This is a genomic window from Stenotrophomonas sp. STEN063 (genome assembly GCF_056854515.1).
Genome location: NZ_JBXFWF010000003.1, coordinates 1 through 56799, shown reverse-complemented (window position 1 = coordinate 56799; position 56799 = coordinate 1). Strand labels below are relative to the sequence as shown.

The following is a 56799-nucleotide window of genomic DNA, read 5'->3' as shown; positions in this document are numbered from 1 at the left end:
CGGTGCCCAGCCATACCAATACCGCCAGCAGCAGTCCGGCCAACAAGTGAACGCATAGCCGTGGCAACGCGGGCAGCGAACGGTGATCGTCCCACCAGCCGATTCCCGCCACCATCAACAGGCCAAGCGCGAACACCAACAGCACGAGCGCATGGCCCGGCAACCACACAGCACCCAACGCGCAGGCCAGCAGTTGCGAAACCACAATGCCGATGCCGCCGCCGCGGGGAGTCGATACGATGTGACTGCGGCGCTCGCCAGGCTGGTCGATCAACTGCTGCCAGCGCGCATAGCGGATCGCCAGCCAGGTAACCGCCGCTGCGGTAGCCAGCACCAGCAGCACCAACCAGTAATGCGGTCCCGGCACTCAGAGCACCGCGAAGTTCAATAGCGGCTTGACCGTACCCCACTCCTTGCAGCTGGGACATTGCCAGTGGTGCGTCCGCGCACCGAAGCCGCAACGCGTGCAGCGATAGGCTGGATTGCGGACCAGCAACTGATCGGTGATGTGCTTGAGGTCCTGCAGGGTGGCGACCGGATCAGCACCTTCGGCCAAGGTCAGATCGATCAAGGCGGACTCACCACGCACCGATGGCCGATCCTTGAGCTGGCGCCCCAGATAGGCACGTGCAGGTGCCGGCCCCTCCTGCTCTTCCATCAAGCGGGTGAGCGCCAACACCGGCGCGATGCCGCGGTAGTGCTCGGTCATCTCAGCCAGGAACGCACGTGCGCCTGCGAGATCACCGACATTGCGGTAGTTCTTCAGCAACTGCGGCAGGATTTCGGGCAGGTAGTCCGGATCATTGCGTGCCGCCCGCTCAAACGCGCGCACGGCCGCTTCGTCGTTGCCGAAATCGCTTTCCAGACGACCTTCGATGATGCCTGCGCGCACACTCATCGCATCGGCGACATTGGCCCGATTGATCGCCGCACGCGCGTCGTCCAACCGCCCGGCCGCGCGGTAACGTTCGGCCAGTTCGCATTCAAACTGCCCGATCAGCTTGCCCATCGGCTCGTCGGTGACCGCTTCATAGCGGGTTGCGTTCTCGATGGCCTTTTCCCAATCGCGCTCGGCCTGATAGATGCCGATCAAATGCTTCAAGGCCTGCGGGGCACGCTGGTCGAGCTGCGCCAACTCGGTGAATACGGTTTCGGCGCGATCCAGCAGGCCGGACTTCATATAGTCCTCGCCGAGCGCAAGCAAGGCCTGCACACGCTGCGTGTCACTCAGGTCATTGCGATTGACCAGACCTTGGTGCAGACGGATCGCCCGGTCCACTTCACCACGACGACGGAACAGGTGTCCCAACGCAACCTGGGTCTCGAAGGTTTCCTTGTCCAGTTCTGCAATATGCAGGAACAACTCGATGGCCTTGTCCGGCTGCTCGTTGAGCAGATAGTTCAAGCCGCGGAAATAGGTACTGGAAAGACGGGTGACCTGATTCTCGCTGTGGCGTTGACCACTGCGACGACCAATCACCCAGCCGGCGATCGCGGCAACCGGCAGGCACAGGAAAAACCAGAACCACTCACTGATGAAGGCCATCGTTGCTCAGCGTCCGTCAAAAGGAGAAGGCGTCTGCGCGGCAGGCGCAGCAGGTTCTGATGCCGTCAGGGCAGCAGCTTTGTTGGCGCGACGCAGTTTGGTGTACATCGGCACCACCAGCGCCGCCATCACCATGCCCCCGCCCACCAGGGCGCCGAGCAACAGCGATGCAATGATTGCGATACCCGAGGTGGTCTTGAGCACCCAGAACGCAAGGCTGATTTCGATGGGCTGCGAGTTGAGCGAGCCGATCACCAGACCGCCTATCAACACTGCCAGCAGAATCACTAATCGAACGGTCTTCATGCGCCGGCTTACTCCTGTAACAAGAGCCCGTAGCTTACCGTTCAGCGGAAGAAATGGCAGCAGTCAATCTGCTGCGCAACACCCAGCCAGGACCACTCAGGCAGGGTCGCTTTCCAGCGGCACCACAGAACTGACGCGCTCGCGCAGCTCCTTGCCCGGCTTGAAATGCGGAACATGCTTGCCCGGCAACGCAACCGACTCACCCGTCTTCGGGTTACGGCCCAGTCGCGGCGGGCGGTAATGCAGCGAGAAACTACCGAAACCGCGGATCTCGATGCGGTCGCCGGAGGACAGCGCCCCACCCATCATTTCCAGCAACGACTTCACCGCCAGATCGACATCATCAGCCTTCAGGTGCGCCTGGTGGCGCGCGAGGATTTCGATCAATTCGGATTTGGTCATTGCGTACTCGTCAATGGCAGGGTCTTACCCTGAAACGGCCCGGACTGATGTCCGGGCCGCCAGGTCAAATCTACAACAGGAAACCGATTACTCGGACTTGTTGCCGTTCAACTGTGCACGCAGCAGCGCGCCCAGCTGGGTGGTGCCGCTGGATGCCGAAGAGGACTGGTATTCCTCCAGCACTTCGCGCATTTCGGCATCGTCCTTGGCCTTGATCGACAGCTGCAGGGTACGGCCCTTGCGGTCCATGCCCACGAACTTGGCTTCGATCTTGTCGCCGACCTTCAGGAACTGGGTCGCGTCGTCGACGCGCTCGTTGGCGACGTCACGTGCCGAGACGTAGCCTTCGATGCCGTCAGCCAACTCGATGGTAGCGCCCTTGGCATCAACTTCCTTGACCACGCCTTCGACCTTCGAACCCTTCGGGTTGGCAGCCATGTACTGACCGAACGGGTCCTGCTCAAGCTGCTTGACGCCCAGCGAGATGCGCTCGCGCTCCGGATCGACGGCCAGGACCACTGCGTCCAGGGTGTCGCCCTTCTTGAAGTTGCGAACCACGTCTTCGCCGGTGGTGTTCCAGCTGATGTCCGACAGGTGCACCAGGCCGTCGATGCCGCCGTCCAGACCGATGAAGATACCGAAATCGGTGATCGACTTGATCTGGCCGGAAACCTTGTCGCCCTTCTTGAAGATGGCGGCGAAGGTTTCCCACGGGTTGGCAGCAACCTGCTTCATGCCCAGCGAGATACGACGACGCTCTTCATCAACGTCCAGCACCATCACTTCGACTTCATCACCAACCTGGACAACCTTGGACGGGTTGACGTTCTTGTTGGTCCAATCCATCTCGGAGACGTGCACCAGGCCTTCAACGCCCGGCTCGATCTCAACGAATGCGCCGTAATCAGTCACGTTGGAGACCTTGCCGAACACGCGGCTGTTGGCCGGGTAACGACGTGCGATGTTGTCCCACGGATCCTCGCCCAGCTGCTTCAGGCCCAGCGAAACGCGGTTGCGCTCGCGGTCGAACTTCAGCACGCGCACGTCCAGCTCGTCGCCGACGTTCACGACTTCGGACGGATGGCGCACGCGCTTCCATGCCATGTCGGTGATGTGCAGCAGGCCGTCGATACCGCCCAGGTCCACGAATGCGCCGTAATCGGTCAGGTTCTTGACGACACCCTTCAGGATTGCGCCTTCCTGCAGCTTGTCCATCAGCTGCTCGCGCTCTTCCGAGTGCTCGCTCTCGACAACTGCACGACGCGACACGACCACGTTGTTACGCTTGCGGTCCAGCTTGATGAGCTTGAATTCCAGCTCCTTGCCTTCCAGGTAGGCCGGGTCGCGCACGGGGCGCACATCGACCAGCGAACCGGGCAGGAATGCGCGGACATCCTTGATGTCCACGGTGAAACCACCCTTGACCTTGCCGCTGATGCGACCGGTGATGGTTTCGTTCTTTTCCAACGCTTCTTCCAGCTCGTCCCACACCATGGCGCGCTTTGCCTTCTCGCGCGACAGGACGGTTTCGCCGAAGCCGTTCTCGATCGAGTCCAGTGCAACCTTTACCTGGTCGCCCACGCCCACGTCGATTTCACCAGCGTCGTTACGGAACTGTTCGATCGGCACGATGCCTTCGGACTTCAGGCCGGCGTTGATCACGACCACGTCGCCGCGGACTTCAACGACGGTACCGATAACGATGGCACCGGGCTTCAGCTTGGCCAGATTGGCCTGACTGGCTTCAAACAGTTCTGCAAATGATTCGGTCATTAGATTTACTCAGTTGAACATATGGACAGCGGATCTGTTGCGAAAACCCGTACTGTCCAGCCTGTTGGACGACCCCATGACAGCGGCCGAATGTGAATGAAAAAGCCCACCACGCACCATTGCGCAGCGGGTTGTTGCAACATCTTTGCTACGACTGCGATCGATCAACTGACCGCACTCAACGCTGCGAGGATCAGGCTTCCTTGGAAACCAGACCCAGCACCTTGGCAACGACGTCGTCGATGCCAATACCGCTGGTGTCGATGAGGATGGCGTCATCGGCCGGCCTCAGGGGCGCCACTGCGCGCTGTGCATCACGGGCGTCGCGGGCCATGATCTCACGCAGGAGGTCTTCAAAGTTAACCGAAACCCCTTTTTCTTTCAACTGTTTATGCCGCCGCTCGGCCCGCTCCTCGGCGCTCGCGGTCAGGAAAACCTTGAATGGGGCATCAGGAAAGATGACGGTTCCCATATCTCGGCCATCAGCCACCAACCCGGGCAAAACCCTGAATGCGCGCTGACGCTCCTTCAGCGCGGCCCGCACCTCGGGGATGGCGGCAATGGCCGAGGCCAGTGCTCCCGTCGTCTCCAGACGCAGCTCATCGGTGGCGTCGCTGCCGTTGACCAGTACCCGCAGGCTCTCGCCCTGCTCGATGAACTGGACCTTGGTGTCAAAGGTGCAGCGCACCAGCGCCGAGGCATCGGAGGTATCGATATCAGCCCAGCTGGCGGCCACACCCACGGCGCGATACAGCGCGCCGGAGTCCAGGTAATGCCAGCCCAGCTGGCGGGCAATGATGCGGCTGACAGTACCCTTGCCAGCCCCGGACGGGCCATCAATGGTGAGAACGGGAGGCAATTGGCTCATTTAAACGCCTGTCTGGAACGAGATTCGGGCTATTCTAACGCCCCGCACTGCCCTGCCCGCACCCGTTTGCAGGCAAGCACTTGAACTGGCGCGGAAATACCCAGTAGAATGGCGGGCTTGAACGGGCGTTACCCTGCATATCCGCGGCCACGCTCCTAAGATCTCCTTACCAGTATCCGCCGAGGTATGTCATGAAAGTTCTGTCCTCCCTGAAGTCGGCGAAGACCCGTCACCGTGATTGCAAAGTTGTGCGCCGTCGCGGCAAGATCTTCGTGATCTGCAAGTCGAACCCGCGCTTCAAGGCTCGCCAGCGCTGAGCCAACTGGCGCAAGCCAGGGCTTGATCCTCAGGGGTCAGGCAACGCCAAAAAGCCGCCTTCCGGGCGGCTTTTTGCGTACCGGGCCAGGCACCGCGGTGACGCATGGCTGAGTGCATGCAGCAACAACGACGCAGGACCACACTTTCATCGTCAATTTTTGCTGTAATCCCAACCTGTCCTCTGGGGAGATGTGACCATGAAGCACGCATTCAAGATTCTGAGCCTGATCGCCGTCCTTGCCGCCGCGCCGGCAGCGCAGGCTGACACGTTGCTGATCGAGCGCGCACAGGAGAAGCCGGCCCAGGCCATCCCAGCCCGAGGCCAGAGCATGGCCGAGGTGGAAGCCCGCTTCGGCGCACCGAGCGAGCGCATGGACCCGCGCGGCGGCCAGAAACGGCAATGGCCAACCATCAACCGCTGGGTTTATCCGGCCTTTACCGTGTACTTCGAGAAGCAGCGCGTGATCGACGTGGTAGCCCGCCAGGCCAGCCCGGATGAAATCGGGCCAAAGCCCCCGATCCGCTGACCCCTTTCCAGGCGGCAGGCCCTGGCCTGCCGCTCCAACGCCCGACCGGGCCGAACGCATCCAAGAAGAATGAACGAAACGCTCCGCTTTCCAGCCGAATGGGAAACCCAGTCCGGCGTATTGATCGCCTGGCCGAATGCCGACACCGACTGGGCCGAGCGCCTGGCCGAGGTTGAGGAAACCTACATCGCCCTGGTCAGCGCGATCACCCGCTACCAGCCGGTGCTGATCTGCGTGGCCGATGACGACATCGAGACCTACGCGGAAATGCGCCTGCGCTCGAACCGCGTGGACATGGATCGCGTGCAGTTCGTCACCGCACCTTACGATGACACCTGGTTGCGCGATTCCGGCCCGATCACCCTCAAGCGCGCCGACGGCAGCTTCCAGCTGCTGGATTTCCGCTTCACCGGCTGGGGCGGCAAGTTCGAAGCCAGCCTCGATGACCAACTGGTCGGCGTGCTCGACCAGGCCCAGGTGTTCAACAATGCGCAGGTCCGCAGCATTCCGTTCGCGCTCGAGGGCGGCGCCATCGACACCGACGGTGCCGGCACCCTGCTGACCACCTGGAAGTGCCTGCACGAACGCCACCCCGAGCGCGACCGCGATTCACTCAGCACCGACATGGCCAGCTGGATGCAGCAGGACCGCGTGCTGTGGCTGGACCACGGCTACCTGGAAGGCGACGACACAGACGCGCACATCGATACCCTCGCCCGCTTCGCCTCGGCCGACAGCATCGTTTACCAGAACTGCGACGACCCACAGGATTCGCATTACGCCGAGCTGCAGGCCATGGGCGCCGAACTGGCCGCACTGCGCACCAGCGACGGCAAGCCTTACCGCCTGTTCCCGCTGCCCTGGGCGGAGCCGGTTCTGGACGAAGGCCGCCGTCTGGCAGCCTCGTACGCCAATTTCCTGATCATCAATGGCGCGGTACTGATGCCGGCCTATGGCGACGCCGCCGATGGTGTCGCGCGTGACGTACTGGCACAGGCTTTCCCCGACCGCGAAATCGTGCAGGTTCCCTGCCGCTCGCTGATCTGGCAGAACGGCAGCCTGCACTGCATCACCATGCAGCTGCCAGCCGGCCTGCTGAAAAACTGAGCTGATCCACCTGTAGAGCCGAGCCATGCTCGGCTGAACAGCACGTCGCGTATCCGTGCTTCATGACGCCGGAACGAACAGCAGCCGAGCATGGCTCGGCTCTACCGTAAAGGCGCCATCTCCGCAGCCCCTCCGTTCAGCCCAGACCGCATTGCCGGCCCACATCCGCGTTAACATTCGTCCTTTCCCCCGCAGGATCGCAGCATGAACTCGCGCAGCCCTCTTACCGTCGCCTTGGTGCAGGAACGAAACCACGGTGATGCCGCCGCCAACCTGGCCGTGATTGATGCACGCGTAGCCGAGGCTGCCGCGCAGGGCGCGAAACTGGTGCTGCTGCAGGAACTGCACAACGGCGCGTACTTCTGCCAGCACGAATCGGTGGATGAGTTCGACCTGGCCGAGCCGATTCCCGGCCCCAGCACCGAACATCTCGGCGCCTTGGCCAGGAAACATGGCGTGGTCATCGTCGGCTCGCTGTTCGAGCGCCGCGCCGCTGGCCTGTACCACAACACCGCCGTTGTCTTCGAAAAGGACGGCACCTTGCTGGGCAAGTACCGCAAGATGCACATCCCCGATGACCCGGGCTTCTACGAGAAGTTCTACTTCACTCCCGGCGACATCGGCTTCAAGCCGATCGAGACCTCGGTGGGTCGCCTCGGCGTGCTGGTCTGCTGGGACCAGTGGTATCCGGAGGCCGCCCGCCTGATGGCCCTGGCCGGTGCCGAGCTGCTGCTCTATCCGACCGCGATCGGCTGGGACCCGGACGATGTGCAGGACGAGAAGAACCGCCAGCGCGATGCCTGGGTGCTGAGCCACCGCGGCCATGCCGTTGCCAACGGCGTGCCGGTGCTGAGCTGCAACCGCGTCGGCCACGAAGCCTCGCCACTGGGCGCTTCCGGCATCAACTTCTGGGGCAACAGCCACGTGCTGGGCCCGCAAGGTGAATTCATCGCCGAAGCCGGCACCGATGCAACCCTGCTGGTCTGCGACGTCGACCTGCAGCGCAGCGAGCACGTGCGCCGGATCTGGCCGTTCCTGCGTGACCGCCGCATCGATGCCTACGGCGACCTGCTCAAGCGCTACATCGACTGACCGGACCTGACATGAGCCTGCAGCTGCGCACCGCAACCCCCGCTGACATCCCGGCCATCACCGCGATCTACGCGGTGGAGGTGCGCGAGCTGGTCAACACCTACGAGTACGAAGTCCCCACCGCGGCGGAGATGGCGCAGCGCATGCAGGACATCACCGCGCGCGGCTTCCCCTATCTCGTCGCCACCATCGACGACGAGGTAGCCGGTTACGCCTACGCAAACAGCTACCGGGCCCGCATCGCCTATCAATGGACCGTGGAGAACTCGGTCTACGTCGATGCTCGCTTCCAGGGCAAAGGCGTTGGCAAGGCCTTGATGCAAGCCTTGATCGACGAATGCACCGCACGCGGCTTCCGGCAGATGATCGCGGTGATCGGCGAACCGACCAATACCGCGTCGATCAAGCTGCACGAGCGCTTCGGCTTTGAGTTGGTTGGCGTGTTCCGCGGCCTTGGCCGCAAGCACGGTCGCTGGCTGGACACGGTACAGATGCAACGCGCACTCGGCGACGGTGCCGACAGCGCCCCATCCAATGAATGAAGCAATGACTGACTCCTCTATCGAAGCCGGCGGCGAACTGCTGGCCGGCCAGCCTGTGCGCGTGATTGAACGCGACGGCGTGCGCTACACCCTCCTGGGCACTGCCCACGTCTCTGCAGCCAGCGTACAAGCGGTTGAGCAGGCCATCGCCAGCGGCCAGTACGACGCGGTCGCAGTCGAACTGGACCCGCAGCGCCTGCAGGCGCTGACCAACCCCAATGCCCTGGCACAGCTGGATCTGGTAGAAGTGATCCGCAAGGGCCGCGTGGCGCTGTTTGCCGCCAACCTCGCGCTGGCCGCTTACCAGCGCCGTCTCGCCGAGCAGTTGGGGATCGAACCCGGTGCTGAACTGAAGCGCGCGGTGGAACTGGCCAAGGCCAACGATCTGCCAGTGCACCTGATCGACCGTGATGTCGGCCTCACCTTCCGCCGCGCTTCGCAGAGCCTTGGCTTTTTCGGCAAGCTGAAGCTAGTGATGGGTCTGGGTGCCGGCCTGTTCTCGTCCGAGGATGTGGGCGAAGAAGAAATCGAGAAGCTCAAGCAAGGCGACATGCTGGAATCGAGCTTCGGCGAGTTCGCCAACGAAAGCCCGGCGCTGTACCAGGCCATCATCGGCGAGCGCGACCGTTACATGGCTACGCGTCTGCGCGAGGAACACAACAGCGAGCAGCGCAATGTGCTGGCGGTTGTTGGCGCGGGTCACCTTGCTGGCCTGGCCCGTTACCTGGAAACCGACACCGACGCCCCGGGCCCGCTGCGCGAGCAGTTGGAGTCGGTGCCGAAGAAACGCAACATCCCGTGGATCACGCTGGGCATCCTGGCCATCGTGCTGGGCGGGATTGGGTTTGGTTTCTGGAAGGGCGGCATGGGCATGGGTGCCGACATGCTGCTGACCTGGGCGATGTTCACCGGTGGCCTGGCTGGCTTGGGTGCATTGCTTGCTGCCAGCCATCCGCTGAGCATTCTGACCGCGATCGTGGTTGCGCCGTTCAAGCCCTTCCGTTTGAGCATTCCCACCGGTGCGTTTTCGGCGCTGGTGGAAACGCGCCTGCGCAAGCCGACGTATCAGGATTTCCTGCAACTGCGTGATGATGCGCAGAGCCTGAAAGGCTGGTACCGGAATCGCGTTACCCGCATCGTGCTGACTTTCATGCTGACCAATATCGGCAGCATGCTGGGACTGTGGCTTACCGGTTTCAGTGTTTATGGGAAGCTGGCTGGGTGAAGCCTTTGCTTTGAGGCCTTTGCTTTGAGCTTTGGTTTAAAAGCTGGAGATGCTTTAAAAGCTTAGAAGCGCCCTCACCCCTACCCCTCTCCCGCAGGCGGGCGAGGTGGCTAGCTCTCCTGCATTTTCTTTTGCTGCTGCATCGTCGGCTGCGGCAGCGGAAGCCTGATCGCAAGCTGTTGCTTTGGCAGCTGCTTTGGCAGCTGCTTTGGCAGCTGCTTTGGCAGCTGCTTTGGCTGTTGCTTTGGCTATTGCTTCAGCTGTTGCTTTGGTTTTGGCTTTGGCTTTGGCTGTTGCTTTGGTTGTTGCTGTGGCCTTTGATCCAGCTTCTGCCTTGGCTGTCCCCTCTCCCGCATGCGGGAGAGGGGTAGGGGTGAGGGCAGCTCTTGCTTCAGCAGTTGCTATTGCCTTCGCTGCTTGCAGTCGCAACAGCTACAGCCGCCCTGCCCTCCAGCCAATCAGCCCTCTACAACAACCGCACGCTCCACCGGCGGCAAACCGCGCGCACGCCGCACCAACCGCGCCGTGCCGGTACGCAGATCATCCAGCAGCGCGTAGATGGTCGGCAGGAACAACAAACTCACCACCGTCGAGAATGCCAATCCACCCGCAATCGCGCGCGCCATCGGGTAGTACGGCGGCATGCCATCGGCCGTGGTCGTATTCAAGGCAATCGGCACCATCGCCAGGATCGCCGTACCCATCGTCATCATGATCGGCCGCAGTCGCTCACGGCTACCCTCGATCAAGGCCTCGGTACGCGACACCCCACGTCGACGCAGGTTGTTGATGTGCTCGATCATCACGATGCCGTTGTTCACCACCACGCCCATCAGCACCAGGATGCCGATCACCGCCATGATGTTCATCTCGGTACCGGTCAGCCAGAACAGCCAGTAAACGCCATAGATCGAGAACAGCACACAGGACATGATCGCCGCCGGGAACAGCAACGACTCGAACACCGCCGCCATGATCACCACCATCAGGATCAGGGCAATGAAGATCGCCGTCACCATCTGGTCCATGCCATCAAAGTTGATGTTGAAACCCGCACCGTTGAACGTATAGCCATAGCCCGGCGGGAACTGCACCCGGTCCAGGGTCTCCTCGACCGACTTGCGCGCCTGGTCCATCGGCACGTCCTTGGCCAGGCCGGCCTCGATACGCAGCATGGTCTGCCGGTTCAAGCGCTGGATGGAGTTGGCCGCAGGATTGACGTTGACGTCCACCATCGCCAGCAGCGGGATCTCCTTGCCGCTGGAGCTGCGCACCATGAACGAAGACAAGTCCTCGATGCTGTAGTTTTCCGAGCCCGAGAAACGCACATTGACCGGAATCTCGACGTCATCGCGATGGAAGTCACGCAGCGATGAGCCACGCAGCGCCATGCCCACGAACTGCGCCACCTGCTGGGCACTGAAGCCATACGACGCTGCGCGCTCGCGGTTGACCCGCACCGCCAGCTCGGCATTGGCATCACCCACGTCCACGCGCACATCGCGCAACTTGGGATTGCGCGCCAGGATCGGCACGATGTCGTCGGCCAACTCACGCAAGGTCTGGCTTGAATCACCGACCAGACTGAAACGCAGGCCCTGCCCTTCGCTGCCCATGCCACCCGGCCAGCCGATACCGATCTTGGCACGCGCAGACTGTGGCAGCCCCTTGCGCACCTCTTCCTCGATCTTCTTGCTCTGCTCGCGGTCGTCAACGGTCAGGTACAGGCGCGTCTGCGCCCAGCCCTGTTCGGCGAAACGGCTGTACACACGCTTGATCTTGAACTCGTCGCGATTGGCGTTGACGAAGTCCTCGACCCGCTGCACTTCCTTGCCCATCTCTTCCTTGGAATAGGAGCCCTTCCATTGGTAGAAGATGTTGATCTCATCCGGATCATTGTCATCGCCACCACCGGTGGTATGGGTCATCGGCCACACGCTGAGCACCGACACCAACACGATACCGGCCACGCTCCAGCCACGGTTCTGCAAGGTCCAGCGCAGTATCCGTGCGTAGCGCGCCTGCAGGCGGCTGATGAACGGTGACTTCAATGCCGGCGGGGTCTTCATCCGCGCCGACAGCATCGGGATCAGGCTCACCGCCACCAGCCACGAGGCCAGCAGCGAGAACGAGATGGTCAGCGCCAGCTGGGTCAGGTAGATGGTGATGATGTTCTTCTCGCCGAACATCATCGGCAGGAACACCACGCAGTGGCACAAGGTGCCGGCCGATAGCGCGATCGCCACATGGCGGGTACCGATGATGGATGCCATCTCCGGTTTGCCGGGGTATTTCTCGCGCTCCTGGTAGATGCTTTCCACCACCACCACGGCGTTGTCCACCAGCATACCCACCGCCAGCAACAAGCCCATCATCGAAATGATGTTCAGGCTGATGCCGGTGAAGTACATGAAGCCCAAGGTCATGATGAAACAGATCGGGATCGCCATCGACACCATCAGCGTTGACGGCCAATGGCGCAGGAAGGCGTACAGCACGATCACCGACAACAGCAGACCGATCGCCCCGGCCTCGGCCAGCGCAAGCAGCGAACTGGTGACCGCCTTGCCCGAGTCCCACGCAATCTCGATATCGACACCGCGCAACGCCGGATCCTCGCCCAACAGCGCGACTTCCTTGGTCACAGCGCGCGACAGGTCCACCAGGTTCGCCGAGCGCTCCTTGTAGATGTCCACGCCCACGCTGGGCTTGCCTTCCATGCGCCGCACATAGCTCATGCGCTGCGGTTGCAGGCTGACCTCGGCGATGTCCGACAGGCGGGTACCACGATTGTTGACCGGCAGGTCGCGCAGCTCCTGTACTTCCAGCAGCTCGCCCTTGGGCTGCACGCGCAGGCGGCGGCCGTCCTCGGTGATCTGCCCGGCCGATACCGCGAAGTTGGCTGCCTGCAGCTTCTGCACCAGATCATTCAGGGCAACGCCATGCGCGCTGATGCGGTCCTTGTCCAGCGCGATCAGCACTTCCTGCTTGGCAACGCCTTCCACTTCAACACGGGCCACGCCGGGCAGACGCTCCAGGCGCTGCTTGATGGCACGCTCGATCATGTCGGCGCGCGCGGTCAGGTCCTCGGCACTGTTCAGGCGCAGGCTGATCGCTTCCTGGTCACTGGTGCTCCAGCGCTGTACGTAATAACGGCGGAAGTCGTCCGGCAACTCGTCACGCACCGCGTCGATACGCTCACGCGCTTCGGACGCGGCCATGGCGATATCGCGGTTCCAGTCGCTGAATTCGACCTGGATCTGCCCGCCTTCGGCGTTGGCGCGCGAGTTCATCGTCTTGATGCCGGGCATCGTGGCGATAGCCTCTTCAACCGGCCGCAGCAGGTTGCGCTCCACTTCTTCCGGGGTCGACCCCGGGTACGGCAAGGCGATGAAGAAGAACGGGATCGATGCTTCCGGCTCCGACTCCAGCGGCAGCTTGAACGCAGCAATCAGGCCGATCACCACCATCGACACGAACAACATGATGGTGGTGACAGGGCGGCGGATGGACAGCTCGGTGATATTCATCCGCTCAGTCCTTGATGCCGCCGATGGGGTCCTGCTCGTGGCTCAGCACCTGCTCGGCCTGGGCCATCGCCTGGCGTGCACGACGGCCGCGTTCGGCGTAGTACTCGTCCGGCTTGCGATCCAGCAGGTCGTACACCACCGGGATCACCAGCAAGGTCAGCAGGGTCGACACCAGCAGGCCACCGATCACCGTGATCGCCATCGGCGAGCGCACTTCAGCACCTTCACCGAAGGCCAGGGCCAGCGGCAGGAAGCCGAACACCGCACACAGCGTGGTCATCATGATCGGCCGCAGACGCGAACGTGCGCCTTCAACCAGGGCCTCACGCTTGGCCACGCCCTCCTCACGCAACTGGTTGACCTTGTCGATCAGGATGATGGCGTTCTTCACCACCAGACCGACCAATAGGATCAAGCCGATGAACACCACCACCGAGACCGGTGAACGCGCCAGCAGCAGCGCTGCAACCGCACCGACCAGGGCCAGCGGAATGGTGAACAGAATGACGAAAGGATGCAGCAGCGATTCGAACTGCGATGCCATCACCAGATAGACCAGGAACACCGCCAATGCGAAGGCGAACAGCAGCGATCGGATCGACTCGCCCAGTTCCTGGCCCTGGCCACCGATGTGCATGCCGACGTCGGTGCCCAGCGGATTGTTGGCGACCATGCTCTGCACTTCGGTGATGGCCTTGCCCAGGTCGATGTCGCGCAGGTTGGCCGAGACAATCGCCACACGGCGCTGGTCGGCACGGTGGATTTCGCTCGGGCCTGTGGTGGCGATGACGTCGGCCACCGAACCCAGCTCGATCGGCTTGGCACCGCTCGGGTTGACGATCAGGCGACGGATGTCGTTCACCGAGGAACGCTCGGACTCCTGCACGCGCACCAGCACGTCGATCTTGCGATCGCGGAAGCTGTAGCGGGTAGCGACATTGCCCTTGACCTTGTTGACCACCGCATCAGCGATCTGCCGGGTGGTCAGGCCAAGTGCCGCGGCGCGGTCCTGGTCGAATACCACCTGGATTTCCGGGAAGCCCTGCTCCACCGTCGACTTGACGTCGGCATAGTGCGGGTTCTCGCGTAGCATGCCAGCCAGGCGATTGCCAGCGACGCGGATGTCTTCGAGATTATTGCCCTCGATTTCGATTTCCAGCGGCGGCGACAGCGCGAACAGTTCCGGGCGAGCGAAATCCACCTGCGCTGACGGCCAGGCCTTCATGGTCTCGCGCAGCTTTTCGGTCAGTGCCGGCTCCAGCTTGGTGTCTTTCATCACCACCGACAGCTTGCCGATGTTCTCGCCGCTCTCGGTCGGGCTGGCATCCAGACGCGTACCGGTACCGGAGACGCCATACAGCAGGCGCACGCCTTCTTCGCCGGCATGCTTGCGCTGCACTTCGCGCACCAATGCATCGGTCTGCGCCAGTGGCGTGCCCGGCGGCAGCTTGGCGGTCATCTCGAAGCGGTCCTGGGCCAGCTGCGGCAGCAGGTCCACACCCAGCAGCGGCAGCGCAGCCAAGGTCAGACCGAAGGCCAGGGTTGCAAAACCCAGGATCGGCCACGGACGCTTCAATGCCGCCGGCAGCGCGCGCAGGTAGCCGGCTTCAGCGCGACCATACGGCGCCATCGCCAGATCACTGGCCTTGCGCATCACCGGGCCGACCACCGCGGCAATGCCACGGAAGATCCGCACCACGCTCCAGGCCAGGAAATAGAAGCCGTAGCGGAACATCGCGCCGATACCACGGCCTGCATAGGCAGCCGGCTTCTTCCAACGGCTCTGCGGACGCCACGGCTCACGCGGGTCTTCGGCCGGGAACTCCAACGGCGGACGGCCCTTCAGCGCGCTCAGCATCGGGATCAAGGTCATCGACACCACCAGCGACACCGCGATGGCGATCGACACCGTCAAGGCCTGGTCACGGAACAACTGGCCGGCGATGCCTTCGACGAACACCAGCGGCAGGAACACCGCGATGGTGGTCAAGGTCGACGCAACCACCGCCATGAACACTTCGCGGGTGCCCTTGATCGCCGCTTCCAGAATACCCATGCCGCGCTCACGCGCCTTCGCAATGGACTCCAGCACCACGATCGAGTCATCCACCACCAGACCGGTAGCCAGCGCCAGGCCGCCCAGCGACATCACGTTCAAGCTCAGGCCGAGCTGGCCCATGAAGAAGAACGTGGCGATGATCGAGATCGGCAGCGACAGCGAGATCACGAAGGTGCTCCAGCCATCGCGCAGGAACAGGAAGATGATCAGCACCGACAGCAGGCCGCCGATCACCGCATCGATCTTGACGTCCTTGATGGCGTGGCGGATGAAGACCGACTGGTCCTCCACCATCGTCATCTCGATGTCCTTGGGCATTTCCTTGCGGATGGTTTCGAGCCTGGCTTCCAGCGCATCGGCGGTGGAAACGGTATTGGCGTCGCCTTCCTTGTAGACAGCGAGTTCGACTGCTTCATGGCCGGCGGCGCGGATCACCGCTTCGCGCTCCTTGTAGCCTTGGCGCACTTCGGCCACGTCCTTCAAGCGCACGCTGGGCGCGCTGCTGCTGCCATCACTGCGCATCGCCGCGATCACGTTGGGATCGCTGCTGCCGAGGATGGCCGACATCAGCTGGCGGTTCTCACCGGTCGAGCTGGCGGTGCTGGAACCACTGGCCGTGGTCAGCAGCATCTCGCGCATCTGTTCGACCGTGGCGAACTGGTTGACGGTACGCACCAGGTAACGCTGCGAACCTTCTTCCAGACGGCCGCCGGACAGGTTCACGTTCTCCTGCTGCAGACGCTGGATCACCGTGTCCAGCGACAGACCGAGCGCGGCCAGCTTGCGCTGGTCGATATCAACCTGGATCTCGTCTTCCAGACCGCCGCCAACCTTGACCGCGGCCACACCACTGACCGGCTCGAGCTTGCGCTTGAGGTCTTCATCGGCGTAACGGCGCAGTTCCATCAGGCGGCGCACGGCATCGGCGTCGTTGCCGGCTTCCTGCTTGGACGACAGCGCCAGCCGCATGATCGGCTGGGTGGACGGATTGAAGCGCAGCAGTACCGGCGGCTTGGCCTCCAGCGGCAACTGCAGCGTCTCCATCTTGTCGCGCACGTCCAGCCCGGCCTGCTGCATGTCCGTGCCCCAGGCGAACTCCAGCACCACGTCGCTTTGACCAGTGCGGGAAATCGACTTGAGCTTGCGCAGACCCTTGACGATGCCCAGCGCTTCTTCGGCCGGCTGCGAAATCAGGGTTTCCACCTCGGCCGGCGCCGCACCTTCGTAATCGGTGCGCACGGTCAGGGTGGGATAGCTCAGGTCCGGCAGCAGTTCGACCTTCAGGCTGGACAGCGAGATCAGGCCAAACAACACCAGGGTCAGCGTCATCATCGCGATGGTGACGCGGCGGCGGGTGGCAAACTCGATCAGATCGAAGCCACCGCCGGAAGCCGACGGTCCGTGGTCACTCATTGCTTGGTCGCCTGTGCAGCTGCCGGCGCCTTGGCCGCCGCTGCGACCGCCTTCTCCTTGCCGATCACCTGCACCGCACTGCCTTCACGCAATGCTGCCTTGCCAGCGATGACGACTTCATCACCCTGCTGCAGGCCGTTGCGCACCTCGATGAAGCCGGCATCGTCGTAACCCAGGGCCAGCTCGGTACGCACAGCCTTGCCGTCACGCACCACATAGACCGCCGGCTTGCCGCCGTCTTCCAGCAGCGCGGTACGCGGCACCACCAATGCATCGGCGCGCTGGTCGTAGTTGATGCTCAGGCGGCCGAACATGCCGGCCTGCAATGCTTCTTCGCCGGAGAACGTCGTCACCACGCGGAAGGTGCCGGTGCCGTTGTCGACCACCGGCGCAACGCGGTCCACCGTGCCGGTGAACGGCTTGCCCGGCAATGCATCAACCTGCAACGACACGGCCTGGCCCGGCTTGAGCTTGGCGATCTCGCGCTCGGGCACATTGAGGGTGGCTTCCAGCTGGCCGCTGTCGACGATGCGGATGATCGGCGAGTTGATCTGCACGAAGTTGCCCGGCTTGATGTCACGCGAGGCAACCACGCCAGAGATCGGCGCGACCACCGTCGTGTAGGACAACTCCAGCGTCGCCATCCGGTACATCGCCCGCGCGTTCTCCAGGTCATAGCGCAGCTGGTCCACGTCGGCAGCGCTGACCAGCTGCTGCTGCACCAGCTTTTCGGCGCGGTGATAGCTGTTCTCGAGCTTGCGCATCTGCGCCTCGCTCTGTGCAACGCTCAGGCGGGCGCGGTCCGGGTCCAGCCGTACCAGCGGCTGGCCAGCGCGTACCAGTTGGCCTTCTTCGACCAGCACCGCCAGCGCCACGCCGGAGGTCTTTGCGACCACCTGCGATTCAGCGCGGGGCTCCAGCGCCGCAGTACCGGTATAGCTGGCGGCGATGGCACGGCGCTCGGCCTTGGCCACTTCCACCGGCACGGCGTCGCTGGCTTTCTGCTCATCCGGCGTCTTGGCCTTGGCTTCCTCGCCGCCGGCCTTGCAACCGCCGAGCAACAGGGAAGTGGTGATCAGGAGTGCAGCAGCGCAGCTTCCGGTGCGGGCGTGCAGAGTGAAAAGTCGCGACATCGTCTTGTCCCTGGGGATGCGTAGGCAGGTGTTGTAGCAAAGTATTGCACCACCCCACATCAACACCATGCCCCGAAAGTCATGGGTACCACTAATAGGTATGGGCTTCCGCAATGCAGCATCCAGGCGCCTGTTCCGAACGGGTAAATACGCGGGCTATACTCGGGCCGTTCCGTATCCCACGGCGGAACCCCAGACCCGCTTACCGGATAAGGAAACCATGCGCTCGCAGCCGCTCGCCGCTTGTTTCGCTCTGGCTTTTGCCCTGACCTTCGGGGCCGCCCAAGCTGATCCGCAGTCTGCTACACCCGCCGTCGCCCCCGCCGCCACTGCTCCTGCCGCAACACCGGCAGCGGCCAGCACAGGCAATGCCGCCACCGGCCGGATCCTGGCCTATACCTGCCAGGGCTGCCACGGCATCACCGGCTACAAGAACGCCTACCCCAGCTACCGCGTGCCGAAGATCGGCGGGCAGTCACCGCAATACCTGACCCAGGCGCTGACCGAGTACCGCGAAGGCAAGCGCAAGCATCCGACGATGCAGGCGCAATCGATGAGTTTCAGCCCGCAGGACATTGCTGATCTCTCCGCCTACCTGTCCACCCTCAAATAAGCGCCGACCATGACGAAAGCCACGCACGCACTGCGTTTGTCCATCGCCCTGTTCGCCGCCATGGGTCTGGCTGCCTGCACACAGTCCGAAGTGGAGTCCAGCGGCAAGTCCGCGGCTGACCCGGGCCACGCCAGCGGTGAACACGGATCCAGTTCCTCCGCCGGCCTGCCTGCCGGTCGCATCGCCGCCGGTGAGCACCTGGCCGCTGCCAAGGGCAAGGCCACCGGGCAGAGTTGCATCGACTGCCACGGCGCCGACGGCAACAACCCGATCGACCCGACCTACCCCAAGCTCGGCGGCCAGTACGGCGACTACCTCGCCCACGCGCTGCAGGCCTACCGTGCCAGCACCCGCGACCACATGCTGATGACGCCGCAGGCGCAGAGCCTGAGTGACCAGGACATCGCCGACCTCGCAGCCTACTTCGGTAGCAGGCCAAGCCAACTACGCGACCTGCACGGCGTGGATTGAGGTCCACCATCGGGGCACCGCACTGACACAACAAAGCCGCCCTCGGGCGGCTTTGTTTTCAACACGCTTCGCACTGTTTGTGGGAGCGGCGTCAGCCGCGAAGCTGGCATTGTTGGAGCATCACTCACTGTGCCATCTGCAGCACCACCTGCTTCGCGGCTGACGCCACTCCCAAAACGGACACCTGACCACGCATGCCACTCTATCGATGCTTGATCTGCGGCGAAAACTTCCCGGGCGCCCTTCTTGGCAAGCACTCGCCCGTTGGCTTCTATGCCACCCGCTTCGTGGAGGCAGCGAGCAGAGACGATGCGGAAGCGCTAGCCCTGGACCAACTCCGGAACGAAGATGAGTTGAACATTCCTGCCGAACTCCGCAGCGAAGATGCCCGGGTTTTCTTCGAGGAAATCACGGAGATCAATGCGGACAGCGAACGCCTGCCCAACTCCGGTTTCACATTCTTTGTCATGGGCAGCTGATTTCCCAAAGACTCGGACTGCTACCGAGTTGATCCTGCCCGTGCAGGCGCAGCACATCCGGAAAGCAAGAACAGGTGCCTCAACATCGCCCGGGTGCGCTGCATTCACCTCGGCGGCGCTGCCTGGTCTGCGTGCACAATGCAACAAACACTGCTTGTGGGAGCGGTGTAAGCCGCGAAGCTGGCATTGCCGAGACCTCCAGCACGTCCGACATCTGGTTTACCACGTGCTTCGCGGCTTACACCGCTCCCACAAGAAAGCACGAAGATCGCGGCACGCGGCACACGACACACAACCCAGTGCCGGCAAGCCTCAACGGCTGCCGTTGTCTTCCTGCAGCTCTTTCTTGAACGGGATATCCGGCGGTGGCCGCGCTTCCGCTGGCTGTTCCTGCATGTTCGGATTGGTCAGGCCACAGCCGCCACCGAACTGCAGCATCGACACCACACAGGAAATCTTGCTCTTTGAGCCAGGAATCGGAATCTCCACGCTCTTGATGCCCCGGCGCACCCACTCGGCCAGCAAGGACTCGTTCGGCGCCCAGTACTTGTCAAACGAAGTTGGCGTGTAGTCATACGGCGGGCGCTTGAGCCAGGTACCGGACTCGGCGATGCGCTCGCGGCTCCAGGTATCGGAATCACCGCCGGGCGCACCACGCTTGTCCGCGTCCTGTGCCTGCCCCTCGTTGGTACCCAGCCTTACGCTGCCATCGGCGTTGAACAGCCCCGTGCCCTTGTCAGCCTGACCGCCAGCGCTGCCAGCGACCTGGCGCTGCGCTGCGCCCCAATCATCGCCACGGTTGGGCGCTGCCCAACCGCCGCTGCGATCCTCGGCTTTCGGACCCGCACCTGCGCTGGTTCCGGCACGCGGGCTCGGAGTGGCAGCCGCCTGCCCGCCAGTGCGCGACGGGCTGGTCGATGCACTTGCTGCCGTTGTACCGGTCGATGCCTGCGTCGCTGCAGTTGCACTCGTCGCCGCCTGCGTGGCGGGCTTGTCTGGCACGCCGGGTACCGCGCGTTCACGCACCGCCATCGCCGGTGTCTTCACTTCCACCTGCGCGGCACGCGATGGCAGCGTCGCCATCGCCACCGATTCCTGCGTTGCTGTCTCAACCTGACGTTCGCGCACGCCAAATTCAGGAGTACGGATACGCACCTGTGTTTCGCGCACATGCGGCTGCGTCACCGCTATCGGTTGCTGCGTGGCAACTTCGATCTGGCGTTCACGCACCTGCACCTGCGGCGAACGCAGCTGCACCGCAACGTCTGCCGGCTGGCGTAGCGCCTGTGTTGGCTGCGGACGATCAACCGCGGTCTCAATCGTGCGCTCGCGTACCTGCGCCTGACTGCTGCGCAACGCAGGCGCCGTCACCGTGGCAGGCGGCACCACGAATTCGCTGGTCGGCCGATTAGTCTCCGTCACCTGCAGCGGCTGCTCGCTTGGCGGCTGCGGCACAGGTTTGGACGCATCTATCGGCATCCATTCAGGCTCGAAATCCGCCTCTGCGGCAGATGTCGCATTGTCCTGCACTGCACTCGCAGCGGGGGCTGCAGACGATTCCCGGGCTGCGGGTGCCGATGGCTCGACCGCAGCAGCGCCGGACTCGGACTGCGCTGCAACTGCCGCCTGCACCCCGGCTGCCTCGGCAGCTTGCGGGGCGCCGCCCCCCTCCTCGTCCGGCGTACCACGCCCGACGAACTCCACCTGCACGCGCTCGCCGTCTTCGGCGTTCTGTTCTGGCACATTGCTGCGCACCAACGCCACCCACAGCAACAGCAGCGCGAACAGCACATGCAGGCCGGCACTGAAAAATCCCGCGAACCAGCGCAGGCCACGCTGATCGCGCGGCGGCGGTTCGCCACCATTCCAGAACAACAATACGATGATTCGCCACAGCGGCAGCGGTGTGGCCACAGCCTCGCGTGGTCGCTGCGGCCGCGCTGCCATGACCCCGGCAGCATCGGCATCGGCAAAGGCCGACAATCCCTTGGATACGCGCGTGCGCAGCCAGTTGCTCCAGCTATACGGCATGCCGGTGCGGCGATCGTGCAGGATGCTGGTCTGCCGGCGCGAAGCCAGCAGACTGATCAGCTCGGTAACCGATGTCACCGGCATGCGTGGTAGCGGCTCAGCCCGCGCCGTCGCGCGGAATATACGGGGCCTGACCGGTTTCGTGGTCGGTGGCGTCACGCACGGCAGTGATGCCCGGCACCCGGCCCATCAAGGTTTTCTCGATCCCCTGCTTCAAGGTCACATCGGCCATGCCGCAACCGTGGCAGCCACCGCCGAAGCGCAGCAACACCACGCCATCGGCCGACACTTCCTGCACCGCAACGCGGCCGCCATGCGACGCCAGCTGCGGATTGATTTCGTTCTCGATCACCCAGCGCACACGCTCAACGATGGACGCTGCATCACCGGGGGCTTCGCCCTTGATCTTGGGGGCCTTGATCGTCAGCTGCTGGGTACCGGCAGCCTGGGTGACGAAGTCGATCTCGGCGCCGTCCAACCACGCCACGCTGGTCGCAGCGACATACAAAGTGAAGCCATCGCAGTCCACCGCCCACTCGTCACCGAGCAGGTCAGCCGGCTCGGCAAATTCAAGGCGCGCGTCTGCGCTCGGGGTTCCCGGGTCCATCGCGCTCAGGCGCACGCCCATCCCGGGCACGGTCTCACGTTCGATCAACTTGCGGAAATGTGTTTGGGCGGTATCTGAGATCTGGATCATGCGGGTATTCTAGCCGTGTCTTGGTTGCCACCGATGGGACACTGATTCCAACGGCGGCACAGTTCAGTCATCTGTTATGGAGGTTTGCATGGCCCCTGATCTCATCCCGCTGGCACAAGCGCACTGCAGCCCGCGCCGGGGCAGCGAATACCGCCTCGGTCAGGCCCGCGTCGCCGAGCTGCTGCCCCAGGTGCCGGGCTGGGAGCTGGCCGAGAACGGCCAGGCCCTGACCCGCACATTCCGCTTTGACAACTACCACGGCACCATGGCGTTCGTGAACGCGCTGGCCTGGGTTGCGCACCGCGAAGACCACCACCCCGACCTGGGCGTGCACTACGACCGCGCCGTTGTGCGCTTTTCCACCCACGATGTGGGCGGCCTGAGCGAGAACGACTTCATCTGTGCCGCCAAGGCATCCGCACTAACGGAGCAATGACATGAAACTGCGTCTGCTGTTCGCTGCATTGGGCACCGTGGCTGCACTGAGCGCCTGCAACTCCTCCGACCAACCGGCCGCACCGACCGTCGCCCCGACCGAAGTGGCCGCCGTGCAGACCCCACCGCCGGACTACCCGGCCGAACTGGCCTGCACCGGGGTTGGCGGCAAGAGCGTGCTGCGCGTGGTGGTTGGCCCGCAGGGCACGCCTACCGAAGTTTCGCTGGTCACCAGCAGCGGCAACAGCCAGCTGGATGACTCCGCCGCGCGCCGCGTGCGCGAATGGAAGTTCAACCCGGCCACCCGCAACGGCCAGCCGGTGCCTACCACCATCCAGGTACCGGTCAGCTTCAACCCGCCGGACCCGAAGCCGAATGAGTGCTTTGCCATCGAAGAACGCGCGCGTCGTGGCGGCTGATCACGACTGATGCATCCCGTTACCCCCGAAAATCTATGGATGGCCTTCGGGCTGACCCTGGCTGCCGGCCTGGCGACCACCGTCGGCAGCCTGATGGTGGTGTTCTCCAAGCGCCCCAATCCGCGCCTGCTCGCCTTTGGCCTGGCCTTCGCCGGCGGCGCGATGGTCTATGTGTCGCTGTCGGAGATCCTGAACAAGTCCGTGGCCTCGTTTGCACTGGCATACGGCGAACGTCTCGGCTTCACCTACGGCACGCTCTGGTTCCTGGGCGGCGTACTGCTGGTGGTATTGATTGACCATTTCGTGCCCAACCCGCACGAAACCCTGGACAAGCAGGACCCTGCCTTCAAGGAAAAGAGCCGCAGCAACATCCGCAGGGTCGGCCTGCTCAGCGCTGTGGCCATCACTGCCCACAACTTTCCGGAAGGCCTGGCGACCTTCTTCGCCACCCTCGAAAGCCCGTCGGTCGGCCTGCCGCTGGCCTTCGCCATTGCCATCCACAACATCCCCGAAGGCATTGCCATCGCGGTGCCGGTGTACTTCGCCACCGGGCGCAAGTCCTATGCGGTTTTCGCCAGCCTGCTGTCAGGACTGGCCGAGCCGGTTGGTGCCGCCATCGGCTACTACGCCCTGGCCGGCTCGCTGTCCCACGCCACCTTCGGCGCGGTGTTCGGCCTGATCTCCGGCATCATGGTGTTCCTGGCCTTGGACGAACTGCTACCGGCGGCCAAGCGTTACGCCAAGGGCCACGAGACCGTGTATGGACTGGTGATCGGCATGGCCACGATTGCGGTCAGCCTTGTGCTGTTCAAGTGGTAGTGAGGCAGGGAGCGACACGCAACCCTGCCAGATCCGAAACCGGTGCTTTTGTGGGAGCGGCGTGAGCCGCGAAGCCCACACATCATCAGGTAACCGGGATACAGGGGGCCCCAAGCAAGGTCAGCTTCGCGGCTCACGCCGCTCCCACAAACCCCTGCATCACATACCCCCAATCCCGGCTTCACACCCTCAAAGCCTGTTCATCGCCTCGACCAGATCCGGCGGCAGCGGCGCATTCAATACATAAGGTGTCTTGCCGCCGTCCAGCGCAAACTCCAGCGAGGCCGCGTGCAGGAACAGGCGCTTCAGGCCGATCTGCTCACGAAAGCGCTTGTTGACTGCAGGATCGCCGTACTTGTCGTCACCAGCCACCGGATGACCGATGTGCTGGGCATGCACACGGATCTGGTGGGTGCGGCCGGTCTCGATCCGGACTTCGCAATAGGACTGCCCGCCGCGACGCTCCAACACCTTGAAATGACTCAGCGAGGGCTTGCCGATCGCATTCACCTGGACATGGCGCTCGCCACCCTGGCGAAGGCCGACATGCAGCGGTGCGTCCACGCTCATCACGCCATCTGGCATGCGCCCGGCCAGCAAGGTCAGGTAACGCTTCTGGATGCCGCCGTGGTCTTCACGCAGCAAGGCCTGCAGCTCGACCAGGGCCGAACGCTTCTTGGCCAGGATCAGCAGGCCGGAAGTGTCCCGGTCCAACCGATGTACCAGTTCCAGGTTCATGTTCGGTCGTAGCGCGCGCATGGTCTCGATCGCACCGTGACTGATACCGCTGCCACCGTGACTGGCGACGCCGGTCGGCTTGTTGATCACCAGCAGCTTGGCGTCCTCGAAGACAATGGCCTCTTCCATACGCTGCAGGAAGCTGCTCGGCGGCGGCGCCTTGTCTCCCAGCTCATTGAGATTAACCGGCGGAATGCGCACCTCTTCACCGCCGTCCAGCTTACGGTCGGCCTTGGCACGGCCGCCGTTCACACGGACCTGGCCACTGCGGACCAATTTATAGACCAGGCTGCGCGGCGCGCCCTTCAGCTGACCCAACAAAAAGTTGTCCAGCCGCTGTCCTGCCCTGTCTTCGGGCACTTTGATCATGCGCACGCTGCTCTTGGCGGCAGGCTGTGTTTGGGGCTTGTCGGAATCAGTCATCGGCCTATTTATTCTGCTACACTCGGGGGGCGATATAAGGGTTTGATTTCGTTGGAAGTTGGTCAGGGCCAGAAGCCCCGCTCCCTACGGATCCGGCACAGTGCGCGGCCACCGCCCCCGGGGCGGCCATGTTAGCGGCTCGTCGGCGTTCCCGGCCATCGCCGGATGCCAAAAAGCATCCGAGCTGGATGAAACCCATGTCCCGCGCGACGCCATCGGCCAAGGCCGCGGGCGGCCGCCGGCCCTGAAACACCTAAAACAAGAAAGAAGCGCTCCCGCGGCCTGCCGTGGTGTCGTAGCGCTGGAAACCCAAGCCGCCCTGCCCGCGCCTGCGCGAATGGGCGGCGAACCGTGTCCAGAGGCGAAACCCCATGGCGTTCCGCGCGGTAGCAGCGCGCGAGGAACGCACAATGAAGCGAATGCTGATCAATGCCACGCAGGCTGAAGAACTGCGCGTGGCCATCGTCGACGGGCAAAACCTGTACGACATCGACATCGAACAGCCGTCGAAGGAACAGAAGAAGTCCAACATCTACAAGGGCCGCATCACCCGCCTGGAGCCGTCCCTCGAGGCTGCCTTTGTCGAGTACGGCGGTGACCGCCACGGCTTCCTGCCGCTGAAGGAAATCTCCCGCGATTACTTCCAGGCCGGCGTGGACCACCACAAGGCCAGCATCAAGGAACTCCTGCGCGAAGGCCAGGAAATCGTCGTGCAGGTCGACAAGGAAGAGCGTGGCAACAAGGGCGCCGCCCTGACCACCTTCATCTCCCTGGCCGGCCGCTACATGGTGCTGATGCCCAACTCCCCCTCTGCCGGCGGCGTGTCCCGTCGCATCGAGGGCGAAGACCGCGCCGCACTGAAGGAAGCGCTGGACAAGCTGAACATCCCCGACGACATGGGGGTGATCATCCGCACCGCCGGCGTCGGCCGCGATGCCGAAGAGCTGCAGTGGGACCTGGACTACCTGTTGCAGGTCTGGCGCTCGATCGCCGAGGCAGCACTGACCAAGCCGGCCCCGTTCCTGATCTACCAGGAATCGCGCCTGATCGTGCGCGCCCTGCGCGACTACCTGCGCTCGGACGTCGGTGAGATCCTGGTCGACACCGAGGAACTGTACGAGACCGCACGCGACTTCATGCAGCAGGTGATGCCGCAGACCCTGCGCAAGCTCAAGCATTACAAAGACGACATCCCGCTGTTCAACCGCTTCCAGATCGAATCGCAGATCGAGGCGATCTACGAGCGCAACGTGCGCCTGCCGTCCGGCGGCTCGATCGTGGTTGACCAGACCGAAGCGCTGACCGCGGTCGACGTGAACTCGGCCCGCTCGACCAAGGGCAGCGACATCGAAGACACCGCCTTCCAGACCAACCTGGAAGCGGCCGAAGAAGTCGCCCGCCAGCTGCGCCTGCGCGACCTGGGCGGCCTGGTGGTCATCGATTTCATCGACATGTCCTCCAGCAAGCACCAGCGCGAAGTCGAAAACCGCCTGCAGAATGCGCTGAAGTACGACCGTGCCCGCGTCCAGCTGGGCCGCATCTCGCGCTTCGGCCTGATGGAAATGAGCCGCCAGCGCCTGCGTCCGAGCCTGGGCGAATCCAGCCAGATCGTCTGCCCGCGTTGTGACGGCCAGGGCCGCATGCGCAGCATCGAGTCGCTGTCGCTGTCCATCATCCGCGTTGCCGAAGAGCACGCGATGAAGGAGAACACCGGACAGGTACTGGTCCAGGCCCCGGTCGAAATCGCCAACTACCTGCTCAACGAGAAGCGCAGCGCCCTGCGTGAAATCGAGCAGCGCCATGACGCCCCCATCGTCATCGTTGCCGACGAGCAGCTGCACACCCCGCATTACGAAGTCACGCGTCTGCGCGACAACGAGCTGGGCGAAGAGTCGAGCAAGCCCAGCTACCAGCGTGGCACCCCGCGCAAGCTGCCGGTGCACGCACTGACCAAGGCACAGTTGAACATCCCGGCGCCGGCCGTGACCCACGTCAAGCACAGCCAGCCTGCGCCGATCCGTGAAGTCGTCGAGGCCGCTCCGGCCCCGGCACCGGTTGCCGCACCTGTCGCGCCCGCCGCTGGCGGCGTGATGGGCTGGCTGAAGCGCGTATTCGGCGGCGAGCCGGCTCCGGCCGCACAGCCGGCCCAGCCTCAGCGCCAGGACAACGGCCGCAACAACCGCAACGAGCGCGGCAACCAGCGTCGTGATGGCCGTAACGGCCAGCAGGGTCGCGGTGGCAACGGCAATGCCAATGCGGGCGGCAACGCCAACGGCAATCGTCGTGACGAGCAGCGCCGCGAAGACCGCCGCCAGAACGCTGACAAGCCGCAGCAACAGGGCCAGCAGCAGGCGCAGAACAACGCCCAGCAGCCCAAGCAGCGCAATGAACAGCAGCGCGGTGATCAGGCCCAGCAGCAGCCCAAGCAGCAGCGCAACAACGAGCAGCAGCAGGCCAAACAGCCCAAGCAGCCGAAGCAGCCCAAGCCGCAGCAGGACACCGACAAGCAGGTCCAGCAGCAGAACGCGCAGGCTGAGAAGCCCGCACGCCAGCAGCAGCCACAGCAGGAAGCCGCTCGCGCAGCTGTACCGGTCGCCGCAGCGCCGGTCGTTGCCGCAGCAGCGATTGTGGCCAACGACGCCGTTGCCAACACCGATGCCGTGGTGAAGGAAAACACCATTGCTGCCGAGATCGCCAAGCCGGCGGTCGTCTCCGAGGAGCAGCCGGCAGCGGCTGTGGCCGTCGACGAGAACGGCAACCCGGTTGCAGCAACCGAAGACGGTGCCGGCGAAGCCGGTGGCCGTCGTCGTCGCGGTCGCCGCGGCGGTCGCCGTCGCCGTCGTGGTAACGGTGAAGGTGCCGCCGGCGGTGAAAACCTGGGCGGTGATGAGGATGCCCTGGACGCCTTTGATGACGCCGATGGCGAAGTCAATGAAGCGTCGGCCAAGCCCGCCAGCAGCCAGCCCGAGTTCGAGTTCGATGACGAGCCCGCAACCCCGGCCGCCCCCGTGTCCGCTCCGGTAGCAGCAGCCAAGCCGGTTGCTGCTGCGCCCGCGCAGGCTGCCGCAGCTGTTGTTGCCGCAGCACCTGCCGCTGCTGTCGAAGTAGCTGCGTCGGCACCGGTTGCTGAGGCCGTTGTCGCAGCAAGCGCACCGGCCCCGGTCGCACCCGTCGAAGTGGCAGTTGCCGCCGAGCCGGTGGTCGTCAAGGCCGAGCAGGCGATCAGCACTCCGGTGGAAACCGCCGCTGAAGCAGTCGTCGCAGCACCGGTGGTCGCCAGCGTGGAAGCGCCTGTGGCTGCCCCGGCAGTTGTCAGCGCACCGGCAGAAGTCGCCGCTGCGCCGATCGCGCCGGTCGCTGCTGCTGAACCAGTCAACGCCGCACCAGCTCCGGTCAGCATCCCGCAGCCGGAACCGGCCGCAGTGGTGGTTGCACAGCCTGCAGCACCGGAAAACGGGCAGCTGTTCGCCCAGGCCCCGGCTGTTGAAGAAACGGCTGAAAAGCCGGCCGTTGAAACTGCAGCACCAGCCGCCGCAGCCGCACCGACGCCTGTCGTTGTCGCTCCTGCCGTAGACGCGGAAAGCCTCGCAGTCGAAGCGAATGCCGAGGCCGAGAAGCAGGAAGACGATCAGCCGCGCAGCGTCTGATCCGAACAAGCAGCTTGAAAGCAGAAAGCGGCCTCAGGGCCGCTTTCTGCATTTCTGGGCCACGCAATCACAGCGGCGAAGGTTCCCCTTGTAGGAGCGGCGTGAGCCGCGAAACAAGAAGATCATCAGATGGCACAGACGTTTGCCGCTTCAGCAACGCCAGCCTCGCGGCTTACGCCGCTCCTACAACACCAGGGTCGGCATCGGGTTTTTTGTAGGAGCGGCGTAAGCCGCGAAGCACATAAATCATCAGGTGGCACGGACCTTTGACGCTTCAGCAACGCCAGCTCCGCGGCTTACGCCGCCCCTACAACACCAGGATCGGCATCTGATTTTTTGTGGGAGCGGCGTAAGCCGCGAAGCACATAGATCATCAGCTGGCATAAGGCTTGGGGACTTCAGTAGTGCCAGCTTCGCGGCTCACACCGCTCCCACAAACAGACGAACGCCAAGCCGTTACCTGCAAGGTCGAGTCGCATGTGACCATCGTGCGCTCAAACAAAAGGAGCACAGCGTTGTCGCTGTGCTCCTTTTGATTCGACTGCAGTTGACGGGCGCTGCTCTGCAGAACGGCGACTGCGAGAAACCCTCCAGGCTCAAATCGCCTTGGTGGGATCACCAACGCCATATTGCGCGGCGAGCCTGGCCAGGGCGATGTTGTCCTGCACCCCCAGCTTCTGAAACAAACGCGCTTTGTGGGTGTTCACGGTCTTGGCGCTGAGGCTCAGGCGACGGGCGATCTCTTCCTGACGGTGGCCTTGGATCAACAGCAAGGCCACTTCCAGCTCACGCGGCGAGAGCAGGTCGAACGGCGATTCGCCGCCTTCCAGATTGGACAGCGCCAGATTCTGCGCAATGCTGGTAGCCAGATAACGCTTGCCGATGGCAACGTCATGCACGGCACGAATCAGCTCTTTCGAATCCCCGCCCTTGCCCACATAACCGGAAGCACCTGCTTCCAGCAAACGCTTGGGCATCGGCCCATCTTCCAGCACGGAGACGATGATGACCTTGGTGCCGTGATCGCCTTTGACGATGCGCTCGGTGATCTCCAGCCCACTGAGGCCCGGCAGATGCAGGTCACACAGGACCACGTCCGGCTTCAGCCGGCGGATCAGCGGCAGCGCGACGTCACCGCTATCCGCTTCACCGACGACTTCTATATCGGTTTGCCCCGAAAGAATCATCCGAATGCCCGTGCGCACTAGCGCGTGGTCATCGATAAGAAAAACGCTGATGGTCATGAAGGATTCCTCGCGGCGAGGTGACAGTTGAGGCCTTGGGCGCGGCAAAATCCGAGCATGCGAGGCGACGGCCCTCCCCCGTCCCTCATGGCAAGGCCATGTGTATTATCAAGCAGAAGTGGCCCAACTGGGCTCTATCGGACACCCGCTCGCAGGAAATGTATCTGTAGTTTTGAGCATCAGGATGATGCGGTTTATGTGCCTGCGGCTGGCGAGCTCACTATGCCGTCGCAGCCAATACTGTATCCATCAGGTCAATTCGTCCAATGACTTAGGACTTCCCTTACCTTTTGGACACTACCAATTGCAGTGCACGTCAGGGCGCTGGCAAGGACCAGCGTCGACGGAACATCACCATGTACACGCCTGTTACCCAGATCGTTGCGGCACACCAGCCGCCAAGGATGTCCGAGGGGTAATGCACCCCCAGATAGACCCGTGACAGGCCAACCGAGACGACAAAACCGCTGACCAGCGCCACCACCGGCCAACGCCAGCGCGTGCGCCAGGTCAGAAACACGAGGGTCAGGGCCAACGTCATCGAGCCCATCGCGTGCCCACTGGGGAAACTGAACGTGCTTTCCGGCGCAATCGATTCCCACAGGCTCGGACGCTCGCGCTGGAATATCTGCTTGCTCCCCAGGTTCAACAGCGCCGAGCCAATGAATGCCGTCGCTGCGAACGCAGCCTTGCGCCAGCGCCGCCACAGCAGCAACACCGCCACAATCACGATATCCAAGGGGATGACGCCCCACTGATAGCCAAGCTTGGACATCAGCACGAAGAAGCCGTTCAGGCCTGGCGAGGCGATGGCATGCATGCGCAGCAGCAGGGCTGCGTCGAAGTGGAAAGCTTCGGCTTCGTGGATCTCGTCGGCCAGGGCCACGAAGCCCGCCAGCGGCAGCAGCACGCCAATGAACAACACCACCAGCCGCCACGCATTGTGGGCGAGCCAGCGGCGCAGGCCGGCAGCTTCGCTCCGGGAATCAACCGGAGCTTCGGGCATACCGGGTCTCGACATAGTCATCGATCAGCGCGACGAACTCATGGGCGATGTTCTCACCACGCAGGGTGATCTTCTTTTCGCCGTCGACGAACACCGGCGCAGCCGGGGTTTCGCCGGTACCCGGCAGCGAAATGCCGATGTTGGCGTGACGCGACTCGCCGGGGCCATTGACGATGCAGCCCATCACCGCAAGCGTCATGTTCTCCGCACCGGGATGGCTGACACGCCACACCGGCATCTTTTCACGCACATGGTTCTGCACCACCTTGGCCAGCTCCTGGAAAAACTCGGAGGTGGTACGGCCGCAGCCCGGGCAGGCGGTGACCAGCGGCGTGAAAGCGCGCTGACCGGTGGTCTGCAGCAACTCCTGGGCAACGATGACTTCCTGCGTGCGCGACTGGCCCGGCTCGGGCGTCAACGAGATGCGGATGGTGTCGCCGATACCTTCCTGCATCAGCACCGCCAGCGCCGCCGACGAAGCGACGATGCCCTTGCTGCCGATGCCAGCCTCGGTCAGGCCCAGGTGCAGGGCAAAGTCCGAACGCTGCGCCAGATCACGGTACACGGCGATGAGTTCCTGCACGCCACTGACCTTGGCCGACAGCACGATGCGATCACGCGGCAGGCCCAGTTCAACCGCAGTCTCGGCCGAATCCAGCGCCGAGCGGATCAAGGCCTCGCGCAGCACGCGGCCGGCATCCCACGGCTGCGCACGCTGGCTGTTCTCGTCCATCAGCTTGGCGGCGAGCGCCTGGTCCAACGAGCCCCAGTTGGCGCCGATGCGCACCGGCTTGTTGTACTTGATGGCGAATTCGATCAGCTGCGCGAACTGGGTGTCTTTCTTCTTGCCGAAGCCGACGTTGCCCGGATTGATGCGGTACTTGGCCAGTGCCTCGGCGCAGGCCGGTTCGCCGGTCAGCAGTTGATGGCCGTTGTAATGGAAGTCGCCGATCAGCGGCACATCGATGCCCATCATCGCCAGTTTCTCGACGATGCGCGGAATGGCCGCGGCCGATTCGGGATTATTGACGGTCAGTCGCACCATCTCCGAGCCCGCACGCCAGAGCTCGGCCACCTGCTTGACGCTGGCAGCCACATCGGCGGTATCGGTATTGGTCATCGACTGCACGACCACGGGATTGCCTCCGCCCACCTTGACGCCGCCGATGGCGACGGACTGGGTGATGCGGCGGGGCCACGCGGTAGCGTCGGTGGGCGGTGTTGGGCGGGTCACGGCGTCATGCATGACCCATTTTAGCGCGCCAGCCACCCGAGCGGCATGAACCTTGGATTGCATGGCAGCCACCGCGACAGCATACGATTGCAGCATGGAAACCCGAGACACCTCTTTTCTGCGCACCCTGTGCAGCCTGCGCTGGCTGGCCACCGCCGGTCAGGCAGCCACCATCCTTGTAGCCACCTGGCTGCTTGGGCTGGAACTACCGCAGGAGCCACTATGGGCCGGCGTCGCCGTGCTGGCCTTGTTCAACCTGTACGTGCAGCTGCGCGTGCATGACACCGACCCGGCACCGGTTACCGCCTTCGGCCATATCCTGGTCGACGTCACGGTACTGACCTGGATGGTGGGTTGGAGCGGCGGCATCGCCAACCCGTTTGGCTCGCTGTTCCTGATCCTGATCGCGCTGGCCGCGCTTGCCCTGCCGCTACGCTGGACGCACGCCGTCGCCGCTGCCTGCGTGGCAGGCTACGCACTGAGCGCCGTGTTCGGGCTGCCGTTGAAGGGCGGCTACTTCGACACGATGAGCCTGCACCTGTGGGGCGCGGCGGCCAACTTCCTGCTGTCCAGCGTGGTGGTGCTGGTGTTCTCGACCCGCCTGGCGGCTGCGCTGCGCGAGCGTGAGAACCAGCTGGCGATGCTGCGCGAACGCTTCGTCCGCAATGAAGGCATTGTCGCCTTGGCCACCCATGCCGCATCCGTTGCCCATGAGCTCAACACGCCGTTGGCGACCATGACCCTGCTGACCGACGACATCGTCGAGCAGGGTGCCGCCACCCCGGAAATGCGCGATGACCTGGAAACCCTACGCGAGCTGCTGGTGCAATGCCGGGAGAAGGTACTGGCGCTGGCCGCCCCCGCCCAAGGCGCAGGCAGCCGCGCACCGGTATCCATCGCCAGCGTGCTGGAGCAATGGCGACTGGTGCGCCCGACCATCCAGTTGCGACGCAACCCCGATGCGCCACTGCAGCTGAAGCTGGACCCCGGCATCGGTCATCTGCTGCAGGTATTGCTGAACAATGCCGCAGACGCGGGCGAGCATGCAGGTCGTGCACAGATCGACCTGGATATCCGCATCCATGAGGGCCAGCTTTACGGCGAGGTCCGCGATTACGGGCCCGGCTTCAACGCCAATGACGCTGCCCTGCCCGGCACCTTGTTCAACAGCGGCAAAAGCAATGGCATGGGTGTCGGCCTGGCACTGTCGCATGCCACCATTGAGCGTCTGCACGGCGAACTGTGGATGCGCCCGGCCGAAGGCCAGGGTGCACGCGTCGGCTTTCGCCTGCCGTTGAACAACATCGAGGTAAGTCCATGAATGCTGCTGCAACCCACGGCCTGCTGGTCGATGACGACCCGCTCTACCTGCGCACCCTGCAGCGCACCCTGGCCCGTCGTGGCATCGAAGCCATCACCGCCACCGACATCTCCAGCGCCCTGCAGCTGGCCACGCAGACACCGCCAGCATTCGCGCTGATCGACCTGAAGCTGGGCAGCGAGTCCGGCTTGAATCTGATCCAGCCGCTGCGCGAGTTGCGCCAAGACATGCGCATCCTGCTGGTTACCGGCTATGCCTCCATCGCCACCGCGGTGGAAGCGATCAAGCTGGGCGCGGATGATTACCTGCCGAAGCCGGCGACTGTGCAGATGATCCTGCGCGCGCTTGGCGAGGAAGACGAGGGCGGCGAGGAACCCGAGGATGTTGAACCACCCGACGCGATGACGCCAATCAGCCGCCTGCAGTGGGAGCACATCCAGCAGGCACTGCACGAAACCGGCGGCAATGTGTCCGCGGCCGCGCGCCTGCTGGGCATGCATCGCCGCTCACTGCAGCGCAAGTTGACCAAGCGCCCAAGCCCGGAGCGGGACCCGAACCGCTGACCCTGCTACCTGTAGTGCCGAGCCATGCTCGGCGGGGGCCTTCACCCGTAGCACGAAGAGCTTACCCCTCCCCAACCCTCCCCTTGCCTTCGGCAAAGGGAGGGAGCAAAGCAAAAGCCGCGCATCTCTGCGCGGCTTTTTTTTCAACCAACAATCTGCAATCAGCGCAGGCGCGCCAACAGCTCCCGGGTCATCGGGTCTGCAATTTCCACCGCTTCGCCCTGCACGGCCGGCAACAACTGGCTGGCCAGTTGCTTGCCCAGTTCAACGCCAAACTGGTCGAAGGCATTGATGTCCCAGATCAAGGACTGCACGTACACCGCGTGTTCGTACATGGCGATCAACGCGCCCAGCGACTGCGGGGTCAACGCATCCAGCAGGATCATCGTGCTCGGGCGACCGCCCGGATACTGGCGATGCGGGTCCTCGCTGTCCTGGCCGTTCGCCAGCGCTTCGGTCTGCGCCAGCAGGTTGGCCAGCAGGGCCTGATGGTTGATTTCGTAGGGATCATCATTGTGCACGCAGCCGATGAAATCGGCCGGCACGATGCTGGTGCCCTGGTGCAGGGCCTGGAAGAAGCTGTGCTGCACGTCGGTGCCAGCACCACCCCACCACACCGACACCGTGTCGCCATCGACCGGGCTGCCGTCGCGCTTGACCCGCTTGCCCAGGCTTTCCATCACCAGCTGCTGCAGATACGCCGGCAGCAGCGCCATGCGCTGGTCATAGGTCATCACTGCGTGGGTGGCATAGCCCAGCACATTGCGATTCCAGATATCGGTCAGTGCATGCAGCACCGGCAGATTGCTCGCCAGTGGTGCAGTGGCCGCGTGCGCATCCATCTGCGCCGCGCCTTCCAGCAACTGCCCGAAGCGTTCGAAACCGATTGCCAGGGCAATCGGGAAGCCCACCGCTGACCACAGCGAGTAACGACCGCCCACCCAGTCCCACATCGGCAGCACGCGCTCGGCGGCAATGTCGAAGGCCTTGGCGGCGCGCTCGGGGTTGGCACTGACGGCGTACAGACGCTCGCTGCCGCCCAGCCAGTCGCAGAGGATGCGGCCGTTGAGCAGGGTTTCCTGGGTACCGAAGGTCTTGGAGATCAGGATGCCGGCGGTGGTCGCCGGGTCCAGCGTCGCCAGGGTGCGCTGCATTGCCGCGCCGTCGACATTGGAAACGAAATGCACGCGGAAACGCGCGCCAGACGCCGGACGCAGCGCGTCGGCAACCAGGCGCGGGCCCAGATCCGAACCGCCGATGCCGACACTGACGATATCGGTAACGTTGCTGGCTTCCAGCGCCTTGATCAAGCCGCCCATCTGCGCCTGCACCGCCACCGCTTCAGCGCGCGCAGCCACTGCAACCGGCGCATCGCTGGCGTCGCCGCGCAGCGCGCTGTGCAGCACCGCGCGATCTTCAGTGTGGTTGATCTTCTGGCCAGCGAACAGGCGCTGGAAACCGCCGGCGACATCGCGCGCGGCGGCCAGTTCCAACAAGGCATCCAAGGCCGCGCGGTCGTATTTCTGCCGCGCGAAGTTCACATACAACGGACCGACTTTCAGCGCCAGGCGCTGCACCCGGTCAGGCTCTGCAGCCATCAGCGAGGGAATGCCGGTGCCCTGCAGACGCTGGGCGTGGGCGTGCAATACGTCGAATCCGTTGTTGGTGATCATGCGGCCTGTGTGGGGATGCTGTCGTTGGTGTGGGAAATGCGGTTGTCGCCGTCAACGTAGACAAGCTTGGGCTTGAACGTGCTGGCTTCTTCTTCGCTCATGCCGGCGAAGGCGGCGATGATGATGATGTCACCCACCTGCACGTGGCGCGCAGCGCCGCCGTTGAGCGAGATCACGCCACTGCCGGCTTCCGCGCGCAGGGCGTAGGTGGTGAAACGGGCACCGTTGGTCACGTCCCAGATGTGCACCTGTTCGAACTCGCGGATGCCGGTGGCCTGCAGCAGGTTGTCGTCGATCGCGATGGAGCCTTCGTAGTTCAGCTCCGAATGGGTGACGGTGGCGCGGTGAATCTTGGTCTTGAGCAGGGAGAGTTGCATGACAATGCCGAAACTGCGTGAGAAAGGGCGCAGTCTAGCACCGGCGCGCGCCCTTGCCCGCACCGCAACATGACCTTTCCCATGGCGTTTGCCCGGATACAGCAATGGCGCCACAAGGGCGCCATTGGCTGTCATTCAGGAGTCTACCGGCGGACAGCTCAAGTCCGCCGGGTGCCCTGTTCAGAACTCGACATTGTCGATCAGGCGGGTCGTGCCCAGCTTGGCCGCCACCAGCGCCACCCGTGCGCCCTCATGGCTGGTGCCCGGCTCGCTCAGGTCGGGCATGCGCACCACCGCGTAATCCACCAGGTAGCCGGCAGCCTGAAGCTGTGCTGCGGCCTGCTGCTCCACCACGGCACGCTCGGCGCCGCCCAGGTAGGCATCGCGCGCGGCCAGCAGCACCTTGCGGATCACCGTGGCCTGCGGCCGGACATCGGGCGTCAGGTACTGGTTGCGCGAGCTCATCGCCAGGCCATCGGCCTCGCGCACGATCTCGCCGCCGACGATCTGGATCGGGAACGCCAGGTCCACCACCATCTGCTGGATCACCGCCAGCTGCTGGTAGTCCTTGCGCCCGAACGCCGCCACATCCGGCTGCACCTGGTTGAACAGGCGGCTGACCACCGTGCACACGCCGTCGAAGTGACCCGGACGGTGCGCGCCTTCCAGCAGCGAGCTCACGCCCGGCACATGGACCTTGGCAGCCAGGTCCACGCCAAACGGGTACATGGACTCGACCGTGGGCAGCCAGAGCACGTCACAGCCAGCCTGCTCCAGGCCACTGGTGTCGGCTTCGGGCGTGCGCGGGTAGCGGGTGAAATCCTCGTTCGGGCCGAACTGGGTCGGGTTGACGAAGACACTGGAGACCACCCGGTCAGCGTGCTCACGCGCCAGCTTCACCAACGAGTAGTGGCCAGCGTGCAGATTGCCCATGGTCGGCACCAGCGCAACGCGCAGGCCCTCGCGCTTCCAGCCGCTGACAATGGCGCGCAGCCGGGAAAGTTCGGTAACGGTTTCGATCATGATGCGTAAGCGTGTTCTGCGTCGGGGAAGATGCCAGCGCGCACGGCGTCGGCATAGGCACGGACCGCACCGGCCACCGAGCCGCCTTCGGCAAGGAAATCCTTGACGAACTTGGGACGCCGGTGACCGCTGTCCAGACCGAGGAAGTCATGCAGCACCAGCACCTGTCCGTCGCAATCCGGACCGGCGCCAATACCGATGGTGGGAATCGTGATTTCAGCGGTGACGCGGCCGGCAATCGGGGTCGGCACGCATTCCAGCACCAGCAGGCTGGCACCGGCTTCGGCCACGGCCTTGGAGTCGTCGAGCAACTGCCTGGCAGCATCGCCACGGCCCTGCACGCGGTAACCGCCCAGACGCAATACCGACTGCGGGGTCAGGCCCAGGTGCGAGCAGACCGGGATTTCACGCTCGACCAGGTGACGGATGATGTCCAGCTTGAAGCCAGCACCTTCGATCTTGACCATCTCCGCGCCGGCCTGCAGCAGCTTGAGCGAAGCATCCAGCGCGCGCTCGGCGGTGGCGTCGGCGCCGAACGGCAGGTCCGAGACCAGCAGCGCGCGCTCAAGAACGCGGGCGACCGCACGGGTGTGATAGACCATGTCGTCAACGCTGACCGGCAGCGTCGAGTCGTGCCCCTGTACCACCATGCCCAGCGAATCACCGATCAGGATCAGGTCAACGCCATTGGCATCGAAGGCACGGGCGAAGCCGGCGTCGTAAGCGGTCAACATGACCAGCTTCTGGCCATTGCGCTTGGCCTCGGCCAATGCGGGAACGGTCCAGGGCTTGCTATCTGCGTGTGTGCTCATGTGGTCATAACGGTGGCTTATGAGCCGACCATTATCCCCCTATCGGGTCGATACCGCAGGTATTGATGCCTACCAATACGTCCCGCACTGTTCCATGGCCCGGAATCAGGGCGTCTGGCGCCACCTCGGCCAAGGGCAGCAGGGCGAAGCCGCGCTGGTGCAGGAAGGGATGCGGTACCTGCAGCTGCGGCAGGTCGATCACCTGCTCGCCGTATAGCAGCAGGTCCAGGTCCAGCAGCCGCGGCCCCCAATGCTGGCCCGGCTCGCGCACCCGCCCGAACTGCTGCTCGATCGCCAGCAGCTGCTCCAGCAGCTGCGGCGCCGGCAGATCGGTCTGCAGCGCAACAGCGGCATTGATGAAATCCGGCTGCGCCTCGTTGCCCCAGGCCGGTGTGCGATACAGGCGCGAGCTGGCCAGCAGCTGCACACCCGGCAGCTGCGCCAGCACACCTATCGCCGAACGCAGGGTGGCAGGCGCGTCCCCAAGGTTCGCGCCCAGCCCGATATACGCTACAACCATTGCTGCTTACTCGCCCGCGGTCGCGCTGCCACCGCCGCTACGGCGCCGACGGCGACGACGACGCGGCGCCGTGCCCTCCTCCGCCTCGCCATCGGTATGCACTGAATCCAGCCCGGCGCCCACTGCGTGCCCGGCCTCGGCCTGGGCCTCGCGCCAGAACGCGATGTCTTCCTGGTGCTCGCTGGAAGCAGCCTGGCGCAGGGCCAGGAAATCGAACGCAGCGCGGAAGCGCGGATGGCTCAAGGTGCGCAGCACGCGCTTGCGCTGACGGGTACTGAAACGCGACTGCAGCAGCCAGATTTCCTGCATCGGCAGCGAGAAGCGGCGCGGCAGGGCAATCGTGCTCAGCTGATGCAGGGTCACCCGGTCGGCGGCACGGCGTTGCGCCTCTTCTGGCGCCAGACCCTGCTTCTGCAGGCCGATCAGCGCGCGGCAGAAGGCAGGCCACAGCAGCAGCGCGAACAGGAAGGCCGGCGACACCGGCTCCTCGTTGGCGACCCGTTCGTCGGTATTGCGCAGGCCTTCGATCAGGATGCGGCGCAAGGCGCCAGTGCGGTTGCTCTTCAGCGCCGCAGCGCTTTCCGGGAACAGCACGGCCAGCAGACCGTAGCGCTCCAGGCCTTCAAAGCTGGCCACGCCATGCCCGGACAGGAACAGCTTGAGCACTTCTTCGAACAGACGGGCCGGCGCAGCCTCACCCAGCAAAGAAGCCAGCCGCGGAATCGGCTCGGCGGTAGCTGCTTCGATCTCGAAGTTGAGCTTGGCCGCCAGCCGCACCGCGCGCAGCATGCGCACCGGGTCTTCACGGTAGCGCTGCTCCGGATCGCCGATCAGCTTCATCCGGCGCTCCAGCACATCTTCAAAGCCGCCGGTGTAGTCACGCACCGAGAAATCCTCGATGGCGTAATACAGCGCGTTGCAGGTGAAGTCGCGACGGACCGCATCGTCCTCGATGGTGCCGTAGACGTTGTCACGGACCAGCATGCCGTTCTCGACCTCGCGGTCGCCGCTGCCGTCATCGCTGTTGGCGCGGAACGTGGCTACTTCGATGATCTCGCGGCCGAACACCACATGCGCAAGGCGGAAGCGGCGGCCGATCAGGCGGCAATTGCGGAACAGCTGCTTGACCTGCTCCGGGGTGGCGTCGGTGGCCACGTCGAAATCCTTGGGGCGTCCACCTACCAGCAGGTCGCGCACCGCGCCACCAACAAGATAGGCGCCGAAGCCGGATTCGCGCAGACGGTAGAGCACCCGCAGCGCATTGGGACTGATATCCCGGCGCGAGATGGTGTGCTGGTCGCGCGGGATCACGCGGACGGTGAACGGCGTTGTAACTATGGAATTGATGTTGGCGCTTCCAGTTGGGTTTACGGGATTGCCGAGCGGCAACCAGATGCATATACTAGCGCGCTCGCCAGACGCGACCAAACGCTCCCTTCGTCTAGTGGTTAGGACGTGGCCCTCTCAAGGCTAAAACAGGGGTTCGAGTCCCCTAGGGAGCGCCAACTCCGTCTGCGAATGCAAAAGCCCCGCCCTGCGGGGTTTTTTGCTTTTTACACCTGCCAGCGCCCCAGGGCATTGGCTCCGGCACGTTTCCTTGCGCCTGCAGCCCTGGCCAATGAGAATGCCCCCGCCCAGCCCCTGCATCCTGATCTAGAATTGCAGGGTTCAAAGCCGGACCCCACCATGCCTTTTGTCGTTACCGAAAACTGCATCAAGTGCAAACACACCGATTGCGTCGAAGTCTGCCCCGTGGATTGCTTCCACGAAGGCCCCAACTTCCTCGTGATCGACCCTGATGAATGCATCGACTGCACGCTGTGCGAGCCCGAATGCCCGGTCAACGCGATCTTCCCGGAAGATGACGTGCCCGCCGGCCAGGAAGGTTTTGTCGCGCTCAACGCCGAGCTGGCCAAGGCCTGGCCGGTGCTGACCATCCGCAAGGACCCGCCGGCCGATGCGGCCGAATGGGACGGCAAGCCAGACAAGCTGAAGCTGCTGGAACGCTGAGCCGCCGCATAGCCAGCCCAACAGCCAGCCAATGAAAAGGGCGCCCGCTTACGCAGGCGCCCTTTTTTATTGCCCCGCCAGCGATCAACCGACCAGCTTGGCCTTCAGCGTTGCGATCAGCTTGGTTGCAGCGGCGTCAGTGGCCGGCATGCCGCGCGGATCGACCGCCGACACATAGGCGCCAGCGTCGGTTGCGACCACGCGCACCAGGAAGTTGCTGCCTTCGTAGGCGACATCGTAGGAGCCCAGCAGCTGCGCACGGCTGGCGATGGTCAGGCCTTCGACGCCGGCAAGCGCGTCGCCGACCTTGCCGAACACGTCGTCACGGCTGCCGCTGACGGTAAAACCGCTCTGCGACGAGGCCACGGTAGCGGCCGAAGCAGCCGCCGGCTTGGCCGCCGACGCCAGTGCCGGGATCGGCGCCGAGCCGGAGGTGTTGGGCAGGTTCAGATCCGGCGGCACTTCCAGCGGGCGTGCTTCCGGTGCCAACGCGTAGTCGCCGCGCGCACCGCGCTTGAAGAAGCAGCCAGAGGTGGCGACGGCGGTGACCACGCCCAGCAGCACCAGCGAGAACACGCGAACGGTAGAGGTTTGACGCATGGGTGAATCTCCAGAGTTCAAAGGCCGCCGGATCAGCGGCTGGATAGTTCTTCCAACGCACCCACGTCAGCGGCCAGATGATCGGCATGTGCGTGGTATTGCGCGGAAAGCGGGAGCAGCGGCAAGCGCAGCCCATCACCGATGCCGATGCGCTGCAGCAGCGCCTTGACCGGAATGGGGTTGGACTCGACACCGCAGAAATCGTGGTACGGCTCAAGGCGGGCATCCCAGGCCTCGGCCGCCTCGTGCTGACCGGCGCGGGCCAGGTCACACAGGGTGCGGTACGCACCCGGCAGCACGTTGGAGCCGACCGAGATCAGGCCATCGGCGCCGGACAACATGGAACGGGCTGCCGAGCCGTCATCGCCACTGAGGATGGCAAAGCTGTCGCTGCGCAGCTCCAGCAGGGCCTTCAGGCGGGTGGTATCGCCCACCGCCTCCTTGATGCCGATGATGTTCGGATGCGTGGCCAGTTCGGCGACAGTCTCCGGCAGCAGGTCGCAGCCAGTGCGCCCGGGCACGTTATACAACAGCACCGGCAGGCCACCGTGCTCGGCCACGGCCAGGTAATGCTGGCGCAGGCCTTCCTGGGTGGGCCGCACATAGGGCGGTGTAACCACCAGCGCATGGGTCGCGCCATTGGCGGCCGCGCGTTTGGTCAGAGCAATCGTCCTGGCGGTGCCGGACAGGCCGGTCCCGGCCAGCACCGGCACCTTACCGCCAAAGGCGGCAACGGCGCTGCGCAGCAGGCCATCGTATTCATCGTCGGACAGGGTGGAGGCTTCGCCGGTGGAGCCAGCTACCACCACACCCTGGACGCCGCCCTTGAGCTGCTGCGCCAGCAGGCGCTGCCAGCCGTCGGGATCGAGTGCGCCGTCAGCCTTGAAAGGCGTCGCCAGCGCGGTGATGAGACCAGATATGGACAAAGGGTCAGTCGCTCTTCGTGGGGGTAAAGAAGCCCGCCGAGTGGCGGGTTCGTGACCGAAGGCATGTTACTTGCCGGTCGAAAGCACGGGCAAGTATGCTGGACACCAGCGAACAACCCCCAAACGGCGTTGTTCAGACTTATCTAGCACCCGGAACCACCTTGACCGACACCACGCCGCGGCCGCTGCCGACCGAAAACCACCTCCTGATCAACGCCTATACGACGCATCCGGAGTCCCCCCTGCTGTCCGTCACCCGTCGAATTGCCGACAGCGGCTGCAACCTGGTCGATGCCCGCCTGTCCACGGTAGGCCGCGATGTCTCGGTGACCACCCTGGCCACCGGCTCCTGGGATGCCGTCGCCAAGCTCGAAGCCATGCTGACCCGGCTAGAGCGCGAAGAGAACCTGAAGCTGGTCTGGTACCGCACCGCCGCCAAGCAGGCGCAGTCCAACCTGCTGCCGTACATCGTGGAAGTCGTTGCCGCCGACAAGCCAGGCATCCTGTTCCAGCTGGCCGATTTCTTCGACCGCCAGGGCATCACCATCGAGAACCTGCAGAGCACCCGTTACCAGGCCATGCAGACCGGCGCGGAAATGTTCTCTGCGCAGATCACCATTGGCGTACCCTCCAACATGCACATCGCCGCCTTGCGCGACGATTTCCTCGAGTTCTGCGACCACCTCAACCTGGACGCGATCATGGACCCGATGAAGTTCTGAAATTCGCGCGCCCATCACAGGCGCGCAGCGTTTCATGTAATTGCAATCGAACTACCCCAGGCTCCGGAAAGGATCTGATGAACATCGGCGATACCCTGGACCGAAACACCCTAGCACTGCCACTGGCCCTGTCCGGCGGCACCACCAGCAGCCTCGGCGAACTCGCCGGCCAGTGGCTGGTGTTGTACTTCTACCCGAAGGACAGCACCCCCGGCTGCACCACCGAAGGCCTGGACTTCAATGCCCTGCTTCCCAGGTTCAAGCGCGCCGGTGCACAGGTGTTCGGCATCTCCCGCGATTCCGTGAAGTCGCACGACAACTTCTGCGCCAAGCAGGGTTTCAAGTTCCCACTGATCAGTGACGCCGACGAAGCGCTATGCAGCGCCTTTGACGTGATCAAGATGAAGAACATGTACGGCAAGCAGGTGCGAGGCATCGAACGCAGCACCTTCCTGATCTCTCCTGACAGCCAGCTCGTGCAGGAATGGCGCAAGGTCAAGGTCGCCGGCCATGCCGATGCCGTGCTTGAAGCACTGAAGGCCGCTCAAACCAAGTGACCCACATCCCGTTCCAACCCACGTCATCGCCCTGCCCTGCAGGTGCGATGGCGTGACCCTGTCCCGCCACCAGGAATAGACGATGACCCGAGGCAAGCGCATCTACGTACTGGATACCAACGTGCTGATGCACGATCCGACCGCGCTGTTCAAATTCGAGGAACATGATGTCTACCTGCCCATGCAGGTGATCGAGGAGCTGGACAACGGCAAGAAGGGCACCACCGAAGCGAGCCGCAATGCCCGCCAGGTGAGCCGCTTCCTCAATGAGCTGATCGAAGAAGCCGGCATCGGCAGCGTGCAGAACGGCGTGCCGCTGGCACGCCCCAAGGGCCTGCAGCTGCGCGGCGCGCAGAGTGCCGGCAACCTCTACTTCCAGACCAGCCACTTCGAGGCCGGCAAGAGCTTTGGCAAGGTGATCCCGGACAACGCCATCCTCGGCGCGATCCTGGCATTGAAGGAAGAGCACCCGGAAACACCGGTGGTGTTCATCTCCAAGGACATCAACCTGCGGATCAAGGCCGCCATCGCCGGCATCGATTCGGAGGACTACGAGAACGATCGCGCGCTGGACGACTTCAGCCTGCTCTACACCGGCGCCACCGTGCTGCCGGAGGACTTCTGGAAGAAGCACAGCGAAAGCCTGCGCAGCTGGAGCGACAAGGGCCGCACCAGCTACGAGATCCAGGCCGCCGACGACGAGGACTGGCATCCCAACCAGTACGCTTACCTGGCCGGCGATGACGAAGTGGAGCTCAAGGTCAGCAAGGTCGAGGGCGATGGCCGCATCACCTTGTCCGTGGTCAACGACTTCCGCCACGGCTCGCATTCGGTGTGGGGCATCACCGCGCGCAACCGCGAGCAGAACTTTGCCCTCAATGCGCTGATGGACCCGGAAATCGACTTTGTCACCCTGCTCGGCACCGCCGGCACCGGCAAGACCCTGCTCGCCCTGGCCGCCGGCCTGGCGCAGACCATGGACACGCAGCGTTACCGCGAGATCATCATGACCCGCGCCACCGTCAGCGTCGGCGAGGACATCGGCTTCCTGCCCGGCACCGAAGAAGAAAAGATGACGCCGTGGATGGGCGCGCTCACCGACAACCTGGAAGTACTCACCCACAACCAGGACGGCGGCGCCTGGGGCCGTGCCGCCACCAATGACCTGCTGGCCAGCCGCATCAAGATCCGCTCGATGAACTTCATGCGCGGGCGCACCTTCCTGTCGCGCTACCTGATCCTGGACGAGGCACAGAACCTCACCCCGAAGCAGATGAAGACCCTGATCACCCGCGCCGGCCCCGGCACCAAGATCGTCTGCCTGGGCAACGTCGAGCAGATCGACACGCCCTACCTCACCGAAACCACCTCCGGCCTTACCTATGCGGTGGACCGTTTCAAGAATTGGCCGCACAGTGCACACATCACACTGCGCCGGGGCGAACGCTCGCGTCTGGCCGATTACGCTTCGGAGGTTCTGTGAAACATCTGCACACGCTGTCCCTGCTGGCTGCGGCAACACTCACGCTGGCAGCCTGCACGCCGTCGAACACGCGTCCCGGCAGCGTGCCGACGGCGGTCAAGACCGGACAGTCCTGGGTCGTCACCCGCCCCGTGGTCGCCGCGCAGGTGCTGGACACCTGCTCGCGCGACAGCCCCGCCAAACATGCCGGTGAAGTCACCGGCTATTGGGCACCCAGCCGCGCCGATATCGACGCACTGGAGAGCCGGCTGGCACAACTGCAGCCCAGCATTGCCGAGCCGGCCCTGTCCGGCCGGCAGTACGTGGGCTTCGAGTCCAGCGGCAAGCGCCTGATCTACATCAACGCCTTTACCCTGCCCGACCACAGCGACATCAACCCGGCCCGCGAGGCGATCCGTGTCTGCGATGGCGGCGCGCAGTTCTGGGGCGCGGTGTACGACCCACAAGCCGGCACGTTCTCCAGCATCGAACGCAACGGCGCGCTGTCCAAGCCCTGATCCGGCGTCGGCATGAAGGTTCGCCTGCCCACCTGGGTCTGGATTGGCGCCATCGTGCTGTCCTGCGTGGCCGGCATCGTCAACGTTGTCGGTTTCCTGGGGTTTGAACACCAGGCCGTCAGCCACCTCACCGGCAGCACCAGCCAGCTCGGCATCGCCCTTGCGCATGCCGACTGGCGCTCGGTCGGGCACCTGTGGGGGCTGTTGATCGCCTTTGCCCTTGGGGCAGTGCTCAGCGGCCTGATCATCCAGGACAGCACCCTTCAGCTCGGCCGCCGTTACGGCATCGCACTGGCGCTGGAATCGGCCTTGTTGCTGCTGGCCATCCCGCTGTTCAAACAGCAGCAGATCTGGGGCGCACTGGCTGCCGCCATGGCCTGCGGGCTGCAGAACGCGATGGTCACCACCTTCAGTGGCGCCGTCGTTCGCACCACCCACCTGAGTGGCATGTTCACCGACCTGGGCATCGGCCTGGGCCACCTGCTGCGCGGCCTGCCGGTGCCGATGCACCGACTGACCCTGAGCGGCCTGATCATCAGCGGCTTCCTGGCGGGCGGCATCCTCGGCGCCTGGCTGTTCGCGCGCTGGCAGTACGACGCGCTGCTAGTCCCCGCTGTACTGACCGGACTCACCGGCCTTGGCTACGTGCTGTACCGACAATGGGTAACGCGCCGCCACGCCTGAGGCAGGCGACGGGCAAACCCTGCACAATCGACGCATGAGTCCTTCCACGCCCGTTTCCGCCCTCACCATCGCCGGCTCCGACTCCGGCGGCGGTGCCGGCATCCAAGCCGACCTCAAGGCCTTTGCCGCCCACCGCGTGCACGGCCTGTCGGCGATCGCCGCCCTCACTGCACAGCACACCCGCGGCGTAACCGCCGTGCACGTGCCACCACTGCCGTTCCTGCAGGCGCAACTGGACGCCTGCTTCGACGATTTCGACATCCATGCGGTCAAGCTGGGCATGCTCGCCAACGCCGACGTGATCCACCTGGTTGCTGATGTATTGGAGCAGCGATGCCCCACCCATATCGTGCTCGATCCGGTGATGGTCGCCACCAGCGGCGCCAAACTGCTTGAGGACAGCGCCCTGCGCGCGATGCGCGAACGCCTGCTGCCGTTGGCTACGCTGCTGACACCCAACACACCCGAAGCAGAACTCCTGCTCGGGCGCAGCATCGGCAATGGCGACGAAGCCGAGGATGCGGCTGCCGCGCTGATCGAGATGGGCGCTGGCGCAGTACTGCTCAAAGGCGGCCATCTACTGGAAGGCAACCGCGTCGTTGATCGTTACTTCGACGGCGTCAGTCGCGAAGAATTCAGCCACATCCGACTGCCAGTGGATGCGCATGGCACCGGTTGCACGCTGGCTTCGGCGATTGCTGCGCAGCTGTGCTGCGGACTGTCGCTGGCCAATGCCTGCGAAGCGGCGATCGACTATGTCGCACGCGGCCTGCAGGGCGGCTATCACCCGGGCCGCAGCGAAGTGATGGTGCTGGATCATTTTGGCGCGGCACCTTCGGCATGAGTACGAACTCCCCGCATTTCAAGACAATGGCGGTTCCAGTCAACTGCACCGATGGCCACAGCTTCGAACTGCTGACCTACCTGCCCGCTCAGCCCCGCGCCTGCCTGCTGTGGCTGCCGGCGCTGGGCGTGGCTGCGCGCCATTACCAACTTTTCGCCGAGGCCCTCGCCGTCCACGGCATTGCGGTCTTCCTGCACGAATGGCGCGGCAACGGCAGCAGCACTCTGCGCCCGGACCGCAGCCACGACTGGGGATACAAGGAACTGCTGCAGATCGACCTGCCAGCAGCCGAAGCGGCCGTGCATGAAATGCTACCCGGATTGCCGTTCCGGCTTGGCGGCCACAGCCTTGGCGGTCAGCTCAGCTGTTGCTATGCCGGCCTGCGCGATGCCGAGCTCGATGCATTGTGGCTGGTCGCCAGCGGCACGCCATGGTGGCGCAGCTTTCCGCCACCGCGCGGCTGGCTGTTGCCGCTGGCCTATCGTTTCCTGCCATGGCTTGCACAACGCAATGGCACCCTGCCCGGCCGATGCGTCGGTTTCGGCGGTACTGAAGCGCGTGGACTGATACGCGACTGGGCGCGCGTGGGCCTGAGCAATCATTACGCCGCACAAGGAATGCCAATCGACCTTGAAGCCGGCATGCGTCGCATCAGTGCACCGACGCGCGCCGTGGTACTGGACAGTGATTGGCTGGCGCCGGTCAGTTCGATGCAGCAGCTGCTGGCCAAACTTCCAGCGTCGGCACGCAGCCTGAAAGTACTGTCATCACGCGACCTGGATGCCCGCGCCGACCACTTTCACTGGATGAAATCACCACAGAACGTGGCTTCGGCACTGATTCATCCCGAAGATTAAGAAATTTTCACAAAAGCGTTGACGCAAACGTCTCAAATCCGCATAATCTCGCTCCTGGCAACGACGCGCTCGTAGCTCAGTTGGATAGAGTACCTGGCTACGAACCAGGTGGTCGGGAGTTCGAATCTCTCCGAGCGCACCATGTCAGAACGCAGATTCAATCTGCACCGCTTCAAACTACAACAGCAATGTTGAGCGCTCGTAGCTCAGTTGGATAGAGTACCTGGCTACGAACCAGGTGGTCGGGAGTTCGAATCTCTCCGAGCGCACCAATACCAAAAACAGCAGGCATTGCCTGCTGTTTTTTTATGCGTGTTTTTCAACGGCAATCCAAACAGCCGGCATGTAGTGCCGAGCCACGCTCGGCAAAGGCCTTACCGAGAACGCCCCAGCCGAGCAGGGCTCGACTCTACAGCGGCACCCCACCGCACCCTATACGCCCTTCAGCGCGCACCAGCGACGCGCAGGAGCACGAGCACTGTAGTGCCGAGCCATGCTCGGCAGAGGCTTTCCCAGCAGTGCATCAGCACAGCAGGCCCCCGCCCTACACACCTCCAGAGGCGCATCAGGACCTGCAGGAGCGGCGCAAGCCGCGAAGCTGACACCATTGAAATCACCCACAGGCCCGCAACCTGATCGAGCATCAGCTTCGCGGCTTACGCCGCTCCCACAAAGAAGCGAATGCGCTTCGGCGCAAGTAGCACTGCGCCGAGCCATGCTCGGCACAGGCATTATCGGGAGGGCTCCTGCCGAGCATGGCTCGGCACTACGGTGCGACCATCCGGCGCTCACTCGCCACACCCCACAGTCGCGCAGCGCCATTGCACGCACCACGCGCGACAACCCCAAAGAGAAACTCAAAGAGATCGCAAATGAAAAACCTGCAGACACAAAAAAGCCCCGATAAAGGGGCTTTTTTGAAACTGGCGGAGTGAGAGGGATTCGAACCCTCGATAGAGCTTTTAACCCTATACTCCCTTAGCAGGGGAGCCCCTTCAGCCACTCGGGCATCACTCCGTTTCTCTTGCCCCGCTGCGTGTATTCCTAAGCGGGGCGCGAAGAATAACGTTAAACGAGGTGAAAGGTAAACCCCTTATTCGGAAGTTTCTTCACTTCCGGGAGTCGCGGGCTCATCGCCACGCTGGATACGCTGAAAAATCTCCTCGCGATGGACAGCAACGTCCTTCGGCGCGGTGATACCGATACGTACCTGGTTGCCCTTGACGCCGAGCACGGTCACGCTGACCGAGTCGCCGATCATCAAGGTTTCGCCTACTCGGCGAGTCAGGATCAACATTGTGTAAATCTCCATGGAACCGGTGGGTTTCCCACCGGCATTGGCGCGCTTCGAGCTATGCGCCCCACGACAAAGGGGAAAAGACTCCCAATGTTACCGTCAGGGCGCGAACACCTTCAAGGTGCGTGACTTGTCACATTCAGGCCAGATGCGGCTTGACCCAGGCCAGGACGCCTTCAAGGGCCTCCACAAGCTTGGGACCGTCCTCACCGCCACCCTGGGCCATGTCCGGACGACCGCCACCCTTGCCGCCGATCTGGACCGCGACGTGGGCCAGCAGCTCGCCCGCCTTGACCTTGCCCAGCGCGGCACCATTGACGCCGGCAACCAGTGCCGCCTTGCCGTCCTGCACACCGGCCAGCACGATGATGGCGTCGCCCAGCTGCTGCTTCAGGCGATCCATCGCGTCGCGCAGCGCCTTGGCATCAAAACCCTCCAGACGCACCGCCAGCACCTTCACGCCGGCCACATCGACCGCCGAGCCGCCGAGATCGGCAGTGGCACCAGAGGCAACCTTGGCCTTGAGGGCTTCTAGTTCGCGCTCCAGCTTCTTCTGGCGCTCACCCAGCTGGCGGATCTTGTCGACCACGTCGCCAGCACTGCCGCCGAGCAGCTGCGCAGCTTCGTGCAGGCGCGCCTCCTCGTCAGCCACATAGTCCAGCGCACCCTGCCCGGTCACCGCCTCGATACGACGCACGCCCGAGGACACACCGCCCTCGGAGGTGATCTTGAACAGGCCGATATCGCCGGTCCTCGAAACGTGGGTGCCACCGCACAGCTCGGTGGAGTACTCGCCCATCTTCAGCACGCGCACGTTCTCGCCGTACTTCTCGCCGAACAGTGCCATCGCACCGAAGTCCAGCGCTTCCTGCATGCCCATGTTGTGCACTTCGGCAGCGTTGTTGGCACGCACCTGTTCGTTGACCTTGCGCTCGATGACGGCCAGCTCTTCGGCAGTGATCGGCTGGAAGTGCGAGAAGTCGAAACGCAGGCGATCAGGCGCCACCAGCGAGCCCTTCTGCTGCACGTGAGTGCCCAGCACTTCGCGCAGGGCGGCGTGCAACAGGTGGGTAGCCGAGTGATTGAGGATGGTGGCGCTGCGACGCGCGGCATCAACCGCACCGGCCAGCACATCACCAATCTTCAACGTGCCCTGCTCCAGCTTGCCGACATGGCCGTGGAACTGCCCGGCGAACTTCTGCGTGTCGCCCACCGCTAGCGTGACGCCACTGGCCGACAGCACGCCGGTATCGCCAACCTGGCCACCGGACTCGGCGTAGAACGGGGTCTGCGCGGTGAACACGATGACCTCATCGCCCGCCTGCACGGCGTCGACCGAACGACCGTCCTTGATCAGCGCGACAACCTTCAGGCCATCGGCCTGCAGGCGGTCGTAGCCGAGGAACACCGTCGGGCTGAGGCTGGCAACGAGTTCGGCGGAAAGCGTCACGCCGCCACCGAACTTGCCGGCTGCACGCGCGGTTTCACGCTGGTGCTCCATCGAGGCATCAAAGCCGGCCATGTCCACCGTCATGCCGCGTTCGCGGGCGATATCGGCGGTCAGATCGACCGGGAAGCCGTAGGTGTCATACAGACGGAATGCGTCGACGCCCGGAATGACGCCATCGCTGACCTTGGCAGCCACGTCATCGAAGATCTTCATGCCCGAATCGAGGGTTTCGGCGAAACGCTCTTCTTCGGCCAGCAAGGCGCGCACCACGGTGTCGGCCTGCGCCGGCAGTTCCGGATAGGCCTCGCCCATCTGCTCGATCAGGGTCGGCACCAGCTTGTTGAAGAACGGCTGGCGCACGCCCAGCATCCAGCCATGGCGCAGGGCGCGGCGGATAATACGGCGCAGGACGTAACCACGGCCTTCGTTGGACGGCAGCACGCCATCGACGATCAGGAACGAGCACGCGCGGATGTGATCGGCGATCACCCGCAGCGACTTGTTCTCCAGGTCGGCCATGCCGGTCAGCTCGGACGCCTTGCGGATCAGCGCCTGGAACAGGTCGATCTCGTAGTTGGTGTGCACGTGCTGCAGGATCGCCGCCAGGCGCTCCAGGCCCATGCCGGTGTCCACGCACGGTGCCGGCAGCGGCTGCAGCGAGCCGTCTGGCTGGCGGTCGAACTGCATGAACACCAGGTTCCAGATTTCGATGAAGCGATCGCCATCTTCATCCGGCGAGCCCGGCGGGCCACCGGCGATATGGTCGCCGTGGTCATAGAAGATCTCGGTGCAGGGACCGCAGGGACCGGTATCGGCCATCTGCCAGAAGTTGTCCGACGCGAACGGCGCACCCTTGTTGTCACCGATGCGTACGATGCGCGATTCCGGGATGCCGATCATGTCGCGCCACAGCGCGTAGGCCTCGTCATCGGTCTGGTAAACGGTGACCAGCAGACGATCGGCCGGCAGCTTCCAGACCTGGGTCAGCAGTTCCCATGCCCAGGCAATGGCGTCCTTCTTGAAGTAATCGCCGAACGACCAGTTGCCCAGCATTTCGAAGAAGGTGTGGTGGCGGGCGGTATAGCCGACCTGGTCCAGATCGTTATGCTTGCCACCGGCACGCAGGCAGCGCTGGACGTCGGCTGCGCGCACATAGCTGCGCTTTTCCGCGCCCAGGAACACGTCCTTGAACTGGACCATGCCCGAGTTGGTGAACAGCAGGGTCGGGTCATTGCCCGGCACCAAGGGTGCCGACGGCACGATGGTGTGGCCTTTGCCCTTGAAGAATTCGAGGAAGTCAGCGCGGATCTGGGAAGTAGTAAATTTGGCAGGTGTATTCATGGGGACTGGCGGTAAGCTGGCAAGCGGGTCCCGGCAGCCTTTGCGGGCGCGGGAATTCGGGACAACCGAAACCCTGAAAGGGTATCAGGCCCAGCCCGCCCAGTCCTGTTCAGTCCTCTGGATCGTAGCGACTGGCCTGGCGGATGCAGTTGCCGTCAAAGCCTCGCCGGGCCAATAGATCCGCGGCTTTGCGCCGTTGCGCCAGATCTTCCGGGCCACTGGCACCAAAACGGCGGCATACCAGCTCGCGGGCGTTTTCAGTCCAATCGCCCTCAAACGACGCCATCGCGGCCTCGATCTGCTCGCTGTCCAGTCCATGGGTGCCCAGCTCCGCGCGGATATGCAGCGGCCCATAGCCACTACCTGCGCGGTTGCGGACCAGCGACTGGGCAAAACGGGTGTCGTCCTGCCAGCCATCCTCGGCCAGCTTGGCCACCGCCGCATCCACCGCTTCCGGGTCCACGCCGCGCGACTTGAGCTTGCGACCGAGCTCCTTGCGCGAGTGCTCGCGCCTGACCAGCAGGCCCAGTGCACGTTGCAGCGGCGTCTGCTGGCGACCTCGCTTGGTTTTGCCCTCGGGCTGATCATCCATCTCGGTCATCACGCCATCACACTCGTTTCAGCCCGGCACGTTTCAGCCCGACTTGATTCCGGCGAGCCCAATTCCACCATGCCCAGCCAGAGGCAATACCCAACCCCGCGCCATCCCTGCCGCGGGGTCTTCATCGACAAAATGCCGCAGGAGCGGACGACGTCACTGACGATGCGCCGCCCGCCCCCGCGGGAAACTCACTCCTCGCCGTCTTCGTCGTCGCCCTCTTCGCGCGCCGCTTCGGTGGGTTGGAACTTCTCGCGCAGCTCGGCCTCGAGGCGGGCTGCAACCTGCGGGTTGTCACGCAGATAGCCGCGGGCGTTGTCCTTGCCCTGGCCGATGCGCTCCTCGCCGTAGCTGTACCAGGCACCGGCCTTGTCGACCAGCTTGGCATCCACGCCCATATCGATCAGCTCGCCTTCGCGGGAGATGCCTTCGCCATAGAGGATTTCGGTGATGACCTGCTTGAACGGAGGCGCCAGCTTGTTCTTGACGACCTTGATCTTGGTCTGGTTGCCGATGATCTCGTCACCCTTCTTGATCGCACCGATACGGCGGATGTCCAGGCGCACCGAGGCGTAGAACTTCAGCGCGTTGCCACCGGTGGTGGTTTCCGGGCTCTGGCCCGGCATCATCACGCCGATCTTCATGCGCAACTGGTTGATGAAGATGACCAGCGTATTGGAGCGCTTGATGTTGCCGGTCAGCTTGCGCAGCGCCTGGCTCATCAGGCGGGCCTGCAGGCCCGGCAGCTGATCGCCCATTTCGCCTTCGATTTCAGCACGCGGGGTCAGCGCAGCGACCGAGTCGACCACCACGATGTCGACCGAGCCCGAACGCACCAGCATGTCGGCGATTTCCAGCGCCTGCTCGCCGGTGTCCGGCTGCGACAGCAGCAGGTCGTCGACATTGACGCCCAGCTTGGCGGCGTAGATCGGATCCAGTGCGTGCTCGGCATCGATGAAGGCAGCGGTGCCGCCCAGCTTCTGGCATTCGGCAATGGCCTGCAGGGTCAGGGTGGTCTTGCCGGAGGATTCCGGACCGTAGATCTCGACCACGCGGCCCTTGGGCAGGCCACCGATGCCCAGCGCGATGTCCAGCATCAACGAGCCCGTGGGGATGATCTCGACGGGCTCAACAACGCGGTCGCCCATACGCATCACCGAGCCTTTGCCGAACTGCTTTTCGATCTGACTCAGTGCGGCGGTAAGTGCGCGCTTCTTGTTCTCGTCCATCGTGTTCGTCCTCGGGGTTGATTTCGTTGATTTCGTCATGGGGTCCACTGTAGGGGTGTCGTATCGCACAGGCTGAGACTGCAACCGAGACGACAAAATTATTTGGCCGACAAGGATACCGACAGCAGCCCAAACACCCGCCCTACGTAAGGAAAACAGTCAGTTGCGGCTGCGAAATGCGCAGATTCGGTTTCCGCAGCACTCAAGTCCGCGAGCATCGAACCAGCAGATTTCAGCGATTTGGCCTCAGCAGGCCGCAATACAGCCCCTCGATGGAGAAATCCTGGTCGGGCAGGACTTCGATCGGCGCGTAGTCGGGGTTGCGCGGCAGCAGACGGATCCGGTCCTTGGCGATCTTCAGCAGCTTCACGGTGATCTCGTCATCGATACGCGCCACCACGATCTGCCCCGACGTGGCGTCGCGGGTGCGGTGCACGCCGATCAGGTCACCATTGAAAATGCCTTCGTCGATCATCGAGTCGCCCTGCACTTTCAGCAGGTAATCCGGCGCCGGCGAGAAGAACACCTTGTCCAGCACCACGTAGTCATCCGAACCGATGTCGGCACCGATCGGCAGGCCAGCAGCCACCCGGCCGAGGATCGGCAGGCGCAGCACATCGTCATTGGCGGCCTGCGCAGGCGCATGCGACTCGGCTTCGCCCTCGCCTTCCTGGCGCACCAGGCGGATGCCGCGCGCACGACCGGGAACGCGCTCGATGGCGCCGGCCGCTTCCAGGGCATCCAGGTGGTATTGGGCCGAGCGCACACCCTTGAAACCAAAGGCGCGGGCGATCTCGGTCTGCGATGGCGGGATGCCCTCGGCCTCGATGCGCTCAGCGATCAAGTCGAGGATGGCCTGCTGGGTGTCGGTGAGGTTCATGGTTAGTAGTATTACTACTAACAAAAGGATCTGCAAGCCCCTCGACGAAAATCAGTGGTGGCGACCGCTGCGCCAGATCGAGAACAGTATCCACACCCCGCAGATGCCCGCGCCCACGAAGCCGCACAGGCCCAGCGCCAGGAACCAGCGGCTGGAAAGCCCACCTACGCTGTGCATCACGATCGACGAGCCAATGATCAAGGCAGCGGTGATTACGCCAACCACCAGGCGGTTGGCGGCGCGGTTCACCTGATCGCCGAAGCCCTGCAACGCAGTGGTTTCCACACGCAGCTTCAGCTGCCCGCGCCGCGCCGCCTGCACCAGCCGGCGCAGATCACGTGGCAACTCTCCTGCGAGATCCAACATCCCCAGCAGGCTGCGACGGCCACGCTTGAGCAGCGCCTTGGGCGCATAGCGCTGCAGCACCACCCGCTCAAGGAAAGGGCGCGCCGCGCTGGCCATGTCGAAGTCCGGATCCAGTTGCCGGCCCATGCCTTCCAGGGTCAGGAAGGCCTTGATCATCAGCGCCAGGTCGGCCGGCAAGGTCAGGCTGTAGCTGCGCAGCAACTGGGTGATGTCGCCAAGCATCAGGCCGATGCGCAGGTCCTTCAACGGCACGCCGCGGTATTGATCGACGAATTGGCTGATGTCCTGTTGCAGGCGACCTTCGTCCACCTCCACGCCGCCGGCCCAGTCCAGCAGTACGTCGGCAACCACCTGCGGCTCCTGCTCGACCAGCCCGTGCAGCAGCTGCGCGACCTGGAAACGGCGTGTTTCTGACAGCGCACCGACCATGCCGAAGTCGATCACGCCGATGCGGCCGTCGCGCATGTAGAAAATATTGCCGGGATGCGGATCGGCATGGAAATAGCCGTCCTCCAACACCATTTTCAGCACGATATCGGCGCCACGCCGGGCCAGCGCTGCACGATCCAGACCGGCGTCGTCGACGGCCTCCAGCTTGCGGCCGGGAATGCCATCAACGAAGTCCTGCACGTTGAGGCTTTCGCAGGTCCACTGCCAGTGCACGCCGGGAATCAGGATGTCATCGCGGCCATCGAAGTTGCGTGCGATGCGCTCGGAATTGCGGCATTCGGCGGCGAAATCCATCTCGCTGCGCAGCGACTGGGTGAACTGTTGCACCACTTCCGCCGGCCGATAGCGGCGCAGATCCGGCAGTCGCGCCTCGACGATCTCAGCCAACCGCGCCAGCAGCCGGAGGTCCGCTTCAACCACATCGCGGATGCCGGGCCTGCGCACTTTCAGTACCACTTCGCGACCGTCGTGCAGACGTGCGCGATGCGCCTGCGCCAAGGAGGCGGCAGCCATCGGGGTTTCATCCAGGAAGGCGAACACCTGCGCTGGCGGCGCGCCGAGGTCAGCCTCCAGCTGCTCCCGGATCGCGGCATAAGGCAACGCGGGCACTGCGTTCTGCAGCTCGGACAGCTCGGCGATCCACTCCGGCGGCAACAGGTCCACGCGCGTGGCCAGCACCTGCCCAAGCTTGACGAAGGTTGGCCCCAATTCCTGCATCGCACTGCGCACGCGCACCGGCGCGGTCATCCGCAACATCTGCTGGCTGTCGTTCCAGCGCAGCAGCCGACCCGCGCGTTCCAGCACCGAGGCCAGCCCGGTCCGGCGCACCACGTCGCCGAAACCATAGCGGATCAGAACTGCGGCTATTTCCTGCAAGCGGCCCAGATCACGGACCGTGCCCAGTGTTTCCCACATCGCGACTCATCCCGGTTGCTGGCCGGGCCAGCATGTCATAGATGGTCGTGGATGCCGCGCAATGCCGCATCCACGGTTTGCCTGCGTACCGCATCGCGGTCGCCATCGAACTGGAACAGCTGCGCGCGCGCATAGCCACCGCGGCGCTTCCAGCCGATCCAGACGCTGCCGACCGGCTTGTCCGGGCTGCCACCGCCGGGGCCGGCGATGCCGGTCACCGCCACCGCCACACCTGCGCCGGAATTGATCAGCGCGCCGGCCACCATTTCCAGCACGGTTTCGCGACTGACCGCACCAAACTGCTCCAAGGTCTGCGCACGGACGCCGAGCAGGCGCTGCTTGGCTTCATAGCTGTAGACCACCATGCCGCAGTCGAAGAACGCCGAGGAGCCGGCGATATCGGTCATGCTCTTGGCGATCCAGCCGCCACTGCAGCTTTCCGCGGTCACCAGCTGCAGCGAGGCCTGCTGCAGGCGTTCGCCAAGCGCGGCGGCCAGGGCATTGAGATCGGCATCGGTTGGATTGGACATTGCGGTAAAGGGGGCTGGGAGAAGAACCCTTACGTTTTACCGCAGATGACGCCCGCGTGTCAGGGCACAGCCCAGCTGCGGGAGTTGTAGGAGCGGCGTAATCCCCGCGGCTGATGATTCGGTAGTGTGTGGGCGCAGTTGCAAAAGTAGAAGCATCTTCTTAGCGGGGTAAGGCCC

53 protein-coding genes and 4 tRNA genes (1 of these 57 only partly in view) are annotated in these 56799 nt (G+C 63.9%); 26 read left to right on the top strand and 31 right to left on the bottom strand.

The window, feature by feature from the left end; genetic code table 11:
• The 6 genes from AC1VWL_RS01740 to cmk form a co-directional block, all read right to left on the bottom strand.
• Positions 1-343, bottom strand: partial view of an MraY family glycosyltransferase gene (locus tag AC1VWL_RS01740; protein ID WP_482985508.1) — the 5' end (the start) only. The gene continues 608 nt to the left of window position 1, outside the view; the window shows 343 of its 951 coding nt (coding positions 1-343); its start codon is at positions 341-343; its stop codon lies off the left edge, out of view.
• Positions 344-367: 24 nt separating this feature from the next.
• On the bottom strand, positions 368-1546 hold the full coding sequence (gene lapB / locus AC1VWL_RS01735) for a lipopolysaccharide assembly protein LapB (RefSeq protein WP_481614885.1): 1179 nt from the start codon (positions 1544-1546) through the stop codon (positions 368-370).
• A 6-nt stretch (positions 1547-1552) separates the two neighbouring features.
• A complete protein-coding gene (locus tag AC1VWL_RS01730; protein WP_481614884.1) occupies positions 1553-1852 on the bottom strand; it encodes a lipopolysaccharide assembly protein LapA domain-containing protein in 300 nt (99 codons plus the stop codon).
• Positions 1853-1948: 96 nt separating this feature from the next.
• A complete protein-coding gene (locus AC1VWL_RS01725) occupies positions 1949-2254 on the bottom strand; it encodes an integration host factor subunit beta (RefSeq protein ID WP_057628209.1) in 306 nt (101 codons plus the stop codon).
• A gap of 87 nt (positions 2255-2341) precedes the next feature.
• Positions 2342-4027, bottom strand: a complete 1686-nt coding sequence (rpsA, locus tag AC1VWL_RS01720; RefSeq protein WP_481614883.1) for a 30S ribosomal protein S1 — start codon at positions 4025-4027, stop codon at positions 2342-2344.
• A 193-nt stretch (positions 4028-4220) separates the two neighbouring features.
• A complete protein-coding gene (gene cmk / locus AC1VWL_RS01715) occupies positions 4221-4895 on the bottom strand; it encodes a (d)CMP kinase (RefSeq protein WP_481614882.1) in 675 nt (224 codons plus the stop codon).
• 191 nt (positions 4896-5086) lie between these two features.
• Between cmk and ykgO the strand changes: the two genes are divergently transcribed.
• The 6 genes from ykgO (at position 5087) to AC1VWL_RS01685 (ending at position 9706) form a co-directional block, all read left to right on the top strand.
• A complete protein-coding gene (gene ykgO / locus AC1VWL_RS01710) occupies positions 5087-5212 on the top strand; it encodes a type B 50S ribosomal protein L36 (RefSeq protein ID WP_057628212.1) in 126 nt (41 codons plus the stop codon).
• A 198-nt stretch (positions 5213-5410) separates the two neighbouring features.
• Positions 5411-5740 (top strand): hypothetical protein, encoded by a 330-nt coding sequence (locus AC1VWL_RS01705; RefSeq protein ID WP_482985507.1) that lies wholly within the window; start codon positions 5411-5413, stop codon positions 5738-5740.
• 69 nt (positions 5741-5809) lie between these two features.
• On the top strand, positions 5810-6847 hold the full coding sequence (locus AC1VWL_RS01700; protein ID WP_482985506.1) for an agmatine deiminase family protein: 1038 nt from the start codon (positions 5810-5812) through the stop codon (positions 6845-6847).
• Positions 6848-7051: 204 nt separating this feature from the next.
• The gene (locus AC1VWL_RS01695) at positions 7052-7939 is read left to right on the top strand and encodes a carbon-nitrogen hydrolase (protein ID WP_481614879.1); all 888 of its coding nucleotides are present in this window, start codon (positions 7052-7054) and stop codon (positions 7937-7939) included.
• Positions 7940-7950: 11 nt separating this feature from the next.
• Positions 7951-8481 (top strand): GNAT family N-acetyltransferase, encoded by a 531-nt coding sequence (locus AC1VWL_RS01690; protein ID WP_482985505.1) that lies wholly within the window; start codon positions 7951-7953, stop codon positions 8479-8481.
• On the top strand, positions 8474-9706 hold the full coding sequence (locus tag AC1VWL_RS01685; protein ID WP_482985504.1) for a TraB/GumN family protein: 1233 nt from the start codon (positions 8474-8476) through the stop codon (positions 9704-9706). The genes AC1VWL_RS01690 and AC1VWL_RS01685 overlap by 8 nt, the downstream gene beginning before the upstream one ends.
• Before the next feature lie 458 nt (positions 9707-10164).
• Here AC1VWL_RS01685 and AC1VWL_RS01680 read toward each other — a convergent pair whose 3' ends face one another.
• Genes AC1VWL_RS01680 through AC1VWL_RS01670 form a run of 3 tightly spaced genes read right to left on the bottom strand, consistent with a single transcriptional unit; the run spans position 10165 to position 17841 of the window.
• Positions 10165-13236 (bottom strand): efflux RND transporter permease subunit, encoded by a 3072-nt coding sequence (locus tag AC1VWL_RS01680; RefSeq protein WP_482985503.1) that lies wholly within the window; start codon positions 13234-13236, stop codon positions 10165-10167.
• A gap of 4 nt (positions 13237-13240) precedes the next feature.
• Positions 13241-16708 carry an efflux RND transporter permease subunit gene (locus AC1VWL_RS01675; protein ID WP_482985502.1) on the bottom strand — a complete coding sequence of 1156 codons (3468 nt, stop codon included), beginning with the start codon at positions 16706-16708 and terminating at the stop codon, positions 13241-13243.
• Positions 16705-17841 (bottom strand): efflux RND transporter periplasmic adaptor subunit, encoded by a 1137-nt coding sequence (locus AC1VWL_RS01670; RefSeq protein ID WP_282267617.1) that lies wholly within the window; start codon positions 17839-17841, stop codon positions 16705-16707. The genes AC1VWL_RS01675 and AC1VWL_RS01670 overlap by 4 nt, the downstream gene beginning before the upstream one ends.
• Positions 17842-18061: 220 nt before the next feature.
• On the opposite strand from AC1VWL_RS01670, the gene AC1VWL_RS01665 reads away from it, so the two are divergent.
• The 3 genes from AC1VWL_RS01665 to AC1VWL_RS01655 all read left to right on the top strand — a co-directional run bounded on the left by AC1VWL_RS01665 (position 18062) and on the right by AC1VWL_RS01655 (position 19404).
• Positions 18062-18454: a c-type cytochrome gene (locus AC1VWL_RS01665; protein ID WP_482985501.1), complete on the top strand. Its 393-nt coding sequence runs from the start codon at positions 18062-18064 to the stop codon at positions 18452-18454.
• Positions 18455-18463: 9 nt separating this feature from the next.
• A complete protein-coding gene (locus AC1VWL_RS01660) occupies positions 18464-18925 on the top strand; it encodes a c-type cytochrome (RefSeq protein WP_482985500.1) in 462 nt (153 codons plus the stop codon).
• 194 nt (positions 18926-19119) lie between these two features.
• Positions 19120-19404 carry a hypothetical protein gene (locus AC1VWL_RS01655; protein WP_482985499.1) on the top strand — a complete coding sequence of 95 codons (285 nt, stop codon included), beginning with the start codon at positions 19120-19122 and terminating at the stop codon, positions 19402-19404.
• 312 nt (positions 19405-19716) lie between these two features.
• Here the strand turns inward: AC1VWL_RS01655 and AC1VWL_RS01650 are convergent, their stop codons facing one another.
• Both AC1VWL_RS01650 and AC1VWL_RS01645 read right to left on the bottom strand, forming a co-directional pair.
• On the bottom strand, positions 19717-21519 hold the full coding sequence (locus AC1VWL_RS01650; protein WP_482985498.1) for a DNA polymerase III subunit gamma/tau domain-containing protein: 1803 nt from the start codon (positions 21517-21519) through the stop codon (positions 19717-19719).
• A 13-nt stretch (positions 21520-21532) separates the two neighbouring features.
• Positions 21533-22132 (bottom strand): NfuA family Fe-S biogenesis protein, encoded by a 600-nt coding sequence (locus AC1VWL_RS01645; protein ID WP_482985497.1) that lies wholly within the window; start codon positions 22130-22132, stop codon positions 21533-21535.
• A gap of 88 nt (positions 22133-22220) precedes the next feature.
• Here AC1VWL_RS01645 and AC1VWL_RS01640 point away from each other — a divergent pair, with 88 nt between their 5' ends.
• From AC1VWL_RS01640 to zupT, 3 genes are read left to right on the top strand one after another with little or no spacing between them, the layout of a single operon-like run.
• Positions 22221-22568 (top strand): 4a-hydroxytetrahydrobiopterin dehydratase, encoded by a 348-nt coding sequence (locus AC1VWL_RS01640; RefSeq protein WP_282273013.1) that lies wholly within the window; start codon positions 22221-22223, stop codon positions 22566-22568.
• A gap of 1 nt (position 22569) precedes the next feature.
• Positions 22570-22986 carry an energy transducer TonB gene (locus tag AC1VWL_RS01635; protein ID WP_296252265.1) on the top strand — a complete coding sequence of 139 codons (417 nt, stop codon included), beginning with the start codon at positions 22570-22572 and terminating at the stop codon, positions 22984-22986.
• Between the two features lie 9 nt (positions 22987-22995).
• Positions 22996-23805, top strand: a complete 810-nt coding sequence (gene zupT, locus AC1VWL_RS01630) for a zinc transporter ZupT (protein ID WP_282273017.1) — start codon at positions 22996-22998, stop codon at positions 23803-23805.
• A gap of 189 nt (positions 23806-23994) precedes the next feature.
• On the opposite strand, the gene AC1VWL_RS01625 is transcribed toward zupT, so the two are convergent.
• Positions 23995-24966: an RluA family pseudouridine synthase gene (locus tag AC1VWL_RS01625; protein WP_482985496.1), complete on the bottom strand. Its 972-nt coding sequence runs from the start codon at positions 24964-24966 to the stop codon at positions 23995-23997.
• A 410-nt stretch (positions 24967-25376) separates the two neighbouring features.
• On the opposite strand from AC1VWL_RS01625, the gene rne reads away from it, so the two are divergent.
• Positions 25377-28613, top strand: a complete 3237-nt coding sequence (rne, locus tag AC1VWL_RS01620; RefSeq protein WP_482985495.1) for a ribonuclease E — start codon at positions 25377-25379, stop codon at positions 28611-28613.
• Between the two features lie 596 nt (positions 28614-29209).
• On the opposite strand, the gene AC1VWL_RS01615 is transcribed toward rne, so the two are convergent.
• The 3 genes from AC1VWL_RS01615 to ispG all read right to left on the bottom strand — a co-directional run bounded on the left by AC1VWL_RS01615 (position 29210) and on the right by ispG (position 32109).
• Complete coding sequence (locus tag AC1VWL_RS01615) at positions 29210-29857, bottom strand: response regulator (RefSeq protein ID WP_282268171.1); 648 nt, start codon at positions 29855-29857, stop codon at positions 29210-29212.
• A gap of 316 nt (positions 29858-30173) precedes the next feature.
• Entirely contained in the window at positions 30174-30863 is a 690-nt protein-coding gene (locus AC1VWL_RS01610) for a phosphatase PAP2 family protein (protein WP_296251953.1), read from the bottom strand.
• Positions 30844-32109, bottom strand: coding sequence for a flavodoxin-dependent (E)-4-hydroxy-3-methylbut-2-enyl-diphosphate synthase (gene ispG, locus AC1VWL_RS01605; RefSeq protein WP_296251972.1), 1266 nt, complete (start codon positions 32107-32109; stop codon positions 30844-30846). Before ispG ends, AC1VWL_RS01610 begins: the two co-directional genes overlap by 20 nt.
• An 82-nt stretch (positions 32110-32191) precedes the next feature.
• On the opposite strand from ispG, the gene AC1VWL_RS01600 reads away from it, so the two are divergent.
• Both AC1VWL_RS01600 and AC1VWL_RS01595 read left to right on the top strand, forming a co-directional pair.
• Entirely contained in the window at positions 32192-33418 is a 1227-nt protein-coding gene (locus AC1VWL_RS01600; RefSeq protein WP_282268175.1) for an ATP-binding protein, read from the top strand.
• The gene (locus tag AC1VWL_RS01595; RefSeq protein WP_296251955.1) at positions 33415-33981 is read left to right on the top strand and encodes a response regulator transcription factor; all 567 of its coding nucleotides are present in this window, start codon (positions 33415-33417) and stop codon (positions 33979-33981) included. The genes AC1VWL_RS01600 and AC1VWL_RS01595 overlap by 4 nt, the downstream gene beginning before the upstream one ends.
• Before the next feature lie 161 nt (positions 33982-34142).
• On the opposite strand, the gene pgi is transcribed toward AC1VWL_RS01595, so the two are convergent.
• The 6 genes from pgi to pcnB form a co-directional block, all read right to left on the bottom strand.
• Positions 34143-35654: a glucose-6-phosphate isomerase gene (gene pgi / locus AC1VWL_RS01590; protein ID WP_482985494.1), complete on the bottom strand. Its 1512-nt coding sequence runs from the start codon at positions 35652-35654 to the stop codon at positions 34143-34145.
• Entirely contained in the window at positions 35651-36031 is a 381-nt protein-coding gene (gene panD, locus AC1VWL_RS01585) for an aspartate 1-decarboxylase (RefSeq protein ID WP_282268181.1), read from the bottom strand. The genes pgi and panD overlap by 4 nt, the downstream gene beginning before the upstream one ends.
• A gap of 180 nt (positions 36032-36211) precedes the next feature.
• Positions 36212-37054 carry a pantoate--beta-alanine ligase gene (gene panC / locus AC1VWL_RS01580; protein WP_482985493.1) on the bottom strand — a complete coding sequence of 281 codons (843 nt, stop codon included), beginning with the start codon at positions 37052-37054 and terminating at the stop codon, positions 36212-36214.
• Complete coding sequence (gene panB / locus AC1VWL_RS01575; RefSeq protein ID WP_482985492.1) at positions 37051-37866, bottom strand: 3-methyl-2-oxobutanoate hydroxymethyltransferase; 816 nt, start codon at positions 37864-37866, stop codon at positions 37051-37053. The genes panC and panB overlap by 4 nt, the downstream gene beginning before the upstream one ends.
• A gap of 31 nt (positions 37867-37897) precedes the next feature.
• Complete coding sequence (gene folK / locus AC1VWL_RS01570; protein ID WP_482985491.1) at positions 37898-38386, bottom strand: 2-amino-4-hydroxy-6-hydroxymethyldihydropteridine diphosphokinase; 489 nt, start codon at positions 38384-38386, stop codon at positions 37898-37900.
• 6 nt (positions 38387-38392) lie between these two features.
• On the bottom strand, positions 38393-39775 hold the full coding sequence (gene pcnB / locus AC1VWL_RS01565; RefSeq protein ID WP_282268196.1) for a polynucleotide adenylyltransferase PcnB: 1383 nt from the start codon (positions 39773-39775) through the stop codon (positions 38393-38395).
• A 41-nt stretch (positions 39776-39816) separates the two neighbouring features.
• Between pcnB and AC1VWL_RS01560 the strand changes: the two genes are divergently transcribed.
• Together AC1VWL_RS01560 and fdxA are read left to right on the top strand one after the other, a co-directional pair.
• Positions 39817-39891: transfer RNA gene (locus tag AC1VWL_RS01560), tRNA-Glu, on the top strand.
• A gap of 181 nt (positions 39892-40072) precedes the next feature.
• Positions 40073-40396: a ferredoxin FdxA gene (fdxA, locus tag AC1VWL_RS01555; RefSeq protein WP_481509654.1), complete on the top strand. Its 324-nt coding sequence runs from the start codon at positions 40073-40075 to the stop codon at positions 40394-40396.
• Positions 40397-40480: 84 nt separating this feature from the next.
• Here fdxA and AC1VWL_RS01550 read toward each other — a convergent pair whose 3' ends face one another.
• On the bottom strand, positions 40481-40996 hold the full coding sequence (locus AC1VWL_RS01550) for a hypothetical protein (RefSeq protein ID WP_481615186.1): 516 nt from the start codon (positions 40994-40996) through the stop codon (positions 40481-40483).
• 32 nt (positions 40997-41028) lie between these two features.
• Positions 41029-41922 carry a 4-hydroxy-tetrahydrodipicolinate synthase gene (gene dapA, locus AC1VWL_RS01545; RefSeq protein WP_481615187.1) on the bottom strand — a complete coding sequence of 298 codons (894 nt, stop codon included), beginning with the start codon at positions 41920-41922 and terminating at the stop codon, positions 41029-41031.
• A gap of 95 nt (positions 41923-42017) precedes the next feature.
• Between dapA and AC1VWL_RS01540 the strand changes: the two genes are divergently transcribed.
• From AC1VWL_RS01540 to AC1VWL_RS01500, 9 genes are all read left to right on the top strand, one after another.
• Positions 42018-42644, top strand: a complete 627-nt coding sequence (locus tag AC1VWL_RS01540; RefSeq protein ID WP_481509109.1) for a glycine cleavage system transcriptional repressor — start codon at positions 42018-42020, stop codon at positions 42642-42644.
• Between the two features lie 77 nt (positions 42645-42721).
• Positions 42722-43201 (top strand): peroxiredoxin, encoded by a 480-nt coding sequence (locus AC1VWL_RS01535; RefSeq protein WP_481615188.1) that lies wholly within the window; start codon positions 42722-42724, stop codon positions 43199-43201.
• A gap of 82 nt (positions 43202-43283) precedes the next feature.
• On the top strand, positions 43284-44684 hold the full coding sequence (locus tag AC1VWL_RS01530; protein ID WP_296249199.1) for a PhoH family protein: 1401 nt from the start codon (positions 43284-43286) through the stop codon (positions 44682-44684).
• A gap of 5 nt (positions 44685-44689) precedes the next feature.
• The gene (locus AC1VWL_RS01525) at positions 44690-45181 is read left to right on the top strand and encodes a hypothetical protein (protein ID WP_296249282.1); all 492 of its coding nucleotides are present in this window, start codon (positions 44690-44692) and stop codon (positions 45179-45181) included.
• A gap of 12 nt (positions 45182-45193) precedes the next feature.
• The gene (locus tag AC1VWL_RS01520; protein ID WP_481615189.1) at positions 45194-45865 is read left to right on the top strand and encodes a YoaK family protein; all 672 of its coding nucleotides are present in this window, start codon (positions 45194-45196) and stop codon (positions 45863-45865) included.
• A gap of 34 nt (positions 45866-45899) precedes the next feature.
• Positions 45900-46709: a bifunctional hydroxymethylpyrimidine kinase/phosphomethylpyrimidine kinase gene (thiD, locus tag AC1VWL_RS01515; protein ID WP_481615190.1), complete on the top strand. Its 810-nt coding sequence runs from the start codon at positions 45900-45902 to the stop codon at positions 46707-46709.
• Complete coding sequence (locus AC1VWL_RS01510; RefSeq protein ID WP_482985490.1) at positions 46706-47566, top strand: alpha/beta hydrolase family protein; 861 nt, start codon at positions 46706-46708, stop codon at positions 47564-47566. Before thiD ends, AC1VWL_RS01510 begins: the two co-directional genes overlap by 4 nt.
• Before the next feature lie 65 nt (positions 47567-47631).
• A tRNA-Arg gene (locus AC1VWL_RS01505) sits at positions 47632-47708 on the top strand.
• Between the two features lie 53 nt (positions 47709-47761).
• Positions 47762-47838 (top strand) — tRNA-Arg (locus AC1VWL_RS01500).
• A gap of 652 nt (positions 47839-48490) precedes the next feature.
• Here the strand turns inward: AC1VWL_RS01500 and AC1VWL_RS01495 are convergent.
• From AC1VWL_RS01495 to AC1VWL_RS01460, 8 genes are all read right to left on the bottom strand, one after another.
• Positions 48491-48583, bottom strand: a tRNA-Ser gene (locus AC1VWL_RS01495).
• A gap of 76 nt (positions 48584-48659) precedes the next feature.
• The gene (csrA, locus tag AC1VWL_RS01490; RefSeq protein WP_057628248.1) at positions 48660-48863 is read right to left on the bottom strand and encodes a carbon storage regulator CsrA; all 204 of its coding nucleotides are present in this window, start codon (positions 48861-48863) and stop codon (positions 48660-48662) included.
• A gap of 139 nt (positions 48864-49002) precedes the next feature.
• The gene (gene alaS, locus AC1VWL_RS01485; protein ID WP_482985489.1) at positions 49003-51654 is read right to left on the bottom strand and encodes an alanine--tRNA ligase; all 2652 of its coding nucleotides are present in this window, start codon (positions 51652-51654) and stop codon (positions 49003-49005) included.
• Between the two features lie 109 nt (positions 51655-51763).
• Positions 51764-52246: a recombination regulator RecX gene (gene recX / locus AC1VWL_RS01480; RefSeq protein WP_482985549.1), complete on the bottom strand. Its 483-nt coding sequence runs from the start codon at positions 52244-52246 to the stop codon at positions 51764-51766.
• A gap of 197 nt (positions 52247-52443) precedes the next feature.
• The gene (recA, locus tag AC1VWL_RS01475) at positions 52444-53481 is read right to left on the bottom strand and encodes a recombinase RecA (protein WP_282271203.1); all 1038 of its coding nucleotides are present in this window, start codon (positions 53479-53481) and stop codon (positions 52444-52446) included.
• Between the two features lie 232 nt (positions 53482-53713).
• Positions 53714-54361 (bottom strand): transcriptional repressor LexA, encoded by a 648-nt coding sequence (gene lexA / locus AC1VWL_RS01470; protein WP_482985488.1) that lies wholly within the window; start codon positions 54359-54361, stop codon positions 53714-53716.
• 51 nt (positions 54362-54412) lie between these two features.
• On the bottom strand, positions 54413-56092 hold the full coding sequence (gene ubiB, locus AC1VWL_RS01465) for a 2-polyprenylphenol 6-hydroxylase (RefSeq protein ID WP_482985487.1): 1680 nt from the start codon (positions 56090-56092) through the stop codon (positions 54413-54415).
• Between the two features lie 35 nt (positions 56093-56127).
• A complete protein-coding gene (locus AC1VWL_RS01460; protein WP_282271197.1) occupies positions 56128-56622 on the bottom strand; it encodes a CinA family protein in 495 nt (164 codons plus the stop codon).
• Positions 56623-56799: the final 177 nt, after the last annotated feature.

Bases quoted from the DNA above. Each gene is read 5' to 3' on its own strand.
- lapB (WP_481614885.1), bottom strand. From the start codon at position 1,546: ATGGCCTTCATCAGTGAGTGGTTCTGGTTTTTCCTGTGCCTGCCGGTT.
- AC1VWL_RS01730 (WP_481614884.1), bottom strand. From the start codon at position 1,852: ATGAAGACCGTTCGATTAGTGATTCTGCTGGCAGTGTTGATAGGCGGT.
- AC1VWL_RS01725 (WP_057628209.1), bottom strand. From the start codon at position 2,254: ATGACCAAATCCGAATTGATCGAAATCCTCGCGCGCCACCAGGCGCAC.
- rpsA (WP_481614883.1), bottom strand. From the start codon at position 4,027: ATGACCGAATCATTTGCAGAACTGTTTGAAGCCAGTCAGGCCAATCTG.
- cmk (WP_481614882.1), bottom strand. From the start codon at position 4,895: ATGAGCCAATTGCCTCCCGTTCTCACCATTGATGGCCCGTCCGGGGCT.
- ykgO (WP_057628212.1), top strand. From the start codon at position 5,087: ATGAAAGTTCTGTCCTCCCTGAAGTCGGCGAAGACCCGTCACCGTGAT.
- AC1VWL_RS01705 (WP_482985507.1), top strand. From the start codon at position 5,411: ATGAAGCACGCATTCAAGATTCTGAGCCTGATCGCCGTCCTTGCCGCC.
- AC1VWL_RS01700 (WP_482985506.1), top strand. From the start codon at position 5,810: ATGAACGAAACGCTCCGCTTTCCAGCCGAATGGGAAACCCAGTCCGGC.
- AC1VWL_RS01695 (WP_481614879.1), top strand. From the start codon at position 7,052: ATGAACTCGCGCAGCCCTCTTACCGTCGCCTTGGTGCAGGAACGAAAC.
- AC1VWL_RS01690 (WP_482985505.1), top strand. From the start codon at position 7,951: ATGAGCCTGCAGCTGCGCACCGCAACCCCCGCTGACATCCCGGCCATC.
- AC1VWL_RS01685 (WP_482985504.1), top strand. From the start codon at position 8,474: ATGAATGAAGCAATGACTGACTCCTCTATCGAAGCCGGCGGCGAACTG.
- AC1VWL_RS01680 (WP_482985503.1), bottom strand. From the start codon at position 13,236: ATGAATATCACCGAGCTGTCCATCCGCCGCCCTGTCACCACCATCATG.
- AC1VWL_RS01675 (WP_482985502.1), bottom strand. From the start codon at position 16,708: ATGAGTGACCACGGACCGTCGGCTTCCGGCGGTGGCTTCGATCTGATC.
- AC1VWL_RS01670 (WP_282267617.1), bottom strand. From the start codon at position 17,841: ATGTCGCGACTTTTCACTCTGCACGCCCGCACCGGAAGCTGCGCTGCT.
- AC1VWL_RS01665 (WP_482985501.1), top strand. From the start codon at position 18,062: ATGCGCTCGCAGCCGCTCGCCGCTTGTTTCGCTCTGGCTTTTGCCCTG.
- AC1VWL_RS01660 (WP_482985500.1), top strand. From the start codon at position 18,464: ATGACGAAAGCCACGCACGCACTGCGTTTGTCCATCGCCCTGTTCGCC.
- AC1VWL_RS01655 (WP_482985499.1), top strand. From the start codon at position 19,120: ATGCCACTCTATCGATGCTTGATCTGCGGCGAAAACTTCCCGGGCGCC.
- AC1VWL_RS01650 (WP_482985498.1), bottom strand. From the start codon at position 21,519: ATGCCGGTGACATCGGTTACCGAGCTGATCAGTCTGCTGGCTTCGCGC.
- AC1VWL_RS01645 (WP_482985497.1), bottom strand. From the start codon at position 22,132: ATGATCCAGATCTCAGATACCGCCCAAACACATTTCCGCAAGTTGATC.
- AC1VWL_RS01640 (WP_282273013.1), top strand. From the start codon at position 22,221: ATGGCCCCTGATCTCATCCCGCTGGCACAAGCGCACTGCAGCCCGCGC.
- AC1VWL_RS01635 (WP_296252265.1), top strand. From the start codon at position 22,570: ATGAAACTGCGTCTGCTGTTCGCTGCATTGGGCACCGTGGCTGCACTG.
- zupT (WP_282273017.1), top strand. From the start codon at position 22,996: ATGCATCCCGTTACCCCCGAAAATCTATGGATGGCCTTCGGGCTGACC.
- AC1VWL_RS01625 (WP_482985496.1), bottom strand. From the start codon at position 24,966: ATGACTGATTCCGACAAGCCCCAAACACAGCCTGCCGCCAAGAGCAGC.
- rne (WP_482985495.1), top strand. From the start codon at position 25,377: ATGAAGCGAATGCTGATCAATGCCACGCAGGCTGAAGAACTGCGCGTG.
- AC1VWL_RS01615 (WP_282268171.1), bottom strand. From the start codon at position 29,857: ATGACCATCAGCGTTTTTCTTATCGATGACCACGCGCTAGTGCGCACG.
- AC1VWL_RS01610 (WP_296251953.1), bottom strand. From the start codon at position 30,863: ATGCCCGAAGCTCCGGTTGATTCCCGGAGCGAAGCTGCCGGCCTGCGC.
- ispG (WP_296251972.1), bottom strand. From the start codon at position 32,109: ATGCATGACGCCGTGACCCGCCCAACACCGCCCACCGACGCTACCGCG.
- AC1VWL_RS01600 (WP_282268175.1), top strand. From the start codon at position 32,192: ATGGAAACCCGAGACACCTCTTTTCTGCGCACCCTGTGCAGCCTGCGC.
- AC1VWL_RS01595 (WP_296251955.1), top strand. From the start codon at position 33,415: ATGAATGCTGCTGCAACCCACGGCCTGCTGGTCGATGACGACCCGCTC.
- pgi (WP_482985494.1), bottom strand. From the start codon at position 35,654: ATGATCACCAACAACGGATTCGACGTATTGCACGCCCACGCCCAGCGT.
- panD (WP_282268181.1), bottom strand. From the start codon at position 36,031: ATGCAACTCTCCCTGCTCAAGACCAAGATTCACCGCGCCACCGTCACC.
- panC (WP_482985493.1), bottom strand. From the start codon at position 37,054: ATGATCGAAACCGTTACCGAACTTTCCCGGCTGCGCGCCATTGTCAGC.
- panB (WP_482985492.1), bottom strand. From the start codon at position 37,866: ATGAGCACACACGCAGATAGCAAGCCCTGGACCGTTCCCGCATTGGCC.
- folK (WP_482985491.1), bottom strand. From the start codon at position 38,386: ATGGTTGTAGCGTATATCGGGCTGGGCGCGAACCTTGGGGACGCGCCT.
- fdxA (WP_481509654.1), top strand. From the start codon at position 40,073: ATGCCTTTTGTCGTTACCGAAAACTGCATCAAGTGCAAACACACCGAT.
- AC1VWL_RS01550 (WP_481615186.1), bottom strand. From the start codon at position 40,996: ATGCGTCAAACCTCTACCGTTCGCGTGTTCTCGCTGGTGCTGCTGGGC.
- AC1VWL_RS01540 (WP_481509109.1), top strand. From the start codon at position 42,018: ATGCTGGACACCAGCGAACAACCCCCAAACGGCGTTGTTCAGACTTAT.
- AC1VWL_RS01535 (WP_481615188.1), top strand. From the start codon at position 42,722: ATGAACATCGGCGATACCCTGGACCGAAACACCCTAGCACTGCCACTG.
- AC1VWL_RS01530 (WP_296249199.1), top strand. From the start codon at position 43,284: ATGACCCGAGGCAAGCGCATCTACGTACTGGATACCAACGTGCTGATG.
- AC1VWL_RS01520 (WP_481615189.1), top strand. From the start codon at position 45,194: ATGAAGGTTCGCCTGCCCACCTGGGTCTGGATTGGCGCCATCGTGCTG.
- thiD (WP_481615190.1), top strand. From the start codon at position 45,900: ATGAGTCCTTCCACGCCCGTTTCCGCCCTCACCATCGCCGGCTCCGAC.
- AC1VWL_RS01510 (WP_482985490.1), top strand. From the start codon at position 46,706: ATGAGTACGAACTCCCCGCATTTCAAGACAATGGCGGTTCCAGTCAAC.
- csrA (WP_057628248.1), bottom strand. From the start codon at position 48,863: ATGTTGATCCTGACTCGCCGAGTAGGCGAAACCTTGATGATCGGCGAC.
- alaS (WP_482985489.1), bottom strand. From the start codon at position 51,654: ATGAATACACCTGCCAAATTTACTACTTCCCAGATCCGCGCTGACTTC.
- recX (WP_482985549.1), bottom strand. From the start codon at position 52,246: ATGGATGATCAGCCCGAGGGCAAAACCAAGCGAGGTCGCCAGCAGACG.
- recA (WP_282271203.1), bottom strand. From the start codon at position 53,481: ATGGACGAGAACAAGAAGCGCGCACTTACCGCCGCACTGAGTCAGATC.
- lexA (WP_482985488.1), bottom strand. From the start codon at position 54,361: ATGAACCTCACCGACACCCAGCAGGCCATCCTCGACTTGATCGCTGAG.
- ubiB (WP_482985487.1), bottom strand. From the start codon at position 56,092: ATGTGGGAAACACTGGGCACGGTCCGTGATCTGGGCCGCTTGCAGGAA.
- AC1VWL_RS01460 (WP_282271197.1), bottom strand. From the start codon at position 56,622: ATGTCCAATCCAACCGATGCCGATCTCAATGCCCTGGCCGCCGCGCTT.